The sequence below is a fragment of the Aeromonas caviae genome, from assembly GCF_000819785.1.
Taxonomy (GTDB): Bacteria; Pseudomonadota; Gammaproteobacteria; order Enterobacterales; family Aeromonadaceae; genus Aeromonas; species Aeromonas caviae.
Genome location: NZ_CDBK01000107.1, coordinates 57,672 through 114,292, shown reverse-complemented (window position 1 = coordinate 114,292; position 56,621 = coordinate 57,672). Strand labels below are relative to the sequence as shown.

Genomic DNA, 56,621 nt, shown 5'->3' with positions numbered 1-56,621 from the left:
GGCCGAACGACTGGACGAAGCCGCGCCCGAACTTGTCGCCGATACTGAGGATATCGCCCTGCTTGTCCAGCACGGTGCCCACGGGTTCAACGTAGTTCGCCGGGCGCTGGGCGGTGAAGTCCATCTTGATCAGGTGCAGGAGCTTGAGGGTCTGGCGCTTCTTCAAGTTCTGAAGCTGGGCTTTCGTCAGGCCGATGGCCATCAAGCAGTTCACAGCATCATAGAAGGTGCTGGAAGCGGTCAGGCGCTTGGTCTTATCCCACCCGTCCGTTGCCAGACTGCGATAGAACAACATCAAGCGGTCCGCACGGGCATAGCTCCATTTTTCGGTTGTGGAACCATCGTGATTTTTGAGCACCTTACAGCGCCCGTAATGCTTGCGCAGCTGCTCTTGTACCCGGCTGTTTTGAGTCAGGCTCACCTTGGTGGTGCCCAGTGCTGCGAACATCTCACTAAAGAGATCCCGCCATGCCCATTCACAGAAAGTCATGCCCTGATTGGCCGGGTCGCTCTCGAAGTGACCAACATACGTCAGGAACTGCCACACGTTGCGGGGGATCTTGTTCTTCTCAAACCACCGGGTCAGCGCCCTCCCCTCGAACCGGAGGCGGTTCGCGGCAAAGGTGTTCAGCTCTGGATCTTCCAGCTTCTTGATAACCGCATCATAGCGGCTGGTCTTCTCGGTGCGCTTAGCCCGTTGGAGCTGTTCAAGCTGGTGCTGCATTTCGTTGTGCTTGGCATAGACAACCAAAACACGGGTACGGCCAGCGTCCTGCTGATCCTGACTGCGCTTGTTGAAATAGATGGTGCTCTCATAGTCCGCCTCTTTGGCGGCCCGCAGGTGGCGGTGTGAGAGATTACCGATGGCAGAGAGGCAGTTCGCCAGCGTCTCGGCGTCAGGAAGTTGGATCGAGTTGGTGACGTCTACGCGGCGAATGTGGGCATTGCCCCAGTCGAGCATTTCAGCGACTCGGGGAAGGGCTCGAGAGAAAGCCGCGAGTAATTCGAGGATACCAGCAGCAGCATTGTCTGGCCCGTAGACGTTGTGACCTTGCAGCAGCTTAGCCGGTGATGCCTTGAGAGCAATGCAAGGCCAACTGCGCTTGAGATGGGCTTGATGGAGCTTGACCGCGATGTCAGTGAAGCTTGAAGGGAGAGACTCCCAAGGGTGGTAGAGATCATGGATGGCGCCCTCTCTGTCTATGGCGAAGTCAACACGTCTAGAGCCAAGGGTCAAACCACGGCGTCCGCACTCCTCCAGGTCAACCATCCCCACGATGTCAGCAGAGCCAGCGCCAATGCGCTGAGTGATACACCACTTATCGGCGAAGGGGATATGGATTTCCCAAAAGTCGTACATACCTGTGTGATTTCCCGGCGAGTATTTAACGCATGCGCGCATGTGATTGAAAAATCATACGGTGATCGCATGCGCCATGCAAGCATGGTGAACACAAAAAACTAGCATGCTGTAGACTTGTGATCAGGTAGTGAGGAATCAGTCAGGAGGCTCAGATGAGCAAACCACAGAGAGAAGACACCACGGTCAGAATCAACGGCCCACGCCGGATGAGGCTGGAGAGGAAGGCGATAGAGACGAGTTTCAAGTGCAGCTCAACGGTCAAGATGAGCGACATTGTGAACTGGTTGATCGATAACAGATTGGAAGAGGCGGCGAACGCCATCGAGAGAGAGAGGAAAGGAATAGCCAACTGATCCCCTCTCCCACCCCACCTTGATTTAACACGCCATATCAAACCTAACACACTAAAAAACAACAAGAATTAGCCCGAGTCCTAGTCCGGCTCCCGGAGTCCAAGCCACAGTTAGAGTACGTGGCTTGCTCCAACCCCACCCGGCCCCCTTCGGGGGCCAAGTTTCCCGCCTTACGTGAAAATTTTGACGTAGCGAAAAGCCCAGCCTTGAATCTGCTGCCCGCGAGCGGGCCCACCCTCTCCGTAGATGGACGAACGTCACCGGGCCGCAAAGACGGCTTAGCAGGAAGGGGGGGTTTCACAGCAGAGAGGCCCGCCGCTGATTAGCAGGTGGGGAGGCGGACGCCCCGGGGCATAGGTCCTCGGGACGCAAGCGCCCTGCGGCAGGGCGTTTATCATTGTTCGCGCAGCTCACAATAGGCGAGTAGCAGCAGGGGATCACATCGAGGGCGGGGAGTTGGAATGATAGCAGGCGGAACGGCTGCAGGGAGTTGGCCAAGGCCGAACGCGCGAGAAGGTGATAGCAAAAAGTCGCCCCGGGTTTATCCAGGGCGATGCGTTTTGCTACAGGTTATCGAAGTCTTGCCGAGCTGCCTTGTACCGTTGGACGACCTGCTGATACTCGGCAAACTCACGCCGCAGGGTCTCCAGTTCGGCCCTCTGACGCTCAACGGTCTGGCCTAACTGGACGAACGAGCCTGCCGCCACCATCACGGCCTTAGAAGCTGCGCTTTGTCCGGTGGCCTGCTTCAACTGCTCGACAACTTGATCCTCTTCCGGGGTGAGTCGCAGGGTAAGAATCATGCGCCCTCCCCCTTACGAGCCTTAGCGCGAGCTATGCGACGGGCGCGAGCACGAGATTCAGACCAGAAGCCGATACTTCCGACAGCAAGAACAAAGCCGACACCCAATAGAGGGGAGAGAACCAAACACACCATTACGTACTTGAAGGTGATGGAGAACCCAAACCAATGAGCAAAACACAGGGGGAATAGAAACATGCTGATAGAAGACAGGACGCACAAATCTCGAACGGTAATCATGCTTTGGCCCTTACATAGTCACGGATGATGCTTTTAACCTGCCCCACGGTCGCGGCAGCAGGCACAGGAAGATTGTCTTGCTCTACCTCGTCCAAGTAGACCAGCAATTGGTGATCGCCTTTGAACCAGAAGAACTCCAATTGACGTTCGACCCATGCAGCATCGAGAACGCCCGAACGGTAGTCAAAATTGATGGTCGGCTTGGACATTTGATATCACCCCCTTGACGGGCAACAGCGCCCCACTGATGAAATGATAGCAAAATAGAGTTGCCTGGTCCAGCTCGATGCGCTTTTTTGATAGCAAATAGTTGTCCAGGTAACGCGCCGGCGACGAGATTTTGATAGCAACCCACAGTCGCGCATAACACAGATTATGTTACGGGCGCTCTGGCGTTGCGACGATGCCAGCGAGCTGGCCCACGTAGCGGCCTTGTCGCGTCCCCCTGCCCCTTACAGGAGCTTGGCAGGGGGAAGACCCTCAACATAATGCTGAACGACATTATGCGCGGTATGGTCAGGCCCGCTCAGTGGAGACAGAAACACAGCCGCCGCAAGGGCTACCGCCGTGCCAGCTCCTTTTGAATACTTCGCCAGGATATCGTACCAAGCCTGTTTCAGCTCGGGATCGGTGGCCCTGACTGCCGCCATGCTTAACAGCACTTCGCTGACATCCAAGCCAGCTTCCTCAGCCATTCTTTTTGCAGTCGCATCAGTGAGTTGCGACTTTCCTTTGTTCACGGCTGAGATATACGAGGTGGTAAATCCCAGGTCTGCGGCGACTTCCTGGAATTGGCTGTACTTTTTGGCCCTCATGTAGGCCAGAAGCAGCGTTTTAGAGTCCATGTTTTTGTCTCCTGAGTGGTTAGACAATCCGTCCCATCATACCGATTTTGGCGAAAAACAGCTTGTTTCCATTCAACTCGCCACATGGTTGAATGAATCAACCAACCATTTGATTGCGTGACATATGACCCACTCTAGCCCACAAAACCAGGATCTGCCCGCGCTCATTGAGCGGAAGGTCTATTGGCAGGCAGAGCCGACTGGCGATTACTCCGCCTGCATCGCGGGTCAGGTCGAGATGTTCCGCGACCTGCATGAGCTGCGGGTCTATCTGTCGATGACGTACCCCGATACCGTGTTCGAACTGGTGGAAGTCACCGAGGACACCTGGCGCGGCTTCTATGACCAGGGAGTGTTTTTCGATGACTGGTCATAGCTCCGTGATGCCGATAAATGGGGTTATCGGCAACAAAACCCTGATCGACTATCTGTCCTTCACCTGGGCACCGACTGAGTTGATCCAGATGAAGGAGCTTGCCAAGCAAGGGGCGCTCTTGAAGGCTATCCCGCGCTTCGATACCAACGTGAAGGCCCTGCAAGCGGCCATTTCTGAACCCCCTGTCGAGGGGCTGCGTTATCTCTGGAAGCGTCCGGTTGGCTTCGCTCCCCTCACCCGTTTTGACAAGGTGACAGAACGCCTGTGCAGCAAGGCCGAACGGCTGGGGGTCTCCCCTACCCCAACGGTTGAATATGACAAGACCACTGAGCGGTTAAGCCTCCATGGGGTGCCTAAGTCCCCTGCCCCTGTCGTGACGCTATCCATGACCGAAATGATGGAGCGTGCTTTGCATTCCGGTTACAAGGCCCGTGCCGACATTCGTAAGGAGTTGAAGGCGGTCTGCACTGCCCTGCTCAAGTTCTCCGAGTTCGAGGTTGTCGAGGGTGCCAAGTATTGGGAAGCCTACAACGACTTGATCGACTGCTACGGCGTCCAGTTCCTGGATGCCCTCTGTTGCAACGAGCTGGAGCTTTGGTTAGAGGAGCTGAATACCCGCATCGGTGTCCCCATCCCCGAGCCACGCTTCACGATGCGCCCTCGCCGCTCTGGCCTGCACGGTTACGCCAATTCGGCTGACCTGCTGTGTGACGGCATCCCCTGCGGCCTGATTGGCTGGGGTGCGGCAAACCATGGTTGCATGGTGAGTTTTTCCGGTGTGGGTTGTGCCGCCCTGGATTTCCAGGCTTTGCATGATGTTATCTCTCACATTCCAGGCGTGCGCATCACACGGGTGGATCTCGCCTTGGATGACTACAGCGGCGAGCACATCACCTACCAGGGGGCCATTGCCGGCGCGGAAGCCGGCGAGTTCCATCCCCAGCGGGGCCGCGCTCCGTCCTGGATGAAGATTGAATCTGGCGAGTTCGTGATCACCGAGGTTGCCAAGGGCATCGCCAAGCGCTTTGGCATGGTGCCGACCAAGGGCTGCTCGTTCTACGTGGGCAGCCGCATCAACGGAAAGTGCGCCCGGGTATACGAAAAGGGCAAACAGATGCAGTCGGCAGAGTATCCGAATTGGGTACGCGCCGAAGGCGAGCTGCACAATAAGGACCGCATTATCCCGCTGGACGTCCTGGTAAACCCAGACCCCTATTTTGCGGGGATGTATCCGCAATTTGATAAATGGCTGGCTGCTATCCAGGAAGCGGAAATAAAGCCCGTCAGACTGACCACCTTTAAAAACAAGTTCAAAACGTCCAGGGATAACGCTGTATTTAATATGTCCCGCATGGCGGGTCGCCTTGTTAATTGGTTAGCGAACATCGAGGGGTTATCGCCTGAGAAGATTGTTAACCAATTAACTGCGCACCTGGAAGAAAGTGATATTCCGGCGCGATTAAGAATGCCGCTCCCTCCTGACTTGGACGAGCTGCCTGTATTTTCGACCTAACTAAGGTTCTTCAACGAGGTAATAACTATGTCTATTTTGTCCAGTGTGCTGGTCACTCGCGTGACCCATGGCTACGGTGTTTCCCGCAAGTCTGGCGCTCCGGTGCCTTACGACTTTGCCCAGGTCGAATATCTGGCTCCTGCAAACAACGTCAACAAGCCGGAGTGCAATATCAACTCCTGGGGTTATGAGGTTCGCCAGTTGTCCCTGCGCAATGATGCGTCGACTATCAAGGAAATGGCTGATTGCCCCAAGTTGGTGGCGATTGATCTTATTCTGGAAGCGGATCCCCAGAATCCGACCCGTAACGTTGTTGTCGGCTACCAAGCATCTAAAAAGCCTCTGTAAACAACCAGCGCCAACGAGGAGGAGGAGCGAGGGCGCGCAGCGACCGACGACGAGGGCGCAATAATGATTTGCCTAGATATTACCTCCGAAGGATATACCCGCCTTTCAGAGGGGGATTCTTGTAATTACGTGCTCCTGACTGTCCAGGAGCACACCAAACTCACCGATATCTCTAATTGGTTCCAATTCGATATATCGGTTGTGGGAATTGCCTTTAGCTCTGGGATCGTTATGTGGGCTTTGGGTTTAAAACTGGGCGCTATTGCCCGTGTCATTGTAGGTGCAAAAAGAGGATAAACGAGTATGCGTAACTATTTCCGTAATGGCTGTATCGCCCTGGTGGGCTCCGTAGCTGCTGTTGGTGCCAATGCTGCTGATGGTGGTATCGCTGCCGCTGCGGGTGCTGCCCTGGATGCTGCCCAGTCTGACGTCACCACTACCGCGCCCAAGGTGATGATGGTCGTGGCTACAGTCGTCGGGGTCGGTATCCTGATCGCGCTCATGCGTAAGGCTTAAACCGTGTCCCTGTTGATTGGGACGCTATGGTTTTTGTTCTTTGTCGAAGGCTGGAGAACATCGTTTTCGATATGACATAAGGCGGCTTCGGTCGCCTTTTTTATTGGGGGTCGCGTGAGATTGCTTTATCTGCTCTTCCTGGTGCCGCTGGGGGCGTTTGCGAGCTGTCCGGCAGGGCTCAATCTGCAAAATGTGCCTATAGGTACAGAAATGCCCTATTGCGTTAAATGGGAATCCTCCACTCTGGGCGGGTGCCAGGTCGTTTGCCCTGGAGTCTGTGTTGAGACCCCATCTACGGGCACCATGGGCCCCATACAGTCTAACGGTGTGGAATGTACCGTGGGCACTGGTACTGGTGGCGACGGTGGCGATACTGGGGGCAGTCCTGGCGGGGATGGTAGCCTTCCTGGTGATACCGATAATATTGCTGGTTGGCAGTATTTTAATCATTACGGTTATCAGACCGTGGGTTATACCCTTTCAAAGATTAATACTAATTTAGGTAAGCAGCTTGCGGAGATTGATTCTAGGCTTTCTGGTTTGAAGGATTATTCCAATCATATTTCTGGTAATACATTTAAGACCCAGCTCGAATTGTCTGACGTTAATGACAAGCTTGATCAGGCGCTAACTTATATACGGGAAACTCCTGGTCGAATAGAGGGGACTAATATTTATTTGTCTCGTATGGAGGCTGATTTTGATTTGGCTAATGCTCAGTTAAAGAAAATTGCTGATAGTATGGGTTCTTCTGGCGGTACAAGTGGTGCCGTTTCTACTGTTGATTTATCTGCAATCAAAGGTGATGTAGCTTCGCTGAAAGCAATGCAACAATCGGCCATGTCAACCCTTGGCTCTATTAGCGGCAATACAAGCTCCATGTCATCCAATATGGGGAGTATGCTTGGTGCTATTGGGAGCCTTCAAGGTTCGGTTAATTCGGTTAACTCCAATATTTCTAGTCAGTCAGGCTATTTAAGCCAGATGAATGACAATCTTTACGGCATTAAATACATGCTCCAAGATGGTTTAAAGAATGGCTGGGGAAATTCTGGTGGTGGTCAAGGTGGGTCTGGCGACTTTAATATTGATTATTCTCAGATGCCAGGTTCTTCATCAAATCCATTGCATGTGGCAAAGGCTGAATATGAATCACCGCTTTGCTCGGGTGATGCTAGCTGTGCTTTTGACTTGGAGCAGATAACGAAAGTATATGATGAACATAAGGAGGCTTTAAAAAGCCAGTATCTTTCTATTAAAAATGAAATGACCGATATGTTTAAATATCAGTTTTATGGCTCTGCCTCGGCTCCTAAGTGCTTCGATATGTTCTCCATGTTTGGAAAGTATTATCAAGTCTGCCCTGATTCCGATGGTTATTGGGAGTTTCTGGCGGCTTTGATGATGTTTATTTTCTACTTTACAGCATTCATTATTTTGACTAGAAGGTGATAGCGATGGAGTGGTTAGGAGATTTATTTAGTGGGTTGTTCCAGGACATATATAATCTTGCTGTCCAGGTAACGGCCTGGATTTCGGTAAAACTGGCTATTCAGTGGATTGAGTTCAAGATATTCTTGTTGGTGTTTTCATGGGATGTTGCCAGGGAAATTCTGATAAACCTGCAATTCAGTGATTTGATATCGTCCTCCTTTAATAGTCTCCCAGCATCTGTGCGGGATATTTTGCTCTATCTGCAATTTGACAAGGGCCTGTCCGTTATTACCCAGGCATTTGTGACGCGCTTTCTACTGAATATCTTCGGGTGGTGATCCATGTCCATCAAAATCCATCACGGTGCGCCAGGGTCTTATAAATCAAGCGGCGCTATTCACACCGATGTGATCCCGGCCATCAAGGCGGGTCGGTACATCATTACCAACGTGCGCGGCTTCTCTGTTGAGCGCTGTCGAGAGGTGTTGGGTAAGGATGTACCGGACAGCTTCGAGGTGCTTTATGTCGAGACAGAATCCCAGGAGGGCCGCGATCATCTGGCGCGGTTCTACCACTGGGCACCCAAGGGGGCATTCTTCCTGGTCGATGAGGTTCAGCGGGTATTCCCGCCTGCATGGCGTCAGAGTGACCTGGATAAACTCGATTATCCAGGTGGGCCGGATAAGGCGAAAGAGGATGGCCGACCCGAAACAATCGACGTGGCCTTTGATATGCACCGTCACCATAACTGGGATTTCGTATTAACAACCCCGAACATCAAAAAAGTGCATCAAGTTATCCGGGCTGCTGCGGAAACCGCAATTCGTCATACCAATATGGCGATATTGGGCCTAGGGGGGCGTTATAAGACCGTTCTCCACCTTTCCGATAACTCCGGTACGTCTCTTTCTGATGTCCTGCAAGCCAAGCCATTTAACAAGGTGCCCAAGTATGTTTTCAAACTTTATGACTCAACTACAACCGGTAAAGTCTCGGATACAATCGCGGGTAGCTCGATGCTCCGAGACCCTAAAATACTTTTTGTTCTGGTCGTTTGGGGACTCTGTATGTTCTTCGGTTTCATCAAGCCTGAATATATTGACTCGCCTGCTAAAGCCCCTGTGGTGGCTTCTGCGCCCGCTGATGCCGCTGTTTCGGTTCCTGGGCAAGTGGGTGCTGCGCCCGCTGCTAATGTACGTCCTAGTGGCGCTCCTGCTGCGGATGCTGCTGGCGTCTTTGCTGTAGGCCCGTTCGCTGGATACCGGATGATCATCAACTGCCATGTGCTTACCAAAAGTGATCGAGATGTCTACAACGTCGAATATTGCTTTGCCCTGCGCAAAGGTGACGACGAGCAAGCCATCTATGCCGAGGAGTGGCCGCAATTCTTCGTCGATTTGAAGCCCATGACGGCGTGTCATGCGGTTATCCAGTACCAGGGGCAGCCAGTGGACGTTTATTGCGACCCTGACGGGGATGCGCTGCGTAAGCGGGTCAATGGTGCGCTCTTTGCTGGTGCCAAGAATGACGGGGCGCCTAACGATGACTGGACATAAATACAGCTCTGGATCTAATGGGGGTTGCCGTGATTGGCATCATCGCTATCTGCATTGATATTGCCATCCTGATAGCTATAGGGAGCAATCCTAGCTATTCAGCCGAGGCTCGTTGGGCCTGTGTTGCCCTGGTAGCGCTGCTCTCGTTGCCTCCCCTGCTCTGGCTCTTTGGGGGCCACCTTATTGAGCTGGAGGTGAAGTGGCAGCACCACTGCCGGGCAAGACGCCGCGCTCGCTCTGCTGCCGCACGTCTAACATATCGTCACTGATGTTTGAATGGCGATCCATATGAGCTATGTTTATGCCTTCCATCCAGATAGGGATTAGCGAGGTGTAAATGGGACTACCAATAAAATGGTTTACGGTAAAGGTTATTCATACAGACCGTGTGCCGTTTGAACTGTTTGGTGAGCTTGAAAAAGGCAGTCTTTATATATCTGCTGGAGGGCGTTTTTGTGGACCAGGCGCAGCTGCATATATCCAAAATGAAAGCCTCGCCGCAGCCTATGTCAAAGCGTTAGCCCTACGTAGAAAAAAGACCGATCCACATTTTGATGCTCGCGTATGTGGAGTCGAATCGTCTAATGAACACTTTCGAGACTTCATTGCGAGGGACTCGCAGAAGATAAATGACAAACTGGCTCGTTGGGGAATCAAGGTCTGATATTGAGGGGCGCCAGCCCCTATAAGCCGCCCCCTGCTGCGGATGATGCCTCCAAGCGTCTCGCGGCGAAACACGCCCATCTTGCCCTGAGCCTGAGGCAACCCCCTTGCCTGCCAAACCAGTCTTTAATGCCCCAGTCAGAGCGACCAGCCGAAGGCTATGGGGCGCGTATGGTGACATCCTGGGCCTCCTGTCGCAGACAAGCTGCTCTCATGGTCTTGTGCCGTCTTGGTGATTGACTGCCCCAGGGGTCCGGCTTTCCCCTCTCCCCCCCCCCGTGTAGTAATACGGGGGGAATTCAACTCCAATCGCTTTCTTGATAAAGATTCTTGTGTACTGAATTTATTGTCAGTTTTAGGGTTGAACTCTGAGTTATGAGCCCCATATGCATATCGAGCATGTTGCTTATATGGTGAGGTGTTTATGTCTAGTTACAATGTTGGTGATATTGTCCGTTTGAAAAGTGGTGGCCCGATGATGACGGTCACTGGTCGGAATTTTGAGAACAACTGTATCTGTGCTTGGTTTGATAATACTAAGGAATTTAGCGCTGTTTACCCTGACGCAGCACTGTTCTCTAAAGCGGAAGTGAAAGCTGAAGATGAGCGCCTACAGCGCGAACATGATGAAGAAATGCGGCGTATTGGTGCCAGTTTGAATGGCTATTGAATCTTAAAGGGGCTCTCAGAGCCCCTTATCTCATAATCCTAATTTTTTCCGCCAATGGAATGCTTCTCTCTGCTTCTCTGACAGCTCTGCCTGGATGATGGCCAGCGCCTCGATCCTCCTCCTGTCGAACATGACGCCATTCGGTGCGATCAGGCAGTCATTCTTCATCCGCCATCCCTGCCACTCCTTGAAAATCGTGGGCAGCTCCCGCCCAGATGCCATACGCATAAGCCGTTTATAGACAGGTGGGATCTCTTTACCCTTATCCCAATTTGTGACCTGTCTCACAGAAACGAAACATAGATTTGCCGTCTCCTCTTCCGATAAACCGCATTCAAACCAACGAAAAATGAAGTTTTTGGTCAACTCTCGTTCCATCCAAGTAAATACCTGATAAACCAGCAAAATTGCGTGGGCTGGCTTATCGGCGGGCTTCACATGGGCATTTAACCAAACGCGACATTATGCGCAGTGTCGTGTTTTATGAGTCCCAAGGCATGGTCAATCAAGGATTGCCTTTAGGTCCAACATCTTGGTTATGAGTGCAGCTTTATTTGTTCACCACTAGTTATCAATCATATGTTCGGTCCTGGTCGAGCAAGTGGTCCAGCGGCTTGCGGCTGGCACTCTCGTGACGTTCCCGGTTGCCGGTGTGCAGGTACTTGGAGGTGGTGTCGATGCTGTCGTGTCCCGCATCGGCTTGTACGTGGGATAAAGGCCGGCCGTGCAGATTGATGTCATGGGTGATACCGGTGTGGCGAATGGAGTGCGGCGTCAGGGTTCGCATTTCAGCGGCATCCTGATCAAAACCGTCTTGTTCGGCAAGGCTTGCGGCCTGTTCAAATACCGCCATTACCAGGTCTCGTAGCTGGCGGATACCCAGATTGGCATTGAGTTCGCCTTGTTCGCGGCCATGGGCCGCCGCCTTGTGGCGTACGAACAGCGGTGTCTGCTCTCCGGGGGCCGGCAGTGGCGAAAGTCCAAGAAAGGTACGATAGCGAGCCAGGGCTTCGAGCAGAGCCTGAGAAACGGCCACGGTGCGACGTTTACCGCCTTTGCTGCGGGGAATGTCATAACCCCAGACGCCCGTTTTGGCGTCACGTCGAAACTGGCCCATGACGGGGCTGAAACCCGGCCTGGCCGCCACCTCGGAAATCCGCAGATAACAGGCATACATCAGACAGATGAGAAAGCGGCTGCGCTCATGTTGTGCCGGGCATTCGGCAGCGAGCTGTTCGGCGGCTTGCATCACATAGGACCATTGCAGCTCGGTGAAGGATTGCGCATCTTCACCAGCCTCCTGGGGGCCCGCACGTTTAACCCGCTGCAGCAGGAGAGCCGGATTGCGATCCATGTACTCCTCCTGGATGAGAAACTGGAAGAAGGCGGACAAAATGGCGAGTTTTGTCTTCATCGCCTGCTCACTCAGTCGATACGGCAGCTCCCGGCCCAGTTCCCGCTTGCCCAGAAACGGACGCCACAGGGGGTTTGGCAACCGTTCCCCCCACTCCTTGTCGAGCACGAACTGGGCGACGTTGCGATAGGCAATCAGTCCGGACGGTGGCGCCTGGCAATAGTCGAGATAGCGCATCATGATGCGCCTGGTGAGATCCCTGGGGCTGATGGCCACCTCGCAAAAACACCAGTGCAAAAAAGTGGTCAGCTCACTGCGATAGGTCTTGTAGTTGTTTTCGCTGTGGCGCTGCTCCAGCAGCCAGTCGACGGCCAGCTCATACACGATCCCCGCGTCGGGGACCTTGCCAAGACTCAGGGTGGCGAGGTATTGGTTGACCTGGGGATTGCCCGCCTCAAGGTGCTCCACGCTATCGAACAGCGGCATGGCGGGTGGAAGTGCTGGATGAGTCATGATGGTGTGTGATGTCGGTTGAATGTTTTGAACGGGGCCGCCCCCCTGATGCCGATAAATGGGGTTATCGGCATCAGGGCTTGCAGTGCGCCTTGGGGGCAACGACCTGAGGCATCTTGCTGTGATACCCCATGATAACGAGCAATCGGCATATTCAATGAATATGCAGTGTGGTTAGAAAGTTCTCGGGGAAAATAGTCGTGATAATGACTTAAGTTGCACTTTTCATGAATGAGAGAGCGGCTTCTACCTCACATCCCCTTCCCCGCCCTTTCGTCTCAAGCCACGCTCTTCAGGGGCTTCCCCTTTGGCAGTTCAGTATCCAGCTTGTCTTCTTTGGGGGGATTCCCCTGCCCTTTTCCACCGCGCAATACCTGCTGCAACTGATCCCGCTGCTCGGCCAGATAAAAGGCCAGACTCTCCTGCTGCTCCGGTGCAAGCGCGACCGGCGCACCCGCCAGCAGTGTCATCAGCTCATCGGCGGTGTCCAGCAGTCTGTCATAGGCATCCGCCTCTTTCTTGCTGGCAAAGGTCATCTTCTCCACTCCCCCACGTACCACAACATACTTGATCTCAACGGCCATCGCGGCGCCCTCCTGATGATAGTGATTGCAAGTATATGTACGTATATACAGTATTGCAAATACCCTCAGCATGTCGGCATGCATCGCCAGCCCCTGCTTGGCTGGCGGCGGCCAGTTCACAGCGGAAAACACATCTTTTCAAAGGGGGGTGTGCAGCGCGGCAAGACAGGGCAGGCGTTTTAAGGTAAATTTCATCAATTCCTTCAACAGGTTGAATCGTATGTCGGATCCGCACTCGGTGATTGTCTGTCCGGCCTGTGACTTGCTGATCGAACGCAAGTTGCTGCCGCTGCGCCGTCACGCCCATTGCCCCCGCTGTCATCAGCATCTCTATGGGCGCTATGCCTTTCGCCCTTCCCAGTTGATGGCGCTGACCATCACCGGATTCCTGTTGCTGCCTTCCGCGTTTTTTGAGCCTTTGATCTATCTTCGCCTGGCGGGCGTGAACTCGGACGCCAACCTGATCAAGGGAATTATGATGCTGTATGCCGAGAGCGAGCTCTGGGTGGCAACACTGGTGCTCTGGTGCGCCGTGCTGGCGCCGACAGGGCTGCTGCTCGGGATCTTTGCCCTCGCCTCCGGCCTGGCCAAGCGCTGGCATCTGCTGGCGTGGACCCTCAAAGCGGTCGAGGTATTTCGCCACTGGGCCATGCTGGAGGTGTACATCGTCAGCCTGCTGGTCGCCCTGTTCAAGCTTATCGACATCGCCGACGTGCGCCTGGGAGGCGGTCTGCTGAGCCTGGGTTGTCTGATGCTGCTCAACATGACGCTGCTGATCCTCTTTGATCCTGCCCCTTACTGGGAGCGGATTCCGCTGCAACATGCCTCCCGGGAGCCGGACCATGTCCCCGATCAGCGCCCGTGAACTGGGGCTTTGCCGCTGCCATACCTGTGGGTTGCTGGTGCGCCATCAACACGGCATGAGCTGCCCTCGTTGTCATACCCCCTTGCAGATGCGCATCCCCCATTCCCTCGCCTGGTCATGGGGCCTGCTGGCGCTGGCCACCTTCATGCTATTGCCTGCGAACCTGCTGCCCATCACCCACTTCTACAACAAGGGATTATTGCAGTCCGATACCATTTTCAGCGGTATCATAGCGCTCTATCGCAGCAAGATGTCCGGCATCGCCACCATAGTACTGACCGCGAGCATCATTGTGCCCATCGGCAAGATCCTGGGTCTTGGCTGGATCTGCTGGCAGTTGCAGCGCAGCAAGCCGGTGCGCCGCAAACGCCAGCTCGTCATGTACCGCATCATCGATTTCATCGGACGCTGGTCCATGCTGGACCTGTTCGTCATCTCGCTGATGGTGGCCCTGGTGGATCGCGGCGTGCTGCTCAACGTGCGTGCCGGCCCCGGGGCGACGGCATTCGCCGGCGTGGTGGTGCTCACCATGATGTCGGCCAGGATGCTCGATACCCGCCTGTTGTGGGACAAGGCGGCCCGTTAATGTTTTTTGTGTCGAACGTGCTGTGCATCACAGCCAATGTAAGGAGTCGGTATGGTCGGGGCTGAGCCCGTCATTGAGAAGCACCGCTGGTTATCCCCGGTCTGGTTGCTGCCCTTCATCGCCCTCTTGCTGGCAGGAGGCTTTCTCTACCAGCAGTGGACGAGCAGTGGTCAACTCATTCGCATCAACTTTGCCCAGGGCAACGGTATCTTGCCGGGCAAGACCCAGTTGCGCTATCAGGGGGTCGCCATCGGCGTGGTCCAGGAGCTGGAACTGGCACAGGATGGTCGCAAGATTGCGGTGCTGGCCAAGGTGGACAGCCGTGCCCGCTCCCTCATACGCAAGGGCTCCGACTTCTGGCTGGTGAGTCCGAAGGCGTCACTGACCGAGATCTCCGGCCTGGACACCCTGGTGTCCGGCAACTACATCAACCTGCAACCCGGACGGGAGAACAACCCGCTGGAGGATGAGTTCGATGCCCTGGATGGCCCTCCCCCCGGTTATCAGGCCCAAGGGCGCACCCTGCACCTGACAGCCGATTCTCTGGGGTCGGTGGGCATCGGCGCCAAGATCTATTTCCGCGGGCTGGAGGTGGGCAGTGTCATCAACACCCGTCTTGGGGAAGAGAACCAGAACGTGATCCTGGATCTGGTGATCGAGCCGCGCTTCGAGCACCTCGTCAAAGCGGATACCCGATTCTGGAACATCAGCGGCATCAAGGGCTCCTTCAGCCTGGCTGGCGTCAGCGTGGAGGCGGGCAGCCTCACTTCCATCCTGAGCGGTGGCATTGCGTTTGACTCCCCCAAGGATTCTCCCGTGGCGCAAAAGGGGGTCAACTTCATCCTCTACAAGGGGCTGGCCGAGGCCGCCCGGGGTGAGCGCATCACCATCCAGGCGGGGACTCTGCCCATCAAGGAAGGGATGCCCATCCTCTATGAGGGCATCGAGATTGGACGAGTCGACCCTATTCGCCTCACCGAACAGGGACGGAGCGTGACGGCCCTCATCAACCCCGAACAGGCGTTCCGGGTGACCGGCAAGAGTCGTCTGGTGTGGGAGACGGTCTCTCTCTCCCCTGCCGGGATCAAGCATGCGGATCGCCTGCTGGCCGGGCCCGCCATTCGTCTGGACTATGAACCCGGTAAACGGGTAAACACCATGACCCTGGAGAGCCAGGCACAGCGCGGCGGCATCAAGCTGACCCTGCAGGCAGAGGATCTCGCCGGTTTGAGCGAAGGGGCTCCGCTCTGGTTCAAGGGGTTGCAGATAGGTCAGCTCGGGGCACTGACCTTGGATGCCGGCGGCAATGCCAGTGTCGAGTTGCTGGTGAACGAGCGTTATCGCCATCTGCTGCAACGGGCTCGCTTCTATCGAGCCGCCCCCTTGCAGGTGGAGGCGGATCTCAGCGGTATCAAGGTGGAGACCAGCCCGGCCAGTGCCTGGTTGGCGGGGGGCATCAAGCTGGTTCAGGCTGCGAAGGGTGACAGGATTGACCGCCTCTACCCCAGCCAGGAGCTGGCCCTGCTTGGGAGCCGCCATGCCAAAGCGGTCAGCTGGACGCTGCGTGCCGCTCAGGCTGATGGGGTCGGTGTGGGCTCCCCCGTCTTCTACCTGGGACTGGAAGCGGGCAAGGTCAAGGCGCTGGATGCCGATGGTCGCGGGGTGGCCATCACCCTGGAGATCGATGCCATCTATGCTCCTTTGCTCAAGCAGCAACCCCAGTTCTGGAAGAAGGCCGCCATCGACGGCAAGATCCGGCTCGACGGCGTGCAGGTCAAGATGGGGAACCTCGCCACCCTGCTGCGTGGTGCCATTGAATTCGACAAGCTGGGGACAGGTCGCAGCAGTCATCAGCTCTTTGACAGCAAGGAGCAGGCAAGCTCCCAGGTGCGTACCCTCACGCTCACGGCGGATCACAACCCGGGTCTCGGGGTTGGCAGCCCCATCCGCTATCGCGGAGTGGACATCGGCAAAGTAGAGCAGGTGGAACTGGACCCGACCCTGGGCCAGGTAAGCTTCAAGGCCGAGCTGAATGAGCAATATGCCGCGCGTTTCCTGCAATCCGGGGCACGCTATGCCCTGGTGCAGGCCAAGGTCGGGCTGGGGGGGGTTGCCCACCTCGATACCCTGATCAAGGGGGCCTTTGTGGAGGCGACACCGGGCCGGGGGGCTGGCAAGGAGACCTTCCCCTTGAGCCAGAGTGGCCCCGCCGGTCTTGCCCTGACCCTCAAGAGCCCCTCCGTCGATGGCATCAGCGTGGGCAGCCCCCTGCTGTTTCGCAAGATGGTCGTGGGCAGCGTCACCGGCGTGACCCTGGCCCGGGATGGCAGTGAGGTACTGATCGATGTGAATGTGGATGGACAGTACGCCCATCTGATACGCGCCAACAGCCGTTTCTGGAATGTCTCCGGGGTCAAGGCCGATATCGGGCTGACCGGTGGCACCATCGAGGTCGAAACGGTGCAAAGCCTGCTGGCGGGCGGGATTGCCTTCAATACGCCGGAGCGGGAGATGGGCGCGACCGTCAAGGCGGGCCATCGTTATCCGCTTCATGCCAAGGCGGAAAAAGAGTGGCTGGAGTGGAGCCCTCGCATTTTGCCCTGAGTTATTCCCCTGCTCGTCAAAAACCGGCCTTGTGCCGGTTTTTTTATGGACTCATGGACTCCCCCATCAAGAAGGGCCGCGCACTGTGGTAAGATGTCGCCCCTCATTTTGGGTCAGCGAGATTGCGCCGTGCACGACAACACCTACCTCCCCGATCACTTCCTGCGTCACATTGCGGAGTTCATGCCATCCCATCTCTCCATGGAGGCATTCGTGGCGAGTTGCCGGCAGCCGTTGCGGCGCAGCATCCGGGTCAACACCCTCAAGATCCCGGTATCCGAGTTTGTCGCCCGCATGGTACCGCTTGGCTGGCAACTGGATCCCGTGCCCTGGTGTGAAGCCGGCTTCTGGCTCACCCGCAGCGATGAGAGCATTCCCCTTGGCAACACGGCCGAGCATCTGTGCGGCCTCTTCTACATCCAGGAAGCGAGCTCCATGTTGCCGGTGACGGCGCTCTTTGCCAGTGAGCAAACCAGAGGGGATGGCATGTTGCTGGACGCGGCCGCCGCCCCTGGCTCCAAGACTACCCAGATCGCGGCGCTGATGGAAAACCGCGGCATGCTGATCGCCAACGAGTTTTCCAGCAGCAGGTTGAAAGTGCTGAGCGCCAATATCCAGCGCTGCGGTGTGACCAACGTCGGCATGACCCATTTCGATGCCAAGGTCTTTGGCCAATGGCTGCCGGAAACCTTCGACGCCATCCTGCTCGACGCCCCCTGCTCCGGCGAGGGGACGGTGCGAAAAGATGAAGACGCGCTGCGCAACTGGAGCCTGGAGAGCATCGAGGAGATCGCCGCAGTGCAGCGTGGCCTGCTGGAGAGCGCTTTTCACGCCCTCAAACCCGGCGGCGTACTGGTCTACTCCACCTGCACCCTGAGCCTGCAAGAGAATCAGGCCGTCTGTCAGTCACTGCAAGAGAAGTTCGGCGATGCCTTCAGCTTTGACTCGTTGGCCGATCTCTTTCCGGGGGCGGAGAAAGCCTGTACGCCGGAGGGATACCTGCATGTGTGGCCCCAGATCTTCGACAGTGAGGGCTTTTTCGTCGCCCGGTTGCGCAAGCATCACTCCGTGCCCAACACCATGTTCAAACCGGGCAAGCTCGGCAAGTTCCCCTTCTCGCCGCTGCCAGAGAAAGAGGCCAGCCCCATGTTGCGGGAGATTGAAGGGAATTTTGGCATCGTGCCCCATGGCCAACTGTTTGGCCGCAATGACGAGATCTGGCTCTTCCCTCACGCCTTCGAGCAGGTACAGGGGAAGCTGCGTTTCGATCGCATCGGCATCAAGCTGGCTGAAACCTTCAAGAAGGGATATCGATTGACCCATGAATGGGCTCTGGCTTACGGCCATGAGGCGAGCAAGGGATGCGTCGAGCTGGATGCCGCCAATGCCCGTGAATTCATGATGGGACGAGATGTCTGGCCAGAGCAGGATGCCGGGAGTGGGGAAGTGATCGTTCGTTACCAGGGGCACCCGCTCGGCATGGGGAAATGGGTGGGGAGTCGCATCAAGAATGCCCTGCCCCGGGAGCTGGTACGGGACAACAACCTGTTCAATGCGTGAGAGTGGGGTCGCTCGAGCAAAAACAGCGCCTGTTCGAGTCTGAAAAACCCCCACTCTGGTTGAACTTTTATCCGGTTCTTGAAATGCCTAGAGCCTTGTCTAAGCTTAAGGCTATCCGCATACCAGTTAGCGCACGGCTCTGCAAGGAGCCAATTCCCCTATGCCAGGTACAAGGAATTCGTACCTGGCTTTTTTTGTCTTCTTTTTCAATCACACCGGCACGGCACGATAGCATCGTCTATTCGAGCATGTCTGCCGACTCGGGGACATCGCTCTGCTGCGCGTTGGTCGTTTGTTGCAGTTCGTGCTGATAGAGCAGGTCGATCGCCTGCTCGATGAGGGATGCCTGACTGTCTTCCAGATGCAGGCCGAGTTCATGCAGCCGCTCGGCGTGACGGTTGCTTATCCAGCACTGCAACCGGCTGTGGGTTTCCTGCTTGCGCTTCACGTGCTGGCGCTGCCGTTCGGCGTTCTCTTGAGCGGCGCTTTTCTTCAATTCCTGGCTATCGTGACCTTCCGACATGTCTATATCGTGAATGTTATCTCTCATTTTTCGTTGGCATCTTCTACGAAAGTAAATCGGATTACGACTCCCCCACCGTCATGATGTCTGTGGAGGACGGATTGAATATACCATCAGATCAACAGGATAGCATTTAACATAAAAAAAGCAGAGGCGCGGTTTTCTATAACAACCCATCCAGGGCGTGATCCGAGAACTTGTGGGCATCGTCGAAATATTCCTGCAAGGTGCGCATGTCCTTGTGTCGGGTCACCTCGATGATCTTGTTCATCGGCTTGCCCGCCGTCACCGCCGAGGTGATGAACCCCCGCCGCAAACTGTGGCCACTGACGTGGAGATCGTCGATGGCCTGGCCGGTTCGCCGCTTGATCATCAGGTTGATACCTTGCGGCCCCAGGGGGTCTGCCATCAGCTGTCCCCAGCGATTCATCCGGCGAAACAGGGGGCCCTCAGCAATCCGGCTTTTTTTCAGCCATTGTTGCAGTGCAGAGACCGGGCAATACCGGGTACCTGGAATGAGTGCTATCTCCGATTCATGGAGCTGATGTTTGCTTGGTTTGAGACGAAGGCGTATCCCCTGCCCCACAAACTGCACGTCATTCACCTCGATCCTGGCCGCTTCCGATCGGCGCAAGGCGCCACTGAACATCAGCAGCAACAGGGTGTAATCCCGAAGTCCCGCCAGGTTGCTGGTATCTATCTCGTCCAGCACGCAGGCCAATGGTTTCAGGGTCAGCGCCCCCGTTTTGCGTTTGCGGTTATCACCGAGCCGTACTATGCCCCGCATCATCTCCTTTATCTCCGCATGCTCGGTCGGCATGGGGTGGATCCCCTTCTGCTTGAAGGCATAGCGAATGCCGGCAAGCCGTCTTACCAGGGTGGCCGGTTTGCGAGGTTCCCCGTTGCGAAGCTCCCCCTTCCCTTCTTCCTTGTCGAGCCAGACCCAGTTGGCCAGGATGCCGTCGGCCTGATCCGCCAGAAAATTCATGATGTCGTGGTGTGTCGTCTGCAAGGGATCCAGCCCGTGAAGTTGGCACCAGGAGACAAAGATGCGGGTATCTGCCTGATAGGCATTGAGGGTGGAGTCGGCTTTGGCGCTGCGCAGGAAGCGTCTTGCCCGGCTGTTCAGCTGAGGATCGAAGACGCTCTGCAAGGATTGCTGAACTGGGTTTTGAAGGCGTGGGTAGTTCACTTAACTCTATGATTTAAAGCGGAGTTTCGGTGGATCTTACAGGATCATTCAGATCTATCAAGTATCGATAATGAATATTATCGATACTTAGGAAGAGTGCTTTTAACCCATTTCAGCTCCCTCATTTATTTCTCAAGTACCCTGTCATCTCTGCTCAGTTTTATCAGGATTGTGGATTTAATCTCATCAGTATCCACCGCAAAAAAAAAGTGAGAGATAACAACTTGGCATGATTGTTTTTGGATGAGTAATGATAGTGCTGATTGTCATAGTAAAACGCCCCGCATAGCGGGGCGTTGTCTGTTATCGCTTTGCCAACTTGAACAATTCGAAGAAATTGTGGCTGGTGGCCTCCGCCAATTCAGCGAGCGGTATCTGGCGAAGATCCGCGATAAATTGGGCGACGTCGCGAACAAAGGCCGGCTCGTTCTCCCTCCCCCGATGCGGAACCGGTGCCAGATAGGGAGAGTCGGTTTCAACCAGCAGTCGCTCCAGGGGCAACGCCTTGACCACGGCCTGTAGGGCTGAGGCGTTCTTGAAAGTGGCTATTCCCGAGATGGAAATATAGAACCCCATGGCCATCGCGGCCTCGGCCATTTCGAGGGACTCGGTGAAGCAGTGCAGCACTCCGCCCACCTGTTCGGCCCCCTCCTCTCGCATGATCCTCAAGGTGTCTTCCTGGGCATCCCGGGTGTGGATGATGAGCGGTTTGTTCAGTGCCCGGGCTACCCGGATATGTTCGCGGAAAGAGGCTTGCTGTACATCCTTGTTTTCCGGTGAATAGAAGTAGTCGAGCCCGGTTTCGCCGATGGCCACCACTCTCTCATCGGCCGCCTGAGTCAGCAGCAAGGCAGCATCCACCCCGGGATCCTGATTGAGCGGGTGAACACCGCAGGAGGCAAACACCTGGGGATGGGGGGCGATGGCCTCCATCATGGTCGGGAACTGGGCCTGGGTCACACTCACGCAGAGAAAATATCCCACGCTCTGCTGCGCCGCCTTGGCCAGCACATCGGCCATGTCGGTCTGCTTGGTGCCATAACTCAAGCGATCGAGATGGCAATGGGAATCAACGAGTAACATAGACAACCTTGTTTATAACCAGCGATTGAGCCAGTTCATCAAATGGATGGTGGGATTGGAAAGCTGTCCTGGCTGACAAGCCTCTTTCAGCACAACCAGCTGCTGTTCAGCTTCCAGGAGCCGTTCGCTGGAGTGTCTCTCAGCCAGTTGCTGGCTGAGTGATGCAAGATCTGGCATCGCCAGTTGATGATGACCGCAGCCAGCCTGAAGCTTGAGGGCATCGCACAGGAAGAGCTGCAACCAGTGCAGCCGGACCTGATTATCCTCGGCCAACTGGGCGCAGACATTCGCCGCACGGGTGGGGGCCGATGCCAGCGAGACAAATCCGTCGAGCAATGCCCGTCTGGCATCATCTTGCTGTGCTTCGATGTAGCTCAGCACCCGCAGCGGCGCACCCTGGCAGATCCGCACCTGGGCCTGGGTGGCCTGATGGCCCTGCTCGGCGAGCCAGGCAAGGGTCTCCCCCTCAGAGGGGAGCTGGCAGACATGCTTGTGACAACGGCTCAAGATGGTGGGGAGCAGGCGAGATACCCGGGATGCGATGAGCAGCAACAGACTGTCGCCAGCCGGCTCTTCCAGCGTCTTCAGCAAAGCATTGGCGGCAGACTCCGTCATGCGCTCCGCCTCCTGAATGATCACCACCTTGCCGCGACCGAGCTGGGACGTGCTCTGGAGACGGCTGCAAATCTCCCGGATGGCTTCGACACCTATGGTCTTGCCCTCGGGCCCCAGGGTGCCAAGATCCGGGTGATGCCCCTTCTCAAAAAGCTGGCAGGAGTGGCACTGACCGCAGGGCTCACCTCGTTGTGGATGCTGACACAGGTGCAGTCGCGCCAGTCGCTCTGCAAGCTGCTCCTTGCCAAGGCCGGGATCGCCTAGCAGCAACCAGGCGTGCCCGAGCCGTCCGGCCCGGGCCGTCTCGCTCAAGGCATGCCAATCCGGGATCAGCCAGGGATACATAGTCCCTCGCTTGCCAGATAATGCTCAAGGGCTGCCTCGATGGCGGCTTTGACTTGCGCCGGGGGCAATCCGGCATCGATGACCTGGATGGAATCATCGGCGGCCGCCAACTCGAGGTAACGCTGGCGGGTACGTTCAAAGAAGCCGATCTGCTCCAGCTCAATCCTGTCCAGCTCGCCGCGATGGCGGGCCCGCTGCAGGCCGATGGCAGGATCAATGTCGAGATAGAGCGTCAGATCCGGCTTGAAATCCCCGAGGACCGCCCGTTTGATGGCGCCGATGAGGTTCGCATCGATGCCGCGGCCACCCCCCTGATAGGCCTGGGAGGAAAGATCGTGGCGATCACCCACTACCCAGATGCCGTCTGCCAGGGCCGGCTTGATCCTGGTCTCCACCAGTTGCACCCGGGAGGCGTACATCAACAGCAGCTCAGCTTCGACGGTCAGGCGCTCGTCGTGCACTTCCTTGACGATGGCCCGCATGCGCTCCGCCAGCGGCGTGCCGCCCGGCTCCCGGGTGCACTCGATCCGCGCCACTCCGTGGGCTTGCAGATAGTCGGTCACATAGCGCACCGCAGAGCTCTTCCCTGCCCCTTCCAATCCTTCAATCACGATAAATTTAGACATTAGGGTTTCTTCAATATGTATTCACGCACCGCCCGATTGTGTTCATCGAGGGTCTTGGAGAAGTAGTGGGCACCGCCCCCCTTGGCAACGAAGTAGAGATAGTCTGTCGATTTGGGGTTGAGCGCCGCTTCGATGGAGGCCTTGCCCGGCATGGCGATAGGCGTCGGAGGCAGACCGTCGATCACATAGGTGTTGTAGGGGTTCACGTCGGTCAGATCGCTGCGGCGAATGTTGCCATCGTACCTGTCCTTCACCCCGTAGATGACGGTAGGGTCGGTCTGCAACTTCATGCCAAGGCGTAGACGGTTGACGAACACAGAGGCAATCTGGGCCCGTTCATCCGGTTGGCCCGTCTCTTTTTCGATGATGGAGGCCATGATGAGCGCCTCATAGGGTGTCTTGTAGGGCAGATTGGCCTGACGCTTCTCCCAGGAAGCCTCCAAGAACGTTTTCATGTCCTGATAGGCGCGGCGCAGGATGGAAAGATCGCTGGCATGAGTGGTATAGGCGTAGGTTTCCGGCAGGAACCACCCCTCCAGCTTGCCATTTTCGATGCCGAGTTCCTGAGCCAGTTCGGTTTCGCTCTGCTCCAGAGTCAGGCGCTCCAGATAGGGAGCGCTGGAAAGTTGCTTCAGCCAATCCTCAAAACGGGACCCTTCGACAAAGGTCAGGCTGAAGTGAAACTCCTTGCCGGAAGCAAAGAGAGAGAGAGTCTCCTTGAGCGGCGCCCCTTCCTTGATTTCATAGGTGCCGGACTTGATGGCCACCAGTTCGGGATGACCGCGCAACCAGAGACGCACCGCCCAGGGGCTGGTTTCCCCCTCCCCCAGTTCGGCAATCAGGCGCGCCGCATGGGCGCCTTTTTCGACGGTAAAGAGGCGGGTTGGCCCCTTGTTGGTGAGCGTCTCCACCTGTTGCCACTTGTGATACACGTACCCTCCGGCAACGGCGACAGAAAGTGCCGCCCCCGCGAGCAGGGTGTAAAGCCGATTAAACTTCAATGACCAAGCGCTCCTGTAAACGGCGGATCAATACCGGACTGGGATAGTGCATATCCCCGATGCTGGTGACCGGGACAATCCCCATCAGGGTATTGGTCAGCCAGACCTCTTCCGCCTGCCAGAGTGACTCCAATGGAGCCTCTACGACACGCAGTTCAATGCCCATCTGTTTAAGCATCGTCATCACGCGCTTGCGCATGATGCCATCGATCCCGGCGCGGGTGAGATCCGGTGTGAACACCGTCCTGCCACGACGCCAAAACAGATTGGCGCTGACCCCTTCTACCAGAAATCCCCGGCTGTTCAAGACTATACCTTCGACCCCGCCACGCGCAGCAAGTTCGCGCTTCAGCATCACTTGTTCGAGGCGCCCCAGCGTCTTGAGACCGGCGAGCATGGGACTGTCCCCAAGCTGCTGCTGGCATACCAGGGCATTGATACCGGTTTGCTGCCAATCATGATAATGCTCAGGATAAGGTGCCAAAGAGACGATGCGAGTGGGCGTGTCACAGCCTGCGCCGTCATATCCCCGCCCACCGGCGCCCCGGGTCAGCATTATCTTGACGACAGCCTGTGTCTGCCCAGAAGCAAGCTGCGCCGCCTCGTCGGCAAGCAGGTCCCAGGAGTGCTCGCCAAAACCAAGGCGGGCGTTGGCATGTTGCAACCGGGCCAGATGGTCCTGCCACCAGAGTACCTTCCCTTCCCTCACCAGCATGGTGGTGAAATGACCATCACCGTATGCCAGTCCACGATCCCTGGCTGACAGTGTTTCTGTGGGTATTCCATTAATCAGCAAGGGGATCCCTCCGATAAAAAAGGCCCGATACTACCGTATCGGGCCTTATCATTCGCCCAGAGCGAATTATACGCGTTTGAAGATCAGGGAGCCATTGGTGCCGCCAAAACCGAAGGAATTGGAGAGGGCATATTCGAAGCTACCGGCCTTGGCAACGTGCGGCACCAGATCTAGGTCGCACTCATCATCCGGGTTGTCCAGGTTGATGGTGGGAGGCACCATCTGGTCACGCAGAGAGAGCACGGTGATGATCGCCTCGATGGCGCCAGCCGCACCCAACAGGTGGCCTGTCATGGACTTGGTGGAGCTGACCATCAGGGCGCTGGCATGTTCACCAAACACCTTCTTCATGCCGCGCAGCTCTGCCACATCCCCAAGGGGGGTGGAGGTACCGTGGGCATTGATGTAACCGATCTGCTCGGGTGCAATGCCAGCATCCTTGATGGCGTTCTTCATGGCGCGTGCGCCACCATCGCCGTCCGAGGGAGGGGCCGTCATGTGATAGGCATCCCCGCTCATGCCAAAGCCGACCAGCTCGGCATAGATCTTGGCGCCGCGAGCCTTGGCATGTTCATACTCTTCCAGCACCAGTACGCCGGCACCGTCGCCCAGCACGAAACCGTCGCGATCCTTGTCCCAGGGGCGGCTCGCCTTCTGTGGTTCGTCATTGCGGGTGGAGAGCGCCTTGGCAGCGGCAAAGCCGCCCATGCCCATGGGGGTGGAGGCTTTCTCGGCACCACCGGCGACCATCACGTCCGCATCGCCATAGGCGATCATCCGGCCAGCCATGCCGATGGCATGGGTACCCGTGGTGCAGGCGGTAGTCACGGCGATGTTCGGTCCCTGCATGCCTTTCATGATGGAAAGATGACCGGACACCATATTGATGATGGTGGACGGAACGAAGAAGGGGCTCAGCTTGCGGGGGCCGCCATTGATGAGGCTGCTGTGGTTCTGCTCAATCAGACCCAGACCGCCGATACCAGAGCCGATGGCAACGCCTACCCGCTCCGCGTTCTCTTCGTTGATGATCAGGCCGGAATCTTCCAGGGCCTGAACACCCGCCGCCACGCCATACTGGATGAAGAGATCCATCTTGCGGGCTTCTTTGCGGTTGATGCCGAACTCTTCGGGGTCGAAATCCTTGACCAGGCCTGCGAAACGGGTTGCGAACTCGCTTGCATCAAAGTGGTCGATGAGGGAAATGCCGCTCTGCCCGTTGAGCAGGGCTTGCCAGCTGGATTCGGCAGTGTTGCCTACCGGGGAAAGCATCCCCAAGCCGGTCACCACGACTCTGCGTTTTGACACTGAGGTAGTCTCCGAGAGGTGTTTTGAAAGGGGTAAACATAAAAGAAGCGGCCCTTGGGCCGCTTCTTTCAGAACAGGAACTTATTCCTGATTAGCGGTGATGTAGTCGATAGCCGCTTGAACAGTGGTGATCTTCTCGGCTTCTTCATCAGGAATTTCGGTATCGAATTCTTCTTCCAGCGCCATTACCAGTTCAACGGTATCCAAAGAGTCAGCGCCCAGGTCGTCGACGAAGGAGGCAGCGTTCTTCACGTCTTCTTCTTTAACACCCAGTTGTTCGATGATGATTTTCTTTACGCGTTCTTCGATGTTGCTCATGACCTGAATTTTCCTTTAAAAATACGCTATTGCGTCTGGTTGGGGTAGTGTATTCAATTGACGTGAGTTTGCAAGTGACTTGCCGCTGGTCAAACCACGAAATGTGCCAAACTTCGGCGTATTATCGCAAATTTGAACAGAACTCACGACAAATTGATTACACCATGTACATCCCGCCATTAACATGCAGGGTTTCGCCGGTAATATAGGCGGCATCATCCGATGCCAAGAATACCACAGCGGCAGCAATTTCTTTCGGATCGCCCAAACGGGCGGCAGGCACCTGATTCATGATGCCGGCGCGCTGCTCTTCATTGAGCGCCTTGGTCATGTCGGTCTCGATGAAACCGGGAGCAACCGCATTCACCGTGATGCCACGGGATGCCACTTCACGGGCCAGCGACTTGGTAAAACCAACCAGACCGGCCTTGGCAGCAGCATAGTTGACCTGACCGGCGTTGCCCATGGTGCCGACCACGGAACCGATGCTGATGATGCGACCGTTACGCTTCTTCATCATGGCACGCAATACCGGCTTGCTCAGACGGTACAGGGAGGTGAGATTGGTGTCGATGATCTCGTTCCACTCGTCATCCTTCATCCGCATCAGCAGGTTGTCGCGGGTGATGCCGGCGTTGTTGATCAGGATGTCGATGTCGCCAAAACGCGCCTTGATGGCTGCGAAGACGGTTTCGATGGATTCCTGACTGGTCACGTTCAGTGCCATGCCGCAGCCTTGCTCACCCAGGTAAGCACTGATCGCTTCGGCGCCGCTCTCGCTGGTCGCGGTCCCCACGACTTTGGCGCCACGAGCAGCAAACGTCTCCGCAATCGCACGACCAATGCCACGGCTGGCGCCAGTGACCAACACAACCTTATCGGTAAAACTCATGACTTGCTCCTGTTTACTTGATCTGGGCCAGCGCCTGCTCGAACGAGGCGGCGTCGTTGGCGTGAATACCTTCCACTCGCGCATCGATACGCTTGGCCAAGCCGGTCAACACCTTGCCCGGACCCATCTCGATTTCGAGGGTTACACCGTCGTTTGCCATGCGCTCTACCGTTTCAGTCCAGCGAACCGGGCTGAACAGCTGACGCACCAGGGCTTGCTTGATGGCGGCCGGATCCTGCTCACAGGAAACGTCGACATTATTGATGACGGCGATGGCAGGAACCTTGATCTCGATCCCATCCAGGGCGGCGGCCAGTTTTTCTGCGGCCGGTTTCATCAGGGCGCAGTGGGAGGGCACGGAGACCGGCAGCGGCAGGGCACGCTTGGCACCTGACTCTTTCATCAGCACGTTGGCACGCTCGACCGCCTCTTTGTGGCCGGCGATGACCACCTGGCCCGGAGAGTTGAAGTTGACCGGAGAGACCACCTGCCCCTGGGCCGCTTTCTCACAGTTGGCAGCGATGCTTTCGTTGTCCAGACCGATGATGGCAGCCATGGCGCCAGTGCCTTCCGGTACGGCTTCCTGCATGGCCAGACCACGCAGCTCGACCAGTTTGACGGCATCGGCAAACGCCAGCGCGCCGCTGCACACCAGGGCGGAGTATTCCCCCAGGCTGTGGCCGGCCATCACGGCGGGGGTTGCCCCCCCCTGTTGCTGCCACAGGCGCCACAGCGCGACGGAGGCGGTCAACAGTGCAGGCTGGGTACGCCAGGTCTTGTTGAGATCCTCGGCCGGGCCTGCCATCACCAGGGCAAACAGGTCATAACCCAGCACCTGGCTCGCCTCGGCGAAGGTCTCTTTAATCACGGCGTGTTGCTCGGCCAGCTCGGCCAGCATGCCGACGCTCTGGGAGCCTTGTCCCGGGAAGGCAATGGCAAATCGGGTCATCATTGATTCCTTTAAGGTAAGACGAATTCGGTAAGCGGGCGCCCGAGGACCGGGCACCGCTCGGTATCAGAGGCGAACCAGCGCAGAGCCCCAGGCAAAACCGCCGCCGAAGGCTTCCAGCAGGACCAGTTGGCCGGGTTTGATGCGACCATCACGCACCCCTTCATCAAAGGCGATGGGCACGGAGGCCGCGGAGGTATTGCCATGACGATCCAGGGTCAGGATCACCTTGTCGAGCCCCATGCCGAGTTTCTTCGCGGTGGCATTGATAATGCGGAAGTTGGCTTGATGGGGCACCAGCCAGTCCAGCTCGCTCGGCTCGACGTTGGCCGCAGCCAGGGTTTCGGTCACGATCTCGCTAAGGCGTGTCACCGCCACCTTGAAGACATCGTTGCCCTTCATGTACATGTAGGCTTCGAGCTCGGCACCCGGCATGCCGCGACGGGGCTGCGGCAGTTTGAGCAGCTCGCCATAACGGCCATCCGCATGCAGATGGGTGGAGAGGATGCCAGGAGTGTCGCTGGCACCGATGACCACGGCCCCTGCCCCATCCCCGAACAGGATGATGGTGCCGCGATCCTCGGGATCGCACATGCGTGACAGCACGTCCGCACCGACAACCAGCACGTGGCGAGCAGCGCCGGATTTGACGAACTGATCGGCGATGGCGAGAGCATATGTAAAGCCGGCACAGGCGGCGGCTACGTCAAACGCCGGGATCCCCGGTACGTCAAGCAGCCCCTGCAGTTCACAGGCAGCAGCTGGGAAGGCATTCTCTGCGCTGGTGGTGGCCAGCACTATCATGTCCAGATCGGCGGCAGTCAGACCTGCCGCATCAAGCGCACGCAAGGCCGCCTGATGAGAAAGGGTCGCGACGGTTTCGTCGGCTCCGGCGATACGGCGTTCACGGATCCCGGTGCGTTCCACGATCCATTCGTCACTGGTTTCAACCATCTGTTCAAGATCGGCGTTGGTACGAACCGAACTCGGCAGATAACTGCCAGTACCCAGAATTTTGCTATGCATAGAGTTTTATAAATCCCTGTCGGAAAAGACAGATTCAAGGCGATCTGCAATTTGCAATGGAAGTTGATGTCTGGCTTCTTGTGCGGCCAGCAGAATCGCATGACACAGAGCGCGGCGCTCGGCCCGCCCATGGCTTTTTACCACAATGCCGCGCAATCCTAACAGACTCGCGCCATTATACTGGTCGGGGTTCAGGTAAGAGAAACGCCGTTTGAACATAAATCCGGCGAGTCGACCAAGAAAACTGCGTTTTTTACGCGGATATCCGGCCAGTTCAGCCATCATCCGCACCACCCCCTCCGCGGTCTTGAGCGCCACGTTGCCCACGAAACCGTCGCAGACGATCACGTCGCACTCGCCGCTGAAGATCCTGTCCCCCTCAATGAAACCGACAAAATTCAGGGCGGAGCATTGGCGCAGCAACTCGGCGCTGTGGCGCACCAGGTCGTTGCCCTTGATCTCCTCCTCCCCCACGTTGAGCAGTGCCACTCTGGGTGACGGTATCCCCTCGACCTTCTCTGCAACCACAGCGCCCATCACGGCAAATTGCAGCAAGGTGTCGGCATCGCAGCTCACGTTCGCACCCAGATCCAGCATCACGGTCCGTTTTCCACCCAATGTGGGCAGCGCCTTGATGAGGGCTGGCCGGTCAACACCGGGCAAGGATTTGAGCACGCACTTGGCCATGGCCATCAAGGCACCAGTGTTGCCTGCACTGACACAGGCATCGGCCACGCCGCTCTTGACCAGATCCAGGGTCACGCGCATGGAGGAGTCTTTCAGGGTACGCAGCGCCACGATAGGCTTTTCGCCCATGCCCACGACCTGGGAGGCATGCACGAGACGAACGCGAGGGTGATTGAGCAGGCCATATTGCTGCAGAAGAGGGGCGGTCTGGTGTTGATCACCGACCAGAACAAGTTTTAGCTGGGGTAGAAGAGACAGTGCCTGCACGGCGGCAGGCACTGTTTCCGAGGGGCCGATATCTCCCCCCATTATGTCTAGCGCGACAGTTTGCGTAGACAAAGGCAATCCTTAAGCGATTACCTTTTTACCGCGGTAGAAACCATCGGCAGTCACGTGGTGACGACGATGAATTTCGCCACTGGTCTGATCAACAGTCAGGGCAGCGGTGGTCAGCGCATCGTGGGAACGACGCATGCCACGCTTGGCGCGGGTTTTACGGTTCTGTTGTACGGCCATGGTAGGCTAACTCCTAAAATTCACTTACGTTTGAGCGCTTCAAGAACTGCAAAGGGATTCGGCCGCTCATCAGCAGGTTCGATTTCACCCCAGGTCATCTCCATGTTTCCTCTGGGACACACATCCACCGGATGCATGGCTACCTGAGGCAACGAGAGGATGAGTTCATCCTCCAGGATTTGATGAAGATCTATCTCGCCGTTTTCGTCCAATTCAATGGGCTCATAAGCTTCCGGCAGTTCTTCCTCGTTTGTTCTTTCGAACAGCGGAGTGTAAATAAAACTAGCTTCACAAAGGTGTTCAAATGTCTCACCACAACGCTGGCAAACCAGGTCGACCTTGGCATGGGCAGTGCCTTTCATAACGGTCAACTTCTGGACATCTTTGCCAAAGTGCAGTGTGACATCCACATCACTTCGCAAGCCTTCGGTTGATTCCTCCAGCCTGGGCATCTGCGACTTTTCCACTATCCCGACATAATCGAGTAGCTTCAAGGCATTACGGACTGGATCAACCTTAACGGGCAACTTCACCTTTTGCATAGGGCGCGAATATTATAGGTCCAACAAGGGATAGTCAAAGGAAAAAGTCCTTACCGCCGATGATTTTACCTTCACAGGCCCCTGCAAGAGGAACTTGTGCTCATCGGTGGCCGATTATGCCATATCGTGCAGGATCTGGCACAGGATCCTGTTCCCCTCCCCTGTCTGCCCACCGGATGTGCTCCTTGGTGTCTCATCAGGTGGCAGAACAGCGCGGGTCGCTCCCCAGCAGGCCTGGTGTCGCAGCCACTCTGGGCTCGGCTTCCATCAGTCGGCGTATGGCTTTGAAACTGCCCACGGCAGCCTTGATGGCAATGGGATTGACCAGCCAGCCCGGCAAGTTGTTGCCCGGGTTGGTATAGGTTTCGAGCCGAACGAGTGTGCTGCCATCCCGTTGGGGGAGCGCCTCCCACCGTCCGGCGCTTTCCTGGATCCGGAACAGCCCTGCATGCAATGGCAGGGCATTCGGCTCTGCCCACACCTCGAGAGTCAGGCTGCAATCAATGCGTCGACTCAGATGGGAGCGGGTGATGAGCTCCCTGTCTTGCACCGGCCAGGGAGATGCCAGGCGGGTATAGACCAGATCATCGTCGGGACCCGATCTGGCCAGCACCCTGACTTCACGGCTCTGGGGCAACCACTCTTCATGGCGCGCCGTGTTCCGCAGCACCGTGATCAGCGCGCCAGGATCGGCATTCACCCGCATCTCCAGACGTAAGGCCTGAAAAGAGGTCGGAGGATGTGGCTGGGTCCAGAGCATCACCCCCTCATCCCCCTGGCGAAGTTGCCATGTCCCTGCCCAGCTGGCGAAGGAGATCAGTGCCATGACCAAGGCCGCATATCGTGTCATCACGCTCAATTCCGATCTCTTGTGTTTGTGCTGTGGTTTCCTCAGCATGCATGCTTCCCGCTAATTAGGCGAGTCCCGCTGTAGACATCTCCTGTTTGCGTGGCCCCATCTGCACAGATAGAATCAACCAATTGATTTATAAATGGATATCATCAAAACATGCAGCCTTCCTTGATCCTCGCGTCCACCTCGTCCTACCGCAAGACCTTGCTGGAAAAACTCGGTCAGCCATTTCACTGTGCTGCGCCTCAAGTCGATGAGACGGCGCGACACGGGGAGACCGCAGAAGCTCTGGTCAGCAGATTGGCGTTTGCAAAGGCGAATGCCGTTGCCGCTGACCGTGATCAAGGATTGATCATCGGTTCAGATCAGGTGTGCGTCTGTGACGGGCAGATCCTCGGCAAACCCGGCACGGTGGAGAAGGCGGTCGAGCAGTTGCTGCGGGCACAAGGCAAGCGCGTCATCTTTTACACCGGGCTCTGTGTGATCAATGCTGCGAATGGCCATGCCGAGCAGCTCGTCGAGCCTTTCACCGTGCATTTTCGCTCGCTCGACGAAGCCGCCATCCGTCGCTATGTGGAGGCCGAACGTCCTCTGGATTGTGCCGGCAGCTTCAAATGCGAGGGAATGGGCATCGTCTTGTTCAAGGCGCTGGAGGGGCGCGATCCCAACGCCCTTGTCGGTCTTCCCCTGATAGGCTTGGTTGATCTCCTGGGTCGCCACGGCCTGGCTCTGCCATAACAAGAACTCTGCCATGAAAAACGGGAGCCTTGGCTCCCGTTTTTCATGGCTGTCAGCGTGGCAGCTTGGCGAGGAACGCCTCAAGCTCCGGTGACAATGGCGCTTCCACCTGCATCTCCCGCTCATCTACCGGATGAGTAAAGGTGAGCTTCCAGGCGTGCAGGAACAAACGCTTTAGCCCCTGCCCCCGCATTTTTTCATCAAACCCGGCCTCACCATATTTGTCATCGCAGGCGATGGGATGGCCGGCGTGCTGGGTGTGGACACGGATCTGGTGAGTACGGCCAGTGATGGGACTGCACTCGACCAGTGTGGCCTCGGCAAACTGACGGGCAATCCGGAACCGGGTCTCGGAAGGTTTGCCATCGCTGCTGACCCGCACCACCCGCTCGCCGGATTGCAGATCATTTTTGCGAAGTGGCGCATTGACCACCTTGACGTGGGGTTGCCACTGGCCGCGCACCAGCGCCAGATACTGCTTGCGCATGGTCTTGACCCGCAACTGCTCGTGCAGGCTGCGCAGGGCACTGCGCTTCTTGGCAACCAGCAGCACGCCGGAGGTGTCGCGATCCAGCCGGTGCACCAGTTCGAGGAAACGGGCTTCGGGGCGCAGAGCACGCAGCCCTTCGATGACGCCAAAACTGAGGCCGCTGCCGCCGTGCACTGCCATGCCGGACGGCTTGTTGAGCACTATCATGGCATCGTCTTCAAACAGGATCTGGCTCTCCAGACGCTGGATGCTGCCGAGGTTGGCAGAAGGCAACTCATTCTTCTCGGCCACACGCACGGGGGGCACCCGCACCTCGTCACCGGCACAAAGCTTGTATTCCGGTTTGATGCGCTTTTTGTTGACCCGCACCTCCCCTTTTCGAAGGATGCGATAAATCAGGCTCTTGGGGACGCCCTTTAACTGAGTCTTGAGAAAATTGTCGATGCGCTGCCCGTCATGCTCAGCTTCGATGGTGAGCAGCTGCACTTGTTGATGTATCTGTGTCATGGCGCGGATTTTAACACCGCTGACAGCCCTTGGCTCCATGCTTTGTTAAAAAATGGCGTCTTGCTATAAAAGTGGTTTAAATGGGATAATAAACAAGGTTTTGTCATTGTGTTCAAGCCTTGTACTAAGTGGCCAAAATGTATGCCACCCAATCCCGAAACACCGTGTATACAAGAACATGACGGTTCCCGGGTGCGAGGTACAACGCATGGAGAACACAAACAGAACCGACGTAAATTGTCTCCACATCGGTATCCTTAATTCACGCCCTCTCGAGAAGGCTGAACCAGAGTGCCCTTAGTTTGCGCCTCATGCATACCCCAACCGGGAGGTTGCCCCAGCATGCTGAAGACCCGAGGCCGGCGCCGGCAGGACCCAGTGGAGGAATCAAAATGACAAAATAATGAGAACTCAATGAAAAGAATGCTAATCAACGCGACTCAGGAAGAGGAGTTGCGCGTAGCGCTGGTTGACGGACAACAGCTCTACGATTTGGATATTGAAAGTCCGGGACACGAGCAGAAAAAAGCGAACATTTACAAGGGCAAAATCACCCGAGTAGAACCCAGTCTCGAAGCTGCTTTTGTTGACTATGGCGCCGAACGCCACGGTTTCCTGCCGTTAAAGGAAATCGCCCGCAATTACTTCCCCTCCGGTTACTCCTATCAGGGTCGTCCCAACATCAAAGAAGTGGTCCGCGAAGGCCAGGAAGTGATTGTCCAGATCGACAAGGAAGAGCGTGGTACCAAGGGTGCAGCCCTCACCACCTTCATCAGTCTGGCTGGCAGCTACTTGGTGCTGATGCCGAACAACCCCCGTGCCGGCGGCATCTCCCGTCGCATCGAGGGTGACGAGCGGACCGAGCTGAAGGAAGCCCTGAGCGGACTGACCGTACCGGACGGCATGGGCCTCATCGTGCGCACTGCCGGTGTGGGCAAGTCCCCGGAAGAGCTGGAGTGGGATCTGAACGTTCTGCTCAATCACTGGGACTCCATCCACAAGGCGTCACAACAACGTTCCGCTCCGGTGCTCATTCACCAGGAAAGCAACGTCATCGTGCGCGCCATCCGTGACTATCTGCGTCGCGATGTGGGCGAGATCCTGATCGACAACCCGGTTATCTTCGAACGCGCCAAGTCGCATATCGAGCTGGTCCGTCCCGATTTCCTCAATCGCGTGAAGCTGTACAAGGGCGATGTCGCTCTGTTCAACCACTTCCAGATCGAGAGCCAGATCGAATCGGCCTTCCAGCGCGAAGTGCGCCTGCCCTCCGGCGGCAGCATCGTCATCGACCCGACCGAAGCACTGACCTCCATCGATATCAACTCCTCCCGCGCCACCAAGGGCGGCGATATCGAAGAGACCGCCCTGCAGACCAACCTGGAAGCGGCCGACGAGATTGCCCGTCAATTGCGCCTGCGTGACCTGGGTGGCCTGATTGTCATCGACTTCATCGACATGACCCCGGTTCGCCATCAGCGCGAAGTGGAAAACCGTCTGCGTGAAGCGGTGCATCAGGATCGTGCCCGTATCCAGCTGGGCCGTATCTCCCGTTTCGGTCTGCTGGAGATGTCTCGCCAGCGTCTGCGTCCCTCCCTCAACGAGTCCAGCAGCCATATCTGCCCCCGTTGCCAGGGTCAGGGGGTCATCCGTGACAACGAATCCCTCGCCCTGTCCATCCTGCGTCTCATCGAAGAAGAGGCCATGAAGGACAACACCGAGCAGGTGCATGCCCAGGTGCCAGTCGATGTGGCCGCCTATCTGCTCAACGAGAAGCGTACCTCCATCGCCAATCTGGAACAGCGCAATGATGTACGTGTCTACATCATTCCGAACCAGCATCTGGAAACCCCGCACTACGAAGTGACCCGCATCCGTCAGAACGAGATCCCGGAAGCGGCCAGCTACGAGCTCAAAACCGAAATTGCCAAGCCGGTCTACCAGCCGCGCCAGGCTCAGGTAGTCGAGCGCGAACAGCCGCTGCTGCAAGGGTTTGCCCCGGCTCCCCAGCCGGTTGCGCCCGCCGCCCCGGCTCCTGTTGCGACTCCCGCTCCGGTTGCAGAACAAGTCGGCTTCTTTGGCAAGCTGGCCAAGGCCTTCTCCGGCCTGTTCGGTGCCTCCTCCGATGCGGCTCCGGCCGAGGTGAAGGCGCCTGCCGACAAACCGGCCGCCCAGCGCGAAGCTCGCAAAGATGACGGGCACCGTCACCAGCGCGATGAATCCCGCAGCCGTGGTCAACGTGGCCGTCGTGACGACAACCGCAGCAATCGCAACGCCGAGAGCGGTGACAAGCGTGAAGGTGCGGCAAACCGCGATGGCGCAGAGAACCGCAATCGTCGCCCGCGCAAAGAGCGTGAGCCGCGCCAGGAACGGGAACCCCGTGGTGACGTGCGCACCGAACAGCGCATGGAGCGTGAGCCTCGCGAACCCCGCCAGGAGCGCGAACCTCGTGCTCCGCGTCCTGCTCGTGAACCTCGCGCCCCCCGCGAACCCCGTGCCGAGGTGATCGTCGAGGCGGTTGATACCGTTGATACTGCGGTCGCCAGCGCTGAACCGCGTCAGGAGAAAGAGCAGAAAGTTGCTGAGCGCCGTGAACGTCGCCAACTGCGCAAGCAGATCCGTGTCGATGTCGCCGCGACCGACACCCCTGCCCTGCCGAGTGACGAGCACGTCGTCACCGATGTCGCCGACGTGCAAGCCGCCGCTGAGCAGCAAGAAGAGCAAGGCGAAGGTCAGCGTCGCTCCCGCCGTACTCCGCGCAATCAGCGTATCGAAGGGCAACGTCGCAAGCGCATCAACGAAGAGGCTCGTGGCCAGCGTGAAGACGAAGCACAAGGTGAAGTGCAGCTGACTACCGCGGCCCAGGCCGATGCGGCTCAGGTGAAGGTGGAAGAACCGGTTGTGCCTGTCATCACCATTCCGAGCGCAGAAGCGGTTGCAGCAGCCCTGCAGGCCTCCGCCGCTCTGACCGAGCACGTGGTGGCTGAAGCCGTTGCTGAGGAAGCGGCAGAGCAAGCACTGGCAGCCCAGGCTGTGGACGTGCCCTCCACTGACGAAGTTGAGCAGGCTGCGCAAGCAGACGCTGAACCCGTCGCCGAAGTGGCAGTTGTCGAACCCGAGATGGTCGAACCTATCGTCGACACCGCCTCTCATGACGAACCTGTAGCCGTGATCGACGCTGTCGAGCAGACCCAGCAAGTGGAGGCCATCCCAGAAGAGGTTGCACCGGTTGCTGAAGCGGCACCTGTCGTGATCGCTGAGGAGACGGCCACCGCCGAGGCGGAGGTCGTCGAGATGCCGGCTGCCGTGGTGCAAACCGAGCCAGCAACCAGCCCCGAAGTGAAGGTCAGCAAGGGTGCCGGTGTATTGGCCCGTGCCCGCAAGGCTTATGCCCCCATGGCAACGCCGGCTGCGGCTCCTGCCCCGACACCCCGTGAACCCGTGGAGTACGCTCCCCTGGTACGCAGCGAAGTCGTGACCTCCGGTCGCCACGGTGGCAGCACCGCTGCCAGCAACGTGGCAACCAGCCCGGCCGGTCGCCCCTGAGCAGACTCGTAGTCTGAATAAAGAGCCACACATTGTGTGGCTCTTTTTTTGTCTCTTTTTTGGGGCTGACATCTCCTTGCTCTCCCCCCTGCCTGTTCGATATCCGCCGCTTTCCCGATGTTCAGCGACCACACACACCCAGTCCAAACAAGACGTGAATAACACACCAGACAGAGGATTCATCTCTGTCAAAGCATCACGACATGCTCTGCTTTGTCGATAGTTGACGGCATATGATGCCATTGGCAAACAGTCTGGCAGCGTTCCCCTTTGGTAGCACAGTCGGTGTGTTCGTGGTGGCTGAGACAGCCCAGGTTGAACGCGAATGCCAGACATAGGGCAACCTGTGGCACTCTTCACCCTCATCATTTTTAGTGAGCATTGAACACCCTCCCTTCTGCTTTACGTGCAAGCATCGGCTTGTAACAAGGCATCACACAGACAGGTCCCCTCACTGTGCACAACGAGTGGTTTAGGGATGTAGAGAAGCAAAAGAGGTGATAGATAATGTCATTCAACATCTTGTCTGATGGCATACAGCTATTACTCATTGAACTATTGCCGTATGACGTGACATTCACCAGGCAACAAAAAAGGGCCCGAAGGCCCTTGTTTCATTTCCAATGACTGTCGCGCTTACCCGCCAAAGAGATGGTTGTTCAGCAGGAAGAGACCGCCGGAGAGCAGCATGGTGAGCGGCAACGTCAGCACCCAGGCCAGCAGAATGGTCTTGATGGTCTGGCTCTGCAGGCCGGATTTGTTGGCCACCATGGTCCCCGCCACCGCAGAGGAGAGAATGTGGGTGGTGGACACCGGCATCCCGGTCAGACTCGCAATCCCGATGGACGCGGCGGCCGTGATCTGGGCTGCAATGCCTTGGCTGTAGGTCATGCCGGAGGAACCGATCTTCTCCCCTACCGTGTAGACGATACGACGCCAGCCCACCATGGTGCCGCAACCGAGCGCCAGGGCGATGGACACGATGACCCAGGTCGGCGCATATTCGGCCGTTGCGGTCAGATCCTTGCGCCATTTGGCGAGATCGGTCAGCTCCTTGGCCGGCAGCGGCAACTTGGAGACCTTGCGGGCAGTGTCGTCGATGCACAGCAGCAGACGACGCACCTCGCGGCGATCTACCAGGTTCATCTCCTCGTAGGTGCGCACCTGGCCCAGACGCTTGTCGAGGGTAGCCATGGCCTGCAGGGCCTCCCCTGCCGCACAGTGACTCATCAGCTCTTCCTGGGCTTTGGCAGGCACACTGAAGTTCACCAGATGGGAAACCTGTTCCTGGTTACGCTGGTAGATCTCCATGATGCGCTGGTTGGCATCCTGGGTTCTGTCCAGATCATAGGAGCGGCTGTTCATGTCCAGCGCAAAATAGGCAGGCGCCATGCAGATCAGCACCAGCATCACCAGACCGATGCCTTTCTGACCATCGTTGGAGCCGTGCACGAAGCTCACCCCCATTGCGGAACAAATCAGAGTGACACGGGCCCAGAACGGTGGATGCTTCTTGCCGTCCACCAGCAGGCGCTCTTCCGGGGTCTTGTGGATCTTGCTGCCAAGCCATACGCGCTTCATGGCGAACAGCAGCAGGGCGGCAATGATGAAGCCCACGGTGGGAGAGATGATGAGAGAGAGCATGATGTCGATGGCTTTGCCGACGTTGATACCCTCTTTCAGGGGTTGATGGCTGATCAGGGCATAGGCGCCGCCTACCCCCAGGATGGAACCGATCAGGGTGTGGGAGCTGGATGCCGGAATACCGAAGTACCAGGTTCCCAGGTTCCAGACGATGGCCGAGAACAGCAGGGAGAACACCATGATCAGACCCTGGGTAGAGTCCATGCCAAGCAGCAGATCGATGGGCAGCAGGTGAACGATGGCGTAGGCCACCCCCAATCCCCCCAGCATGACCCCGGCGAAATTGAACAGACCGGAAGCCACCACCGCCATATGAGCCGGCATCGCCTTGGTATAGATAACCGTTGCTACCGCGTTGGCGGTATCGTGAAAGCCGTTGATGAATTCATAGGCCAGCACAAAAAAAACGGCCAATACCAAACCGATTGACCACCACAAACCCAAACCACTAAACATTTCAAACATAAAAACGAACCTGTTTATGAGTTGCGGCGGATTATGCCAGAAGGCTCGATGCGCCATACCCGTTGTTGAAATATTTCAGCAAAAAAAAAAAAGGGCATTCCGTCAGAAAATGTCTTAGGGCCTGTAGGAACGGGGCTTGTCGAGGATTAATTTAAGTCCATTCCATTGCTGTGGATAGGCGCCAATCAAAGCCCAAGCATCGCTCGATGTCCCGAAAAAGGCCGCTTTTCAACCCGCTCGGCACGTCCGTTTCCTTTTGTCAGATATAAAAGAGGGTGCCCTGGCACCCTCCTCGATAGACAAGCCGCACGGTGCGGGGGTCAATCCTGGTTGATCCGGCTGGCCACAGCCCCTTGCTGACTCTTGTATTTGGCATTTTCCCGTTTGTTGTACGGGCGAGCCGCGGTACCTGACAGCATCTCGAAGTTCAGGGCACCGATCTTCATCTTGGGACGCAGGGCCAGAGGCAACTTGCCGCCGTTGTAAAACTCCAGCACGATGCGACCGGACCAGCCCGGATCGATGCGGTGGGCGGTGACGTGTACCATGAGGCCGAGGCGCGCCAGGGAGGAGCGACCATCCAGCCAGCCGACGATATCGGCGGGCAAGGTAACCGATTCATAGGTCACCGCCAGCGCCAGCTGACCCGGGTGCAGATAGAAGGCTTCACCGTCCGGCACGTGGATCTCCTCGCTCATCACCCGCTCGATGGCATCGGCCATCTCGGCACTGGTACCGCCAAGGTCGATGTAAGGCGCGGTATGATCGCGAAACACCCGAAACTCGTTGCCCAGCAGCACATCGACGCTGACGCCGCTGATCCGCTCAACACCGGGCCGTGGCTCGATAACGATCTTGCCTTCATCCAGGTGCCGTTCGATATCGGTATCACAAAGACGCATTCTGCGACTCTCCTGACAAAAGATTCATTAAAAAAAGCCGGGCATCACCCGGCTTGTTTTCTCTCAACCAATCAACATATGGCGGATACGCGCCTTGAGCATGTCGATGGCGATGCGGTTCTTGCCGCCACGGGGCACGATCACGTCGGCATACTGCTTGGACGGGTCGATGAACTGCATGAACATGGGACGCACAGTCTTCTGATACTGCTTGAGCACGGAGTCCATGGTACGACCGCGCTCCTGCACATCGCGCACCAGACGGCGCAGCAAACAGATGTCGAGCGGGGTATCCATGAAGATGGAGGCGTCCATCAGTTCGCGCAGGCGGCTGTCGGTCAACAGCAGTATCCCTTCGAGGATGATGACACGGCGCGGTGCAAAGGTGGTGACCTCGCTCATGCGCGTGTGCTCGGTATAGGAGTACTGGGGGATGTTGACCGCCTCCCCTTGCGTCAGCTGGGTCAGATGCTGCACCAGCAGATCGTGATCCAGGGCATTGGGGTGGTCATAGTTGGTCTTGACCCGCTCTTCCATGGTCAGGTGGGTCTGATCACGGTAGTAGCAATCCTCGGTGATCACACCAATCTGACCCGCTCCCAGCTCGGCCACCAGCTCTTCATAGATGGTTTGGGCGATAAGACTCTTGCCGGACGCGGATGCACCAGCAATACCGATGATCACGCAGGAATGTTGAGTATCAGACATTGAAAATACCTAAAGAGAAGAGCACTGGGGATTGTTTAAACCGATCCATTATATGAAAAAGGGGTGGCCATGCCCACCCCAAATCCGTCCCCCTTGGCCGAACGCCGATTATTCGTCCAGCGCCACCGTGTAGAGCGGAGTCGCAATCGGTTTTGCGCTGAAATAGAGCTCGGCCCCTACCCGGCGAGCCAGTTTCAGGTAAGTCTGTGACAGCTCGCCATCCGGCGTACCGAACACGGTGGGGCAGCCGTCATCCATGTGCTGGCGAATGTCGATATGCAGCGGCAACTGACCAAGCAGCGCCACGTGATACTGCTCCGCCATCTTCTGGCCACCGCCGGTACCGAACAACGGCTCGTGATGCCCGCAGGCACTGCAGACGTGGTAACTCATGTTCTCGACGATGCCAAGCACAGGCACATTGACCTTGTTGAACATGGCGATCCCCTTGCGGGCATCTGCCAGCGCCACATCCTGGGGCGTCGTGACGATCACCGCCGCCGTGGTGGGCACCTGCTGGGCCAGCGTCAGCTGGATATCGCCGGTGCCCGGGGGCATGTCCACCACCAGGTAGTCCACCTCGCCCCAGCGGGTCTCGTGCAGGATCTGCCCGAGTGCCTTGCTCGCCATGGGACCGCGCCAGATGGTGGCATCCTGCTCGGCCACCAGATAACCGATGCTGTTGCTCTTGATGCCGCAGGCCATCACCGGCTCCATCAACTTGCCATCAAAGCTGACAGGGCGCTCCTTGAGGGTCCCCGTCATGGTCGGGATGGAGGGGCCATAGATGTCCGCATCCAGTAGGGCGACCCGCGCCCCCTCTTTTTGCAGCGCCAGCGCCAGGTTGACCGCGGTAGTGGACTTGCCCACCCCTCCCTTGCCGGAGGCAACCACCAGGATATTGCGGATCCCCTGCACCGCCGCCAGTTGCTGCGCGCGGGGCATGCTGGCCACGTCTATCTCCCCCGTCCAGTCGATGCGGGTCGCACCGGTTGCGCTGCGCAGCCGGGAATCGAACTCCTCTTTGATCTGTTCAAACAGGGACTGGCCGGCAAAGGGCAGCACCAGCGTAATAGCCAGGGTCTGTTCGTGCCGCTCGACGGTACGCACAAAACCGGCCGCGACCAGATCCTTGCCCCATCCTGCCGGCTTAAATTCGGCCAGGATCTGTTTTACTGAATCAATCACCATTAACTCCCCATTATGTTGTCGTTATGCTGAGGTGAACGGTTACCGCACATAAATCAGTGGCTTGCCGACGTCATCGTGATGCCGCCAGTCAGGGCACCGGGGGCCACAACCCTAGGCAGGCCGCCCCCAATTCGGGTAACATGCACGGCACTGTATCATCCCAACAGGCACATAAAGAACGTATTATGGCAACTGATCCTCGTAGAATGCTGGTAACCTGCGCCCTCCCCTATGCCAACGGCTCCATCCATCTCGGCCACATGCTGGAACACATCCAGGCCGATATCTGGGTTCGTTATCAGCGAATGCGTGGCCATCAGGTGCATTTCGTCTGTGCCGACGATGCCCACGGCACGCCTATCATGCTCAAGGCGCAGCAGATGGGGATCTCGCCGGAAGAGATGATTGCCGCCGTCTCCCAGGAGCACCAGGGGGATTTTGCCGGTTTCAACATCAGCTTCGACAACTACCACTCCACCCACAGCGACGAGAACCGCGAGCTGGCGGGCGTGATCTATGGCCGCCTCAAAGAGTCCGGCAAAATCAAGATCCGCACCATCTCCCAACTGTTTGATCCGGAAAAATCCATGTTCCTGCCGGATCGCTTCGTCAAGGGCACCTGCCCCAAGTGCAAGTCCCCCGATCAGTACGGTGACAACTGCGACGCTTGCGGCGCCACCTACAGCCCGACCGAGCTGATTGATCCGAAATCCGCCGTCTCCGGTGCGACCCCGGTGATGAAGGACTCAGAACACTACTTCTTCGACCTGCCTCAGTTCGAAGCCTGGCTCGCCGACTGGGTACGCGGCTCCGGCGCCATCCAGGAAGAGATGGCCAACAAGATGCAAGAGTGGTTCGAAAGCGGCCTGCAGCAGTGGGACATCACCCGTGACGCCCCCTACTTCGGCTTCGAAATTCCCGGTGCCCCCGGCAAGTACTTCTATGTCTGGCTGGACGCCCCCATCGGCTACATGGCGTCGTTCAAGAACCTGTGCAACAAGCGCGGCGACATCGACTTCGACAGCTACTGGAAAGCGGACTCCGACGCCGAGCTCTATCACTTCATCGGCAAGGACATCGCCTACTTCCACTGCCTGTTCTGGCCAGCCATGCTGGAAGGCGCGAACTTCCGCAAGCCGACCAAGGTCAACGTGCACGGCTATGTGACCGTCAACGGCGCCAAGATGTCCAAGTCCAAGGGCACCTTCATCAAGGCGTCCACCTATCTCAAGCACCTGGATCCGGAGTGCCTGCGTTACTACTACGCTGCCAAGCTCAACAGCCGCATCGACGATCTGGACTTGAACCTCGAAGACTTCGTCTCCCGCGTCAACGCCGACGTGGTCAACAAGCTGGTCAACCTGGCCTCTCGCAACGCCGGCTTTATCGCCAAGCGTTTTGACGGCAAGCTGGCCACCACCTGCGCCGAGCCCGCACTCTACGCCGAGTTTGCCAACGCCAGCGCCAGCATCGCCGAAGCCTATGAAGCGCGCGAATTCAGCCGCGCCATCCGCGAGATCATGGCCCTGGCCGACAAGGCCAACCGCTATGTGGACGACAAGGCTCCCTGGGTCATCGCCAAGCAGGAAGGGGCGGATGCCGAGCTGCAAGCCGTCTGCTCCGTCGGCATCAACCTGTTCCGCGTGCTGATGGCCTACTTGAAGCCCGTCATGCCGCAACTGGCCGAGCGCGCCGAAGTCTTCCTTGGCGAAACCCTGACCTGGGATGGCATCGCCGCCCCTCTGGTCGACCACGGCGTCGCCCCCTTCAAGGCGCTCTTCTCCCGCATCGAGTCCGCCAAGGTGGATGCCATGGTGGAAGCGTCCAAGGAAGATCTCGCCAAGGAGCAGAGCAAGAAACCGGCAGGCCCCCTGGTGGACGATCCCATCAGCGAGACCATCACCTACGACGACTTTGCCAAGATTGACCTGCGGGTGGCGCTGATCAAGAAAGCCGAAGCGGTGCCGGAAGCCGAGAAGCTGCTGAAGTTGCAGCTGGACATCGGCGGCGAAACCCGTCAGGTCTTTGCCGGTATCAAGTCCGCCTACAACCCGGAAGATCTGGAAGGCAAGCTGACCGTGATGGTGGCCAACCTGGCCCCGCGCAAGATGCGCTTTGGTATGTCTGAAGGCATGGTGCTGGCGGCAGGTCCGGGTGGCAAGGATCTCTGGATCCTCGAGCCCCAGGAAGGTGCCCAGCCGGGCATGCGCGTGAAGTAAGCGCTGCCGCAGCCGTTAGCAACGAGGGAGGCCTCTGGCCTCCCTTTTATTTTCTCTCTTTCCTCCTCTTCTCCTGCTGATTGCGCCGTTGTGTGCTTTTCCTCCCCCCTTGGGCGCTTGTTGCTCTCGATCAATTTACCTAGACTGGCGATTCACTTCGGGCCCATGGCCCCATTCATCAGGCAAGGAGCAAGCATGATCACCTTATACGGCACCCCCATCAGCCGTGCCCTGCGCGTATCCTGGTTACTGGAAGAGCTGAACGTGGCATGGCAGTTCCAGTTTCTCGACTTCGCCAAGGGCGAGAACCGCAGCGACTGGTTCTTGACCCTCAACCCGAGCGGCAAAATGCCGGTGCTCAAGGACGGGGAGTTCGTGTTGACCGAGTCCGCCGCCATCATGCAGTACCTGGCCGAGGTATATGGCCCGAACTGGCTGCCGGCCAGAGGGACCCAGGCCTCGGCGCTGCACGCCCAGTGGATCAGTTTCATCACCTGCGAGCTGGAGCAGCCATTGTGGACCATCGGCAAGCACCGCTTCGCCCTGCCCGAGGCCCAGCGCCTGCCGGCCATCTTCCCCACCGCCAAGTGGGAGTTCGACAAGGCAGCGGCCATCGCCGAATCCTGGGTACCCGAGCAGGGTTACCTGCTGGGTGAGCAGGTAACCATCGCGGATCTGCTCCTGGCTCATACCCTGATGTGGGCCACCCGCTTCGAGCAGAGCATTCCCCCCAAACTCGCCGCCTATCGGGATCGCCTGGCCAAACGCCCAGCCCTGCAAACGGTGCTCGCCAAGACCCAGGCCATCGCCGACGCCGCCCAGGCAGGCTGACCCGCAGACAAGAGATCATCAATGCAAACGGGAGCCCGCAAGGCTCCCGTTATTGTGTGCAGGCGATGACCCTTGCCGCCTCCTCAGTTGGTGTGAAAACCGCTCCCCTTGGGCGGTAGCGCCACCTCATATTCCATTCGGGTCACCTCGGCGGTACGCGGGCCGTGCTCAAGCCAGCCCAGCATCATCTGTACCTTCTGTTCGGGACCGGCAATCAGGATCTCCACCGAGCCATCTTCCAGGTTGTAGGCATGCCCCCGCAGCCCCAGTTGCAGCGCCCGCTCCCGGGTGAAGTAGCGAAACCCCACCCCCTGAACCTGACCCCACACCCGCACGACAAACGATTGCTCTCCCATTTATCACACCTTTCCCTTAAGTAATTTTTCCCCGGGGCGATAATGAGCGCGACACTCTCTTCCCCTTGCAGGACGCAATACCATTATGAAAGAAGTAAAGTTTCGGTGGGTTGACCGTTATCTCATTCACCTCACGATCAGCGAGAAATTTCTCATCACCTTCTGGTGCCCCCTGGTGTTCATCGCCTTCCTCACCTGGTATCTGCTGGCCGACGGCCATGATCAGGCGATGCAGCTCAGAGTGGATCAGCTAAAAGGGCGGGTCGAGACCACGGCCCAGCTGGTGAGCCAGCAGCCGACCCTTACCCTACCCGCGGATCTCGTGCTGACGCCTGGCGCCGCCACCGGACTTAGCCAGCAGGGAGACATCTATCGCTATGGTGCCAGCGCAGGTCAGGCGGGCGTCGTCTCCGGCACCCTGGATACGAGTCAGTACGCCCTCTGGGATGGCCAGGGCACCACGCTCACCATCATCGCGGTGCTGGCCGCCCTGCTGGCCCTCATCACCCACTATCTGATGACCTTTGTCTCGGGGGCCCTCTACTCCACCAACAAGGCGTTGCAGACGGTGGCGAACGGCGATCTCACCTTCCGGCTCAACTTCTTCCCGGTACGGGACGAGTTCTCCATTCTGGCGGGCAGCATCGACACCTTCACCGACCGCCAGCACAAGATAGTGCAACTGGTGGAAGAGTCCGCCGATGCCCTTACCCTAGCCGCAGACGAATTTCGCGAGCATGCCAGCGACGGCGAGCAGCTTGCCCGCGCCCAGCGCCAGCACATGGACTCCCTTGCCGCCGCCATGGAGCAGATGTCCGCCGCCATCCGGGAAGTGGCCCGCAACGCCAACGACACCCTGCTGCAAACCCGCCAGTCCAGCGACGAGGCGACTCACGGGGCACAGCGGGTGGCACGTACCATTACCGCCATCCGCACCCTGGCAGACGAGATTGGCAATGCATCGGGCGCGGTCGAGCGGCTGACTCACAACGCCAATCGCATCAACGAAGTGGTCAACGTCATCAACGCCATCTCCCAGCAAACCAACCTGCTGGCCCTCAACGCCGCCATCGAGGCGGCCCGCGCTGGTGAACAGGGACGCGGCTTTGCGGTGGTGGCCGACGAGGTGCGCACCCTCGCCAGCCGCACCCAGCAGGCCACGGTGGAAATCCAGCAGATGATCGAGGAGCTCCAGGCCGGGACCGGGGCGCTGAACGACATCATGGAGAAGACGGTGGGGCGCGCCGCCGACAGCCAGCAGCTCATCACCGAGGTGGGCATGGACATCGAGCGGCTCAGCAACCACAGCGATGCGGTGCTGGAGATGAGCACCCAGATCGCCACCTCCAGCGAAGAGCAGAGTTCGGTGGCCGAGGAGATCACCCGCAACCTCGACAAGGTGCGCCACGAGGCAAGCCGGGTGGAGGAGTCCGCCAGCGCGGCGGTCGCCGGCACCACCGGCCTCAAGGGAACCGCCAATGAACTCGGTCAGGCGCTCACCGGCCTGCGGATCTGACCCCCTCCGGCAGGCCATCGTCCAGATGGCCTGCCATGTCTGGGCCAAGTGCTGGGGACGCGCGAAACAGCCCGTCCGACCCTGACCGCGTGAGGATGCACGGATCCCGGTAGACGCGGCTTGCGTGCCTACCCTCACAGCCCCTACTATATGCCCCCTTCTTTTCTACCATCGGCAACTACCCATGAGCGCTTCCATCTATCTCGTCAAAGGCCGCGAAAAATCCCTGCTGCGTCGCCACCCCTGGATCTTCTCCAAGGGCATTGAGCGGGTGCAGGGCAACCCCGTTGACGGCGATACCGTCGAGATCTTCACCCATGACGGCAAATGGCTCGCCCGTGGCGCCTGGTCCGGCAGCTCCCAGATCCGTGCCCGGGTCTGGACCTTCGACAAGGATGAGAGCGTCGATCTCGACTTCTTCATCCGTCGCCTCAAATATGCGCAGGAGTCCCGCGACGGGCTCATCAAACGTCAGGGCCTCACCGGTTATCGCCTCTGCGCCGCCGAATCCGACGGCCTGCCGGGTCTGACCATCGACCGTTACGCCGACTTCCTGGTGTGCCAAATTCTCTCTGCCGGCGCCGAGTTCCAGCGCGAGCTGATCACGCAAGCCCTGCGTACCCTCTACCCCGAGTGCAGCATCTATGAGCGCTCCGACGTGGCCGTGCGCAAGAAGGAAGGGCTGAAGGAGCGCACCGGCGTCATCCATGGCGAGACCCCGACCGACCCCGTGGTCATCGAGGAGAACGGCGGCGTCAAGATCCTGGTCGATATTCGTAACGGTCACAAGACGGGTTTCTATCTGGATCAGCGGGATAACCGCCTTGCCGCAGCGAAATACACTGAAGGCAAGCGGGTGCTCAACTGCTTCTGCTACACCGGCGGTTTCGGGGTCTATGCCCTCCAGGGCGGTGCCAAGGAGGTGGTCAACGTCGATCTCTCCCAGAATGCGCTGGACATCGCCCGCCAGAACGCCGAACTGAACGGTCTCGATACCAGCAACACCCAGTTCGTGCGTCACGACGTCTTCAAGCTCTTGCGCGAATATCGCGAGAAGGGCGAGAAGTTCGATGTCATCGTGCTGGACCCGCCCAAGTTTGCCGAGAGCAAGGCCCAGCTGCTGGGCGCCTGCCGCGGCTACAAGGACATCAACATGCTGGCCTTCCAGCTGCTGGCGCCGGGTGGCGTGCTCTTGACCTACTCCTGCTCCGGCCTGATGGAGCAGAGCCTGTTCCAGAAGATAGTGGCCGATGCTGCCCTCGATGCCGGCCGTGATGCCCAGATCCTGGAGCTCCTCTCCCAGGCATCCGATCACCCCATCGGCACCGCCTATCCGGAAGGCTTCTACCTCAAGGGGCTGGTGGTGCGCGCCCGCTAAGCCGAGCAGACCATGCTGACCACCCCTTGTTCCCGGTGCCAGATCCGGGCCAGGCTGGGTTCTACTAGTCATCAAAAAGCCCGCGATCAAAGCGGGCTTTTTTTATGCGGCCGCCAAAGAGACAACCTCCCCCCGACTTTGCCACCAACAGCGATTGCTGCCCCCATCCCTCCTCTTCGACTGACGACTGCCATCCTCAATCAAGAGTTGCCGCATCGTTAACCCGATTCTCATCTCTCTTTCACTACACAACCCACCAACAGAGACATGCCCGGCTTTTTTTTATGCAAAAGCATGAAATATTACGCATCAACATTAAAAAATTCTCGGGGAAATATCAGCCATAAACGCATACCCACTCATCCGAATGAATATTGCTGTTTTTTCTCTGCTGTTGATAACGCCATATCCTGTCCGCCTCGAACATTGTCTGGGCGACAGTGCCCCGCCCACCACAAATCATCCCGCTCAATCACGCGCTGGCGCGCCCAGCGGGAAGTAGTGACGAAATGGCCTCGCCTCCTCCACCACCCGCACGATGGAGGGATGATTGAGCAGACGGGCGCGATAGGCACGCAGGTGGCCATAGCCAGCCGGGATCTCGTGGGCCCAGTCGGCGTAGAAGAGCGAGGGGGCGGCGGCGCAATCGGCCAGCGTGAAGTCTGCGCCGGCAATCCAGTGGCGTCCTTCCAGTCGCTGATCAAGCCAGGGGTAGATCTGATTGAGCATCTCACGGGCCTCCGCTACGCCATAGCGGTCGCGATCCGCGGCCGGGCGCAGCGCATCCAGCACCACTTTTTGCATCGGCGTCATCACATAGTTGTCGAAGACGCGATCCAGCATATGCACCTCCAGACCCGCATCGCCGGGCGGGATCAGGCTGACGGGACCCGGATGGTGCGCCTGCAGATGGGCGACGATGGTGCTGCTCTCGAGGATGCAGCGACCATCATCCAGCAACACCGGGAAGCGCTTGAGTGGCCAGAGGGCGGCAAGTTCGGCGTTCGCCGCCGGCTCTTCGAGGTTCCGGTATTCGAACAGGGTGGCATTCTCGTAGAGAGCGATCAGCACTTTCTGGCTGTAGGACGAAAAGGGGTGGGCATAGAGTTTCATGAGGATGTTCCTGACGCTCAGAGGGATGACTTCCCTAGTCTAGATCCCCTCTCTATTTTCGATGCGTCCCTATCCCATGCTGGTTTTGGGATGATAAACGCCCATTCATGACGGCAATCACACCCGTATGGCTCTCTTTTAGGTAAGGTGATCCCGCCTGTGGCCGCCAAGCCGGGGCCGCCGACTCATCAGGGTTGATGAGCGGCACCACAACAAAAATTGATGTCAGGCCAAGCTGAACATCATCAAGGATCCCGTCATGAATCAATCATTGCCGCTGTTGACGCCGCTGCGGGGCATCGCTGCCCTGATGGTGGTGCTGTTCCATGCCCGCTTGCTGCTCTTTCCCCAGTGGATGGAGTCGATCGCCGGCCACACCCGACTCATCGAGAACGGCTACCTCTGGGTCGATCTCTTCTTTATCTTGAGCGGGCTGGTGCTGGCCCATGTCTATGGAGAGGCCTTCGCCCGCACGCCCCGCACCATTGGTTATGGCCGCTTCCTCTGGCTGCGGCTGACCCGGGTGTATCCCCTCTACCTGGTGACCCTGCTGCTGCTGGTTGGCTGGGAGCTCTACAAGGCCCACCACGGGATTGGCTTCTACGCCGGCCCCCTGTTCAAGATGTGGGAGTGGGAGGGGATGCCTCCTTTTGGTTCCCCCTTCACCCCCGCCGAGGCACTGCCAAGCGCCTTCCTGCTGCTGCAGGTGGTAACGGATCACGGATTGACCTGGAACTTCGCCGCCTGGTCGCTCAGCGTGGAGTGGATTAGCTATCTGCTGTTTCCGCTGCTCATTCCGCTCGCCGTCACCCGCAGCCGCTGGAGCAACCTCGCCCCCTTGCTGGCCCTGACAGTGCTGGCCTTTATCGTGCACAGCCGGGGTACCCTGGATGTCACCAGCGGGGCACTGGCCATCGGGCGCGGGGTGAGTGAATTCGTGCTCGGCCTCTGGCTGCTGCCGAAGGTGAAGGCTGCCCGCCAGTGGCCCATGATGCAGCAAGATCTGCCGCTGCTGCTCGCCTTTTTGCTCCCCTTCGCACTGATGCAGTTCACCATGACGCCGTTGTTGACCCTGCTACTGATCAGCGCCTATGTATTGCTGATCTGGATTGCCGCTGCCCAGGGTGATCGCCAGAGCCCGCTGCTGCGCCTCCTGGACAACCACTTCACCAACTGGCTGGGGGATCTCTCCTACTCCATCTACCTGCTCCACGCCCTGGTGTTGCTCACCGGCTGCGAGCTTGTCCACTCTCTGGCGCCGGGGCTCACCGCGTGGTGGTACGCCCAGACCAACCCCTTGCTGGGGGTGCTGGCCACCCTGTTGATGCTCGCCGTGCTGATCGGGCTCTCGGCGCTGAGCTACACCCTGCTGGAGCGGCCGCTGCAACGGCGACTGCGCCGGCTAGGCAAGGCGCCCCAACCAGTGATGGAGCAAGCTGGCTAGTTTCCGTCGCCACATGCTGCCCCGATGCAAGACCGACACGCCGTCGGGGCGGCTCAAAGTGGGACTAGCCTGAGCAAGGCGAAGAGTACGGCTCTTTTTGAACCCGACAATCCCCTGCGCTTTGTGTGAATTCCCGTTCGAACCAGAGCGGCCATTTGTGGCATAATGGCCCGTCCTGTGGTCCTTGGCGGGGCTTCGCCGGCGCATCCTTGCCCTCCTCCTGTCCTGCCAGGCAGCCTGACATCACTGTGTTCACAGGCCGCCAGGGCCACCCTATTTTTGCGCGCACATTTGACGGCGCCGCAGCAGTTATTGGCACACACAAGTCTGCCCACACAAGGGGAAAGCATGTCTTCCATTCGTCTGACCCAATACAGCCACGGCGCTGGCTGTGGTTGCAAAATCTCCCCCAAGGTGCTCGACACCATCTTGAAGAGCCAGATCCCGGGCTTTGACGACCCCACCCTGGTGGTCGGCAACAGCAGCAAAGATGACGCCGCCGTGGTCGACATCGGCAACGGCCAGGGCATCGTCTCCACCACCGACTTCTTCATGCCCATCGTCGACGATCCCTTCACCTTCGGTCGCATCGCCGCCACCAATGCCATCAGCGACATCTATGCCATGGGCGGCAAGCCCATCGTCGCCATCGCCATCCTCGGCTGGCCCATCAACACGCTGGCGCCGGAAGTGGCCCAGCAGGTGATCGACGGCGGCCGCCAGGTGTGTCACGAGGCGGGTATCTCGCTCGCCGGTGGCCACAGCATCGACGCCCCCGAGCCCATCTTTGGTCTTGCGGTGACCGGTATCGTGCCACTCGACGCCATCAAGCAGAATGACACCGCCCAGGCGGGCGACACCCTCTATCTGACCAAACCCCTTGGCATCGGCATCCTCACCACCGCCCAGAAGAAGGGCAAGCTCAAGCCCGAGCATGAACAACTGGCCCCGGATGCCATGTGCACCCTCAACAAGATTGGCCAGCGCTTCGCCGCCCTCCCCGGCGTGCACGCCATGACCGACGTGACCGGTTTTGGACTGGCAGGCCACCTGCTGGAGATGTGCGAAGGTTCCGGCGTCAGTGCCCGTCTGGACTTCAAGGCGCTGCCGCTGCTGGACGAGGTGGATTATTACCTGAGTGAGGGCTGCGTACCGGGCGGTACCCTGCGCAACTTCGACTCCTATGGTGACAAGCTGGGCACCATGGATGATCGCACCCGCAACATCCTGTGCGACCCGCAGACCAGCGGCGGCCTGCTGGTAGCCGTCGGTAAAGAAAGTGAAGCCGAGCTCCTTGCCATTGCCGCACAGGCAGGGCTGACCCTCTCTCCCATCGGCCAGTTGCAGGCCCGCACCGGCAACCAGTTCATCGAGGTTGTCCAATGAGTGCCCTGCCACTGGCCACGGATTACGCCCGGATCTTTCTGGATGAGGTTCCACTCATCGATCTGCGCGCCCCCGTCGAGTTCAAGGAAGGGGCCTTTCCCACCGCCGTCAGCCTGCCGCTGATGACTGACGAGGAACGTGCCCGGGTCGGTACCTGTTACAAGCAGGAGGGACAGGCCGCAGCCATCACCCTGGGCCATCAACTGGTAGGTGGCGCGGTGCGCGCCGCGCGCATGGAAGGCTGGCTGGCCAGGTTGCGCCAGCAACCCGACGCCCTGCTCTACTGTTTTCGCGGCGGCCTGCGCTCGCAAACCGTACAACAGTGGCTGGCCGAGGCCGGCGTCACCCGCCCCCGGGTCGCGGGCGGCTACAAGGCGCTGCGCCACTTTCTCATCGACACCCAGGCGAAGGCCAGTGCAGAGTGCGACTGGACCGTGCTGACCGGCATGACCGGCTCCGGCAAGACCCACATGCTGGCGCACATCACCCAGGCGGTGGATCTGGAAGGGCACGCCCGTCACAGGGGGTCGTCGTTTGGCCAACTGCCGGGTGGGCAACCCGGCAACATCGACTTCGAAAATCGGCTTGCCATCGAGCTGCTTCAGCGTCGCAACCGGGGGGAGTCACAGTTTGTACTGGAAGACGAGAGCCGTCTCATCGGTCGCTGCGCCCTGCCACTCAACCTTTATGAGGCCATGTGCCGGGCTCCTCTGGTGGTGGTGGAGGTGCCGCAGGAGGCACGGGCCGAGCAGATCCGCACCGATTACGTGCAAGATCTCTGGCTGCGCTATCTGGAGTTCCATGGGCCAGATGCAGGCTGGCCGCTGTTTGCCGGCTACCTCACCGACGCCATGGCCAGGCTCAAGCGCCGACTCGGGGACAAGGATTATCGCGAACTCGATGGGTTGTTGCAGGCCGCCCTCAGGGAACAGGCCCAGAGCGGGGACACCCGCGCCCATCTGGTCTGGATCAGGCTGCTGCTGACTCGCTACTATGACCCCATGTACCGCTATCAGCTGGACAACAAGCGCGAGCGGATCCTGTTTCGTGGTGACAAGGAGGCCTGCCTCGCCTTCTTCGCCAAACGCCCCCCCCTTCAGACCCCTCAGGAGAGTCCCACATGTTGAAGTTCGAGGTGATCCCGGTCACCCAGTTCGCCCAGAATTGTTCTCTTATCTGGTGTGACGAGACCCGCCAGGCTGCCCTCGTCGATCCCGGCGGCGAGGCGGACAAGCTGCTGGCCGCCATTGCCAAACGGGGGCTGACCCTCACCCATATCCTGCTGACCCACGGCCATCTGGATCACGTGGGCGCCGCCGCCGAGCTGCGCGAGAGAACCGGTGTCGCCATTACCGGCCCCCACAAGGAGGATGCCTTCTGGCTCGATATCCTGCCCCAGCAGAGCCAGATGTTCGGCTTTGCCCATACTCCGGCCTTTACACCGGATAGCTGGCTCGAACAGGGTGACAAGGTACAGGTTGGCAAATGCGAGCTGGAGGTCTATTTCTGTCCGGGCCACACTCCGGGCCACATCGTACTGCTCTGCCAGGCAGAACGCCTCGCCTGGGTGGGGGATGTGCTCTTTGCCGGCAGCATAGGCCGCACCGATTTCCCGCGCGGGGATCACGGGACGCTGATCAAGTCGATTACCGAGACCCTGCTGCCGCTCGGGGATGAGATCGTCTTCATTCCGGGCCATGGCCCGAGCTCCACCTTTGGTCACGAACGGGCCAGCAATCCCTATCTGACCCAGCCCATCTGGTAATCCCCCCGCTCCTCGCGGGCATCCCATTGCGCCTTGAGGCGCAAGATCTCCGGCATGATCTCGAGAAAACGGGAGAGCAGCCGGGGATCGAAGTGCTGGCCGGAGCCATCGCGCATGGTGGCCAGCACCCGGTCCAGGGGCCAGGGCTCTTTGTAGGGACGACGCACGCTCAGGGCGTCAAAGACGTCGGCGATCGCCACGATCCGCGACGCCTCGGGGATCCCCTCGCCGATCTCGCCGGCGGGATAGCCCGAGCCGTCCCATTTCTCGTGGTGGTGCAGGGCAATCTCCGCCGCCATGCGAAAAATGGGGGCATCGGATCGCCTCAGGATCTCGTAACCGATACGCGGGTGACTTCGCATGATGACCCACTCCTCCTCGGTGAGGGGGCCAGGCTTCTTGAGGATGTGATCGGGGATACCAATCTTGCCCATGTCGTGCATGGGGGCCGCCAGCTCCAGCAGATCCGACTGCTCCGGGCTCCAGCCAGCCGCATCAGCCAGGGCCCGGGCGTATGCGGCCATGCGCCAGATATGCACCCCGGTGTCGGTGTCGTTGTAGTGGCCCGCCTCGCTCAGCATGACGATGGCGGTGCGATAGCTGCACTCAAGCTGATCGAGGCGCACCAGGGAGAGATGATTGCGCACCCGGGCACGCACCGTGCTCGGACAGACCGGCTTGTAGATATAATCCACTCCGCCCGCCTCGAACCCCTGGCTCTCGCTGTCTGCGTTGTCGCTCGCGGTGATAAAGAGCACCGGGATCCCGGCATGAGCCGGATCGGCCTTGAGCCGACGGCACACCTCGTAACCATCCATGTCGGGCATGCGCACGTCCAGCAGGATAAGTGCCGGCTCGTGACGCCCCACGGCGGCCAACCCCTCCTCTCCCCCTTTGGCAAAGAAGAGGTTGTACTCCTCTTTGAGGATTTGCCGCAGCAACCCGAGGTTGCTCGGCTCGTCGTCGATGATCAACACGCGCGGTCGACTCATGGCGCAGGTTCCTCCCGATCCTCCAGATAATCCTCCAGCTTGCGGGTGGCGAACGGGATATCGAACAGCTCCAGGGCTGCACTTATTTCGCTCACCAGCTCGCAAGGCAAGTGACTCCTTGCCTGGCTCAGCGCCGGCTCAATCAGATCCAGATCCTCGCTCACCAGGGCCTGATGCAGGGCGTGCAGGCAGACCTCCCGCGCTTCCCCCTGGGCCAGCGGGGAACTGACCGCGCCCGGCTCGCGCCCGGCATAGGTATCGATGGAGTGTTGTGCCCGCTCCAGGGCCTCGAGGAAGGGTGCGATGAGCTGGCTGGTGTCGCTCCCCTGCTCGATGGCCTCGTTCAACTCGGCACTGATACGCGCCACATCGGTGAGCGACAGGCTGCCCGCCACCCCCTTGATCTTGTGGGTCAGACTCGCGGCCGCATCGGTCTCGTGCTGGGCGATGTAACCCGGCAACACGGTACCGACCGTCATGTAGTCATCGCGAAAACGCCGCAGGTATTTGAGGTAGACAGAGGCTTCACCCCAGTTGCGCAGTCCGGTATCAATATCGATGCCGGCCACCGGCTCGTGGGGGAGTAGCTCGTCGTTCACGGTGAGCGGCAGGACAACGTCCGGCAGATAACGCAGCAAGGTCGCGATGAGCTGCTCCACATCGAGCGGCTTGGCGATGAAGTCGTTCATGCCAGAGGCCAATGCCGCCTCCCGCTGATCCTTGAATACCCCTGCGGTGAGAGCCAGCACGGGAGTCTCCTCCCGCCCCGGCAGCAGGCGCAGGCGACGGGTCGCCTCGTAGCCATCCATCACCGGCATCTGCACATCCATGAGCACCAGATCGATGCGCCGGGCCGGATCTGCCAGGCAGGCCAGGGCTCGCTCCCCGTCGATGGCGGTGATCACCTCGGCCCCCTCCCGTTGCAGCAAGCGGGTCGCCACCTCCAGGTTGATGTCGCTGTCATCCACCAGCAGTATGTGCACGCCCGGCAGGCGCAGACGGCGCTGACCACTCTCAAGGGGCTCCACATGCTCGCGCTTCTCGTGGATGAGACGCGCCACCGCATTGTAAAGACTGGAGCCGGTGACCGGTTTGTGCAGCACTAGATCCACTTGCTCCGAGCCGGGGCAGTGCATCAGTTCATCCTGGGAATAGGCGGTCGCCATGATGATGATGGGTGAACGCTCCTGCTGCTCGAAGGCGCGGCGAATGGCCAGGCAGGTCTCGAGCCCGTCCATCCCCGGCATGATCCAGTCGAGCAGGATCACGTCGAAACGCTCCCCCTGGCGCAGCAGATGGTGCAGCGCCTGCTCACCGGACTCCACCACCCGCGACTGCCATCCGAGGGAACCCACCGTCATCGACAGGGCGTCGCGGGTCACCTGATTGTCGTCGGCGATGAGCAGCGAGATG

Annotated in this window: 56 protein-coding genes (2 of these 56 cut by a window edge); 24 read left to right on the top strand and 32 right to left on the bottom strand. The window is 58.5% G+C overall.

Annotated features, from left to right (window positions below; translation table 11 throughout):
- Positions 1-1,360: the 5' portion of a phage/plasmid replication protein, II/X family gene (locus BN1120_RS19685; protein WP_052455435.1), read on the bottom strand. The gene continues 527 nt to the left of window position 1, outside the view; 1,360 of the gene's 1,887 nt are visible here — the first part of the coding sequence; the start codon lies at positions 1,358-1,360; its stop codon lies beyond the left edge, outside the window.
- Positions 1,361-1,515: 155 nt separating this feature from the next.
- On the opposite strand from BN1120_RS19685, the gene BN1120_RS19680 reads away from it, so the two are divergent.
- Positions 1,516-1,716, top strand: a complete 201-nt coding sequence (locus BN1120_RS19680; RefSeq protein ID WP_042017664.1) for a hypothetical protein — start codon at positions 1,516-1,518, stop codon at positions 1,714-1,716.
- Between the two features lie 563 nt (positions 1,717-2,279).
- Here BN1120_RS19680 and BN1120_RS19675 read toward each other — a convergent pair.
- The 3 genes from BN1120_RS19675 to BN1120_RS19665 form a co-directional block, all read right to left on the bottom strand.
- Entirely contained in the window at positions 2,280-2,519 is a 240-nt protein-coding gene (locus BN1120_RS19675) for a hypothetical protein (protein ID WP_042017663.1), read from the bottom strand.
- A 235-nt stretch (positions 2,520-2,754) separates the two neighbouring features.
- Positions 2,755-2,967 (bottom strand): hypothetical protein, encoded by a 213-nt coding sequence (locus BN1120_RS19670; protein ID WP_042017661.1) that lies wholly within the window; start codon positions 2,965-2,967, stop codon positions 2,755-2,757.
- A gap of 243 nt (positions 2,968-3,210) precedes the next feature.
- A complete protein-coding gene (locus BN1120_RS19665) occupies positions 3,211-3,603 on the bottom strand; it encodes a helix-turn-helix domain-containing protein (RefSeq protein WP_042017660.1) in 393 nt (130 codons plus the stop codon).
- 124 nt (positions 3,604-3,727) lie between these two features.
- Here BN1120_RS19665 and BN1120_RS19660 point away from each other — a divergent pair, with 124 nt between their 5' ends.
- From BN1120_RS19660 to BN1120_RS21110, 9 genes are all read left to right on the top strand, one after another.
- Complete coding sequence (locus tag BN1120_RS19660) at positions 3,728-3,979, top strand: hypothetical protein (RefSeq protein WP_039040799.1); 252 nt, start codon at positions 3,728-3,730, stop codon at positions 3,977-3,979.
- Complete coding sequence (locus tag BN1120_RS19655; RefSeq protein WP_042017659.1) at positions 3,966-5,492, top strand: replication initiation factor domain-containing protein; 1,527 nt, start codon at positions 3,966-3,968, stop codon at positions 5,490-5,492. Before BN1120_RS19660 ends, BN1120_RS19655 begins: the two co-directional genes overlap by 14 nt.
- A 27-nt stretch (positions 5,493-5,519) precedes the next feature.
- Positions 5,520-5,840 carry a hypothetical protein gene (locus BN1120_RS19650; protein ID WP_042017658.1) on the top strand — a complete coding sequence of 107 codons (321 nt, stop codon included), beginning with the start codon at positions 5,520-5,522 and terminating at the stop codon, positions 5,838-5,840.
- A 303-nt stretch (positions 5,841-6,143) separates the two neighbouring features.
- On the top strand, positions 6,144-6,356 hold the full coding sequence (locus tag BN1120_RS19645) for a hypothetical protein (RefSeq protein ID WP_042017657.1): 213 nt from the start codon (positions 6,144-6,146) through the stop codon (positions 6,354-6,356).
- Between the two features lie 339 nt (positions 6,357-6,695).
- The gene (locus BN1120_RS21420; RefSeq protein WP_145983751.1) at positions 6,696-7,808 is read left to right on the top strand and encodes a hypothetical protein; all 1,113 of its coding nucleotides are present in this window, start codon (positions 6,696-6,698) and stop codon (positions 7,806-7,808) included.
- Positions 7,809-7,813: 5 nt separating this feature from the next.
- Positions 7,814-8,128 (top strand): DUF2523 family protein, encoded by a 315-nt coding sequence (locus BN1120_RS19635; protein WP_042017656.1) that lies wholly within the window; start codon positions 7,814-7,816, stop codon positions 8,126-8,128.
- A 3-nt stretch (positions 8,129-8,131) separates the two neighbouring features.
- Complete coding sequence (locus BN1120_RS19630) at positions 8,132-9,346, top strand: zonular occludens toxin family protein (protein WP_042017655.1); 1,215 nt, start codon at positions 8,132-8,134, stop codon at positions 9,344-9,346.
- Positions 9,347-9,683: 337 nt separating this feature from the next.
- Positions 9,684-10,010 carry a hypothetical protein gene (locus tag BN1120_RS21415; RefSeq protein WP_145983752.1) on the top strand — a complete coding sequence of 109 codons (327 nt, stop codon included), beginning with the start codon at positions 9,684-9,686 and terminating at the stop codon, positions 10,008-10,010.
- A 423-nt stretch (positions 10,011-10,433) separates the two neighbouring features.
- The gene (locus BN1120_RS21110; RefSeq protein WP_042017654.1) at positions 10,434-10,679 is read left to right on the top strand and encodes a YodC family protein; all 246 of its coding nucleotides are present in this window, start codon (positions 10,434-10,436) and stop codon (positions 10,677-10,679) included.
- A gap of 30 nt (positions 10,680-10,709) precedes the next feature.
- Here BN1120_RS21110 and BN1120_RS19620 read toward each other — a convergent pair whose 3' ends face one another.
- From BN1120_RS19620 to BN1120_RS19610, 3 genes are all read right to left on the bottom strand, one after another.
- A complete protein-coding gene (locus tag BN1120_RS19620; RefSeq protein ID WP_042017653.1) occupies positions 10,710-11,057 on the bottom strand; it encodes a DUF3653 domain-containing protein in 348 nt (115 codons plus the stop codon).
- A gap of 193 nt (positions 11,058-11,250) precedes the next feature.
- Positions 11,251-12,546 carry a tyrosine-type recombinase/integrase gene (locus tag BN1120_RS19615; RefSeq protein WP_042017652.1) on the bottom strand — a complete coding sequence of 432 codons (1,296 nt, stop codon included), beginning with the start codon at positions 12,544-12,546 and terminating at the stop codon, positions 11,251-11,253.
- Positions 12,547-12,824: 278 nt separating this feature from the next.
- Positions 12,825-13,130, bottom strand: coding sequence for a YebG family protein (locus BN1120_RS19610; protein WP_042017651.1), 306 nt, complete (start codon positions 13,128-13,130; stop codon positions 12,825-12,827).
- Positions 13,131-13,350: 220 nt separating this feature from the next.
- On the opposite strand from BN1120_RS19610, the gene BN1120_RS19605 reads away from it, so the two are divergent.
- The 4 genes from BN1120_RS19605 (at position 13,351) to rsmF (ending at position 18,745) form a co-directional block, all read left to right on the top strand.
- Positions 13,351-13,995 (top strand): paraquat-inducible protein A, encoded by a 645-nt coding sequence (locus BN1120_RS19605; RefSeq protein ID WP_010674754.1) that lies wholly within the window; start codon positions 13,351-13,353, stop codon positions 13,993-13,995.
- On the top strand, positions 13,973-14,581 hold the full coding sequence (locus BN1120_RS19600) for a paraquat-inducible protein A (RefSeq protein ID WP_042017650.1): 609 nt from the start codon (positions 13,973-13,975) through the stop codon (positions 14,579-14,581). Before BN1120_RS19605 ends, BN1120_RS19600 begins: the two co-directional genes overlap by 23 nt.
- A 51-nt stretch (positions 14,582-14,632) precedes the next feature.
- A complete protein-coding gene (locus BN1120_RS19595) occupies positions 14,633-17,185 on the top strand; it encodes an MlaD family protein (protein ID WP_042017649.1) in 2,553 nt (850 codons plus the stop codon).
- 129 nt (positions 17,186-17,314) lie between these two features.
- Complete coding sequence (gene rsmF, locus BN1120_RS19590; protein ID WP_042017674.1) at positions 17,315-18,745, top strand: 16S rRNA (cytosine(1407)-C(5))-methyltransferase RsmF; 1,431 nt, start codon at positions 17,315-17,317, stop codon at positions 18,743-18,745.
- A gap of 238 nt (positions 18,746-18,983) precedes the next feature.
- Here the strand turns inward: rsmF and BN1120_RS19585 are convergent, their stop codons facing one another.
- From BN1120_RS19585 to BN1120_RS19515, 16 genes are all read right to left on the bottom strand, one after another.
- Positions 18,984-19,268, bottom strand: coding sequence for a RepB family protein (locus BN1120_RS19585; RefSeq protein ID WP_042017648.1), 285 nt, complete (start codon positions 19,266-19,268; stop codon positions 18,984-18,986).
- Between the two features lie 163 nt (positions 19,269-19,431).
- Entirely contained in the window at positions 19,432-20,460 is a 1,029-nt protein-coding gene (locus tag BN1120_RS19580) for a site-specific integrase (RefSeq protein ID WP_041215162.1), read from the bottom strand.
- Positions 20,461-20,763: 303 nt separating this feature from the next.
- On the bottom strand, positions 20,764-21,543 hold the full coding sequence (locus tag BN1120_RS19575) for a TatD family hydrolase (protein ID WP_042017645.1): 780 nt from the start codon (positions 21,541-21,543) through the stop codon (positions 20,764-20,766).
- A gap of 12 nt (positions 21,544-21,555) precedes the next feature.
- A complete protein-coding gene (gene holB / locus BN1120_RS19570; protein ID WP_042017644.1) occupies positions 21,556-22,503 on the bottom strand; it encodes a DNA polymerase III subunit delta' in 948 nt (315 codons plus the stop codon).
- Positions 22,488-23,129 (bottom strand): dTMP kinase, encoded by a 642-nt coding sequence (gene tmk / locus BN1120_RS19565; RefSeq protein ID WP_042017643.1) that lies wholly within the window; start codon positions 23,127-23,129, stop codon positions 22,488-22,490. The genes holB and tmk overlap by 16 nt, the downstream gene beginning before the upstream one ends.
- Positions 23,129-24,130: an endolytic transglycosylase MltG gene (gene mltG / locus BN1120_RS19560; protein WP_042017642.1), complete on the bottom strand. Its 1,002-nt coding sequence runs from the start codon at positions 24,128-24,130 to the stop codon at positions 23,129-23,131. Before mltG ends, tmk begins: the two co-directional genes overlap by 1 nt.
- Positions 24,120-24,926 (bottom strand): aminodeoxychorismate lyase, encoded by an 807-nt coding sequence (gene pabC / locus BN1120_RS19555; protein ID WP_041211426.1) that lies wholly within the window; start codon positions 24,924-24,926, stop codon positions 24,120-24,122. The genes mltG and pabC overlap by 11 nt, the downstream gene beginning before the upstream one ends.
- Before the next feature lie 66 nt (positions 24,927-24,992).
- The gene (gene fabF, locus BN1120_RS19550) at positions 24,993-26,234 is read right to left on the bottom strand and encodes a beta-ketoacyl-ACP synthase II (RefSeq protein ID WP_039041168.1); all 1,242 of its coding nucleotides are present in this window, start codon (positions 26,232-26,234) and stop codon (positions 24,993-24,995) included.
- 81 nt (positions 26,235-26,315) lie between these two features.
- On the bottom strand, positions 26,316-26,552 hold the full coding sequence (acpP, locus tag BN1120_RS19545) for an acyl carrier protein (RefSeq protein ID WP_005300909.1): 237 nt from the start codon (positions 26,550-26,552) through the stop codon (positions 26,316-26,318).
- Between the two features lie 157 nt (positions 26,553-26,709).
- Positions 26,710-27,444 (bottom strand): 3-oxoacyl-ACP reductase FabG, encoded by a 735-nt coding sequence (fabG, locus tag BN1120_RS19540; RefSeq protein WP_039041169.1) that lies wholly within the window; start codon positions 27,442-27,444, stop codon positions 26,710-26,712.
- A 13-nt stretch (positions 27,445-27,457) separates the two neighbouring features.
- Positions 27,458-28,393, bottom strand: a complete 936-nt coding sequence (fabD, locus tag BN1120_RS19535) for an ACP S-malonyltransferase (protein ID WP_042017641.1) — start codon at positions 28,391-28,393, stop codon at positions 27,458-27,460.
- 66 nt (positions 28,394-28,459) lie between these two features.
- Positions 28,460-29,419, bottom strand: a complete 960-nt coding sequence (locus tag BN1120_RS19530; protein WP_010674740.1) for a beta-ketoacyl-ACP synthase III — start codon at positions 29,417-29,419, stop codon at positions 28,460-28,462.
- Positions 29,420-29,425: 6 nt separating this feature from the next.
- Positions 29,426-30,445 (bottom strand): phosphate acyltransferase PlsX, encoded by a 1,020-nt coding sequence (plsX, locus tag BN1120_RS19525; RefSeq protein ID WP_042017640.1) that lies wholly within the window; start codon positions 30,443-30,445, stop codon positions 29,426-29,428.
- A gap of 9 nt (positions 30,446-30,454) precedes the next feature.
- Entirely contained in the window at positions 30,455-30,622 is a 168-nt protein-coding gene (gene rpmF, locus BN1120_RS21105) for a 50S ribosomal protein L32 (RefSeq protein WP_005300935.1), read from the bottom strand.
- Positions 30,623-30,642: 20 nt separating this feature from the next.
- Positions 30,643-31,164, bottom strand: a complete 522-nt coding sequence (yceD, locus tag BN1120_RS19520; protein WP_029314532.1) for a 23S rRNA accumulation protein YceD — start codon at positions 31,162-31,164, stop codon at positions 30,643-30,645.
- Between the two features lie 196 nt (positions 31,165-31,360).
- Positions 31,361-32,014: an START domain-containing protein gene (locus BN1120_RS19515; RefSeq protein ID WP_042017639.1), complete on the bottom strand. Its 654-nt coding sequence runs from the start codon at positions 32,012-32,014 to the stop codon at positions 31,361-31,363.
- Between the two features lie 159 nt (positions 32,015-32,173).
- Between BN1120_RS19515 and BN1120_RS19510 the strand changes: the two genes are divergently transcribed.
- On the top strand, positions 32,174-32,755 hold the full coding sequence (locus BN1120_RS19510; RefSeq protein WP_041215169.1) for a Maf family protein: 582 nt from the start codon (positions 32,174-32,176) through the stop codon (positions 32,753-32,755).
- A gap of 52 nt (positions 32,756-32,807) precedes the next feature.
- Here BN1120_RS19510 and rluC read toward each other — a convergent pair whose 3' ends face one another.
- Complete coding sequence (gene rluC / locus BN1120_RS19505; RefSeq protein ID WP_201889990.1) at positions 32,808-33,752, bottom strand: 23S rRNA pseudouridine(955/2504/2580) synthase RluC; 945 nt, start codon at positions 33,750-33,752, stop codon at positions 32,808-32,810.
- Positions 33,753-34,166: 414 nt separating this feature from the next.
- Here rluC and rne point away from each other — a divergent pair, with 414 nt between their 5' ends.
- Entirely contained in the window at positions 34,167-37,298 is a 3,132-nt protein-coding gene (gene rne, locus BN1120_RS19500) for a ribonuclease E (protein WP_042017636.1), read from the top strand.
- Positions 37,299-37,934: 636 nt separating this feature from the next.
- On the opposite strand, the gene BN1120_RS19495 is transcribed toward rne, so the two are convergent.
- The 4 genes from BN1120_RS19495 to apbC all read right to left on the bottom strand — a co-directional run bounded on the left by BN1120_RS19495 (position 37,935) and on the right by apbC (position 42,208).
- Complete coding sequence (locus BN1120_RS19495) at positions 37,935-39,407, bottom strand: inorganic phosphate transporter (protein WP_041211421.1); 1,473 nt, start codon at positions 39,405-39,407, stop codon at positions 37,935-37,937.
- A 320-nt stretch (positions 39,408-39,727) separates the two neighbouring features.
- Entirely contained in the window at positions 39,728-40,309 is a 582-nt protein-coding gene (dcd, locus tag BN1120_RS19490) for a dCTP deaminase (protein WP_010674732.1), read from the bottom strand.
- A 63-nt stretch (positions 40,310-40,372) separates the two neighbouring features.
- Complete coding sequence (gene udk / locus BN1120_RS19485; protein WP_042017635.1) at positions 40,373-41,017, bottom strand: uridine kinase; 645 nt, start codon at positions 41,015-41,017, stop codon at positions 40,373-40,375.
- Between the two features lie 108 nt (positions 41,018-41,125).
- Complete coding sequence (gene apbC, locus BN1120_RS19480; protein ID WP_042017634.1) at positions 41,126-42,208, bottom strand: iron-sulfur cluster carrier protein ApbC; 1,083 nt, start codon at positions 42,206-42,208, stop codon at positions 41,126-41,128.
- A 185-nt stretch (positions 42,209-42,393) separates the two neighbouring features.
- Between apbC and metG the strand changes: the two genes are divergently transcribed.
- Together metG and BN1120_RS19470 are read left to right on the top strand one after the other, a co-directional pair.
- A complete protein-coding gene (metG, locus tag BN1120_RS19475; protein WP_042017633.1) occupies positions 42,394-44,427 on the top strand; it encodes a methionine--tRNA ligase in 2,034 nt (677 codons plus the stop codon).
- Positions 44,428-44,622: 195 nt separating this feature from the next.
- The gene (locus BN1120_RS19470; RefSeq protein WP_042017632.1) at positions 44,623-45,258 is read left to right on the top strand and encodes a glutathione S-transferase family protein; all 636 of its coding nucleotides are present in this window, start codon (positions 44,623-44,625) and stop codon (positions 45,256-45,258) included.
- A gap of 83 nt (positions 45,259-45,341) precedes the next feature.
- On the opposite strand, the gene BN1120_RS19465 is transcribed toward BN1120_RS19470, so the two are convergent.
- Positions 45,342-45,614, bottom strand: coding sequence for an acylphosphatase (locus BN1120_RS19465; protein ID WP_042017631.1), 273 nt, complete (start codon positions 45,612-45,614; stop codon positions 45,342-45,344).
- 85 nt (positions 45,615-45,699) lie between these two features.
- On the opposite strand from BN1120_RS19465, the gene BN1120_RS19460 reads away from it, so the two are divergent.
- The gene (locus BN1120_RS19460; protein ID WP_042017629.1) at positions 45,700-47,130 is read left to right on the top strand and encodes a methyl-accepting chemotaxis protein; all 1,431 of its coding nucleotides are present in this window, start codon (positions 45,700-45,702) and stop codon (positions 47,128-47,130) included.
- Between the two features lie 184 nt (positions 47,131-47,314).
- Positions 47,315-48,508, top strand: a complete 1,194-nt coding sequence (locus BN1120_RS19455) for a class I SAM-dependent methyltransferase (RefSeq protein WP_039039155.1) — start codon at positions 47,315-47,317, stop codon at positions 48,506-48,508.
- Between the two features lie 468 nt (positions 48,509-48,976).
- Here the strand turns inward: BN1120_RS19455 and BN1120_RS19450 are convergent, their stop codons facing one another.
- On the bottom strand, positions 48,977-49,621 hold the full coding sequence (locus BN1120_RS19450) for a glutathione S-transferase family protein (protein WP_042017628.1): 645 nt from the start codon (positions 49,619-49,621) through the stop codon (positions 48,977-48,979).
- A gap of 259 nt (positions 49,622-49,880) precedes the next feature.
- Between BN1120_RS19450 and BN1120_RS19445 the strand changes: the two genes are divergently transcribed.
- From BN1120_RS19445 to BN1120_RS19430, 4 genes are all read left to right on the top strand, one after another.
- Positions 49,881-51,065: an acyltransferase family protein gene (locus BN1120_RS19445; protein WP_042017627.1), complete on the top strand. Its 1,185-nt coding sequence runs from the start codon at positions 49,881-49,883 to the stop codon at positions 51,063-51,065.
- Positions 51,066-51,413: 348 nt separating this feature from the next.
- Positions 51,414-52,451, top strand: a complete 1,038-nt coding sequence (gene selD / locus BN1120_RS19440; RefSeq protein ID WP_042017626.1) for a selenide, water dikinase SelD — start codon at positions 51,414-51,416, stop codon at positions 52,449-52,451.
- Entirely contained in the window at positions 52,448-53,578 is a 1,131-nt protein-coding gene (gene mnmH, locus BN1120_RS19435; protein ID WP_042017625.1) for a tRNA 2-selenouridine(34) synthase MnmH, read from the top strand. The genes selD and mnmH overlap by 4 nt, the downstream gene beginning before the upstream one ends.
- Positions 53,572-54,216, top strand: coding sequence for an MBL fold metallo-hydrolase (locus tag BN1120_RS19430; RefSeq protein WP_042017624.1), 645 nt, complete (start codon positions 53,572-53,574; stop codon positions 54,214-54,216). Before mnmH ends, BN1120_RS19430 begins: the two co-directional genes overlap by 7 nt.
- On the opposite strand, the gene BN1120_RS19425 is transcribed toward BN1120_RS19430, so the two are convergent.
- Positions 54,192-55,208 (bottom strand): response regulator, encoded by a 1,017-nt coding sequence (locus BN1120_RS19425; RefSeq protein WP_042017623.1) that lies wholly within the window; start codon positions 55,206-55,208, stop codon positions 54,192-54,194. The genes BN1120_RS19430 and BN1120_RS19425 overlap by 25 nt on opposite strands.
- A protein-coding gene (locus BN1120_RS19420; protein ID WP_042017621.1) for a hybrid sensor histidine kinase/response regulator crosses the window boundary here: on the bottom strand, positions 55,205-56,621 show its end. Its footprint extends 1,754 nt past the window's final position; only the last 1,417 of its 3,171 coding nucleotides appear in the window; the start codon falls outside the window, past its right edge; its stop codon occupies positions 55,205-55,207. Before BN1120_RS19420 ends, BN1120_RS19425 begins: the two co-directional genes overlap by 4 nt.

Excerpts from the sequence above, each read along its gene's own strand:
- BN1120_RS19680 (WP_042017664.1), top strand. The coding sequence starts at position 1,516 with ATGAGCAAACCACAGAGAGAAGACACCACGGTCAGAATCAACGGCCCA.
- BN1120_RS19675 (WP_042017663.1), bottom strand. The coding sequence starts at position 2,519 with ATGATTCTTACCCTGCGACTCACCCCGGAAGAGGATCAAGTTGTCGAG.
- BN1120_RS19670 (WP_042017661.1), bottom strand. The coding sequence starts at position 2,967 with ATGTCCAAGCCGACCATCAATTTTGACTACCGTTCGGGCGTTCTCGAT.
- BN1120_RS19665 (WP_042017660.1), bottom strand. The coding sequence starts at position 3,603 with ATGGACTCTAAAACGCTGCTTCTGGCCTACATGAGGGCCAAAAAGTAC.
- BN1120_RS19660 (WP_039040799.1), top strand. The coding sequence starts at position 3,728 with ATGACCCACTCTAGCCCACAAAACCAGGATCTGCCCGCGCTCATTGAG.
- BN1120_RS19655 (WP_042017659.1), top strand. The coding sequence starts at position 3,966 with ATGACTGGTCATAGCTCCGTGATGCCGATAAATGGGGTTATCGGCAAC.
- BN1120_RS19650 (WP_042017658.1), top strand. The coding sequence starts at position 5,520 with ATGTCTATTTTGTCCAGTGTGCTGGTCACTCGCGTGACCCATGGCTAC.
- BN1120_RS19645 (WP_042017657.1), top strand. The coding sequence starts at position 6,144 with ATGCGTAACTATTTCCGTAATGGCTGTATCGCCCTGGTGGGCTCCGTA.
- BN1120_RS19635 (WP_042017656.1), top strand. The coding sequence starts at position 7,814 with ATGGAGTGGTTAGGAGATTTATTTAGTGGGTTGTTCCAGGACATATAT.
- BN1120_RS19630 (WP_042017655.1), top strand. The coding sequence starts at position 8,132 with ATGTCCATCAAAATCCATCACGGTGCGCCAGGGTCTTATAAATCAAGC.
- BN1120_RS21415 (WP_145983752.1), top strand. The coding sequence starts at position 9,684 with ATGGGACTACCAATAAAATGGTTTACGGTAAAGGTTATTCATACAGAC.
- BN1120_RS21110 (WP_042017654.1), top strand. The coding sequence starts at position 10,434 with ATGTCTAGTTACAATGTTGGTGATATTGTCCGTTTGAAAAGTGGTGGC.
- BN1120_RS19620 (WP_042017653.1), bottom strand. The coding sequence starts at position 11,057 with ATGGAACGAGAGTTGACCAAAAACTTCATTTTTCGTTGGTTTGAATGC.
- BN1120_RS19615 (WP_042017652.1), bottom strand. The coding sequence starts at position 12,546 with ATGACTCATCCAGCACTTCCACCCGCCATGCCGCTGTTCGATAGCGTG.
- BN1120_RS19610 (WP_042017651.1), bottom strand. The coding sequence starts at position 13,130 with ATGGCCGTTGAGATCAAGTATGTTGTGGTACGTGGGGGAGTGGAGAAG.
- BN1120_RS19605 (WP_010674754.1), top strand. The coding sequence starts at position 13,351 with ATGTCGGATCCGCACTCGGTGATTGTCTGTCCGGCCTGTGACTTGCTG.
- BN1120_RS19600 (WP_042017650.1), top strand. The coding sequence starts at position 13,973 with ATGTCCCCGATCAGCGCCCGTGAACTGGGGCTTTGCCGCTGCCATACC.
- BN1120_RS19595 (WP_042017649.1), top strand. The coding sequence starts at position 14,633 with ATGGTCGGGGCTGAGCCCGTCATTGAGAAGCACCGCTGGTTATCCCCG.
- BN1120_RS19585 (WP_042017648.1), bottom strand. The coding sequence starts at position 19,268 with ATGTCGGAAGGTCACGATAGCCAGGAATTGAAGAAAAGCGCCGCTCAA.
- BN1120_RS19575 (WP_042017645.1), bottom strand. The coding sequence starts at position 21,543 with ATGTTACTCGTTGATTCCCATTGCCATCTCGATCGCTTGAGTTATGGC.
- holB (WP_042017644.1), bottom strand. The coding sequence starts at position 22,503 with ATGTATCCCTGGCTGATCCCGGATTGGCATGCCTTGAGCGAGACGGCC.
- tmk (WP_042017643.1), bottom strand. The coding sequence starts at position 23,129 with ATGTCTAAATTTATCGTGATTGAAGGATTGGAAGGGGCAGGGAAGAGC.
- acpP (WP_005300909.1), bottom strand. The coding sequence starts at position 26,552 with ATGAGCAACATCGAAGAACGCGTAAAGAAAATCATCATCGAACAACTG.
- fabG (WP_039041169.1), bottom strand. The coding sequence starts at position 27,444 with ATGAGTTTTACCGATAAGGTTGTGTTGGTCACTGGCGCCAGCCGTGGC.
- fabD (WP_042017641.1), bottom strand. The coding sequence starts at position 28,393 with ATGACCCGATTTGCCATTGCCTTCCCGGGACAAGGCTCCCAGAGCGTC.
- BN1120_RS19530 (WP_010674740.1), bottom strand. The coding sequence starts at position 29,419 with ATGCATAGCAAAATTCTGGGTACTGGCAGTTATCTGCCGAGTTCGGTT.
- rpmF (WP_005300935.1), bottom strand. The coding sequence starts at position 30,622 with ATGGCCGTACAACAGAACCGTAAAACCCGCGCCAAGCGTGGCATGCGT.
- yceD (WP_029314532.1), bottom strand. The coding sequence starts at position 31,164 with ATGCAAAAGGTGAAGTTGCCCGTTAAGGTTGATCCAGTCCGTAATGCC.
- BN1120_RS19515 (WP_042017639.1), bottom strand. The coding sequence starts at position 32,014 with ATGACACGATATGCGGCCTTGGTCATGGCACTGATCTCCTTCGCCAGC.
- BN1120_RS19510 (WP_041215169.1), top strand. The coding sequence starts at position 32,174 with ATGCAGCCTTCCTTGATCCTCGCGTCCACCTCGTCCTACCGCAAGACC.
- rluC (WP_201889990.1), bottom strand. The coding sequence starts at position 33,752 with ATGACACAGATACATCAACAAGTGCAGCTGCTCACCATCGAAGCTGAG.
- rne (WP_042017636.1), top strand. The coding sequence starts at position 34,167 with ATGAAAAGAATGCTAATCAACGCGACTCAGGAAGAGGAGTTGCGCGTA.
- BN1120_RS19495 (WP_041211421.1), bottom strand. The coding sequence starts at position 39,407 with ATGTTTGAAATGTTTAGTGGTTTGGGTTTGTGGTGGTCAATCGGTTTG.
- dcd (WP_010674732.1), bottom strand. The coding sequence starts at position 40,309 with ATGCGTCTTTGTGATACCGATATCGAACGGCACCTGGATGAAGGCAAG.
- udk (WP_042017635.1), bottom strand. The coding sequence starts at position 41,017 with ATGTCTGATACTCAACATTCCTGCGTGATCATCGGTATTGCTGGTGCA.
- apbC (WP_042017634.1), bottom strand. The coding sequence starts at position 42,208 with ATGGTGATTGATTCAGTAAAACAGATCCTGGCCGAATTTAAGCCGGCA.
- metG (WP_042017633.1), top strand. The coding sequence starts at position 42,394 with ATGGCAACTGATCCTCGTAGAATGCTGGTAACCTGCGCCCTCCCCTAT.
- BN1120_RS19470 (WP_042017632.1), top strand. The coding sequence starts at position 44,623 with ATGATCACCTTATACGGCACCCCCATCAGCCGTGCCCTGCGCGTATCC.
- BN1120_RS19465 (WP_042017631.1), bottom strand. The coding sequence starts at position 45,614 with ATGGGAGAGCAATCGTTTGTCGTGCGGGTGTGGGGTCAGGTTCAGGGG.
- BN1120_RS19460 (WP_042017629.1), top strand. The coding sequence starts at position 45,700 with ATGAAAGAAGTAAAGTTTCGGTGGGTTGACCGTTATCTCATTCACCTC.
- BN1120_RS19455 (WP_039039155.1), top strand. The coding sequence starts at position 47,315 with ATGAGCGCTTCCATCTATCTCGTCAAAGGCCGCGAAAAATCCCTGCTG.
- BN1120_RS19450 (WP_042017628.1), bottom strand. The coding sequence starts at position 49,621 with ATGAAACTCTATGCCCACCCCTTTTCGTCCTACAGCCAGAAAGTGCTG.
- BN1120_RS19445 (WP_042017627.1), top strand. The coding sequence starts at position 49,881 with ATGAATCAATCATTGCCGCTGTTGACGCCGCTGCGGGGCATCGCTGCC.
- selD (WP_042017626.1), top strand. The coding sequence starts at position 51,414 with ATGTCTTCCATTCGTCTGACCCAATACAGCCACGGCGCTGGCTGTGGT.
- mnmH (WP_042017625.1), top strand. The coding sequence starts at position 52,448 with ATGAGTGCCCTGCCACTGGCCACGGATTACGCCCGGATCTTTCTGGAT.
- BN1120_RS19430 (WP_042017624.1), top strand. The coding sequence starts at position 53,572 with ATGTTGAAGTTCGAGGTGATCCCGGTCACCCAGTTCGCCCAGAATTGT.
- BN1120_RS19425 (WP_042017623.1), bottom strand. The coding sequence starts at position 55,208 with ATGAGTCGACCGCGCGTGTTGATCATCGACGACGAGCCGAGCAACCTC.